The sequence below is a fragment of the Serratia sp. P2ACOL2 genome (genome assembly GCF_003691565.1).
GTDB lineage: Bacteria > Pseudomonadota > Gammaproteobacteria > Enterobacterales > Enterobacteriaceae > Serratia > Serratia liquefaciens.
The window spans coordinates 978,566-1,035,218 of the sequence record NZ_CP033162.1 but is presented as its reverse complement, the minus strand read 5'-3'; the positions used below and the strand labels follow the sequence as shown (position 1 = coordinate 1,035,218).

General features: G+C 56.2%; 58 protein-coding genes and 1 riboswitch (1 of these 59 only partly in view). Of the genes, 46 read left to right on the top strand and 12 right to left on the bottom strand.

The window, feature by feature from the left end; translation table 11 throughout:
• From miaB to EBA31_RS04860, 12 genes are all read left to right on the top strand, one after another.
• Positions 1-742: the 3' portion of a tRNA (N6-isopentenyl adenosine(37)-C2)-methylthiotransferase MiaB gene (gene miaB, locus EBA31_RS04915; protein ID WP_046374284.1), read on the top strand. The gene continues 683 nt to the left of window position 1, outside the view; 742 of the gene's 1,425 nt are visible here — the last part of the coding sequence; the start codon falls outside the window, past its left edge; the stop codon is at positions 740-742.
• Between the two features lie 131 nt (positions 743-873).
• On the top strand, positions 874-1,209 hold the full coding sequence (locus EBA31_RS04910; RefSeq protein WP_020825632.1) for a zinc ribbon domain-containing protein YjdM: 336 nt from the start codon (positions 874-876) through the stop codon (positions 1,207-1,209).
• Between the two features lie 215 nt (positions 1,210-1,424).
• Positions 1,425-2,480, top strand: a complete 1,056-nt coding sequence (locus EBA31_RS04905; RefSeq protein ID WP_020825631.1) for a PhoH family protein — start codon at positions 1,425-1,427, stop codon at positions 2,478-2,480.
• Entirely contained in the window at positions 2,477-2,950 is a 474-nt protein-coding gene (gene ybeY / locus EBA31_RS04900; protein ID WP_020825630.1) for an rRNA maturation RNase YbeY, read from the top strand. The genes EBA31_RS04905 and ybeY overlap by 4 nt, the downstream gene beginning before the upstream one ends.
• An 84-nt stretch (positions 2,951-3,034) precedes the next feature.
• Positions 3,035-3,913 carry a CNNM family magnesium/cobalt transport protein CorC gene (corC, locus tag EBA31_RS04895; RefSeq protein ID WP_012005653.1) on the top strand — a complete coding sequence of 293 codons (879 nt, stop codon included), beginning with the start codon at positions 3,035-3,037 and terminating at the stop codon, positions 3,911-3,913.
• Positions 3,914-3,920: 7 nt separating this feature from the next.
• Positions 3,921-5,450: an apolipoprotein N-acyltransferase gene (gene lnt, locus EBA31_RS04890; protein WP_046374286.1), complete on the top strand. Its 1,530-nt coding sequence runs from the start codon at positions 3,921-3,923 to the stop codon at positions 5,448-5,450.
• Between the two features lie 416 nt (positions 5,451-5,866).
• Positions 5,867-6,763 (top strand): amino acid ABC transporter substrate-binding protein, encoded by an 897-nt coding sequence (locus EBA31_RS04885; RefSeq protein ID WP_122077587.1) that lies wholly within the window; start codon positions 5,867-5,869, stop codon positions 6,761-6,763.
• A 211-nt stretch (positions 6,764-6,974) separates the two neighbouring features.
• Positions 6,975-7,715: an amino acid ABC transporter permease gene (locus tag EBA31_RS04880; protein ID WP_017891917.1), complete on the top strand. Its 741-nt coding sequence runs from the start codon at positions 6,975-6,977 to the stop codon at positions 7,713-7,715.
• The gene (gene gltK / locus EBA31_RS04875) at positions 7,715-8,389 is read left to right on the top strand and encodes a glutamate/aspartate ABC transporter permease GltK (protein WP_020825627.1); all 675 of its coding nucleotides are present in this window, start codon (positions 7,715-7,717) and stop codon (positions 8,387-8,389) included. Before EBA31_RS04880 ends, gltK begins: the two co-directional genes overlap by 1 nt.
• Positions 8,389-9,114, top strand: coding sequence for an amino acid ABC transporter ATP-binding protein (locus EBA31_RS04870; RefSeq protein ID WP_020825626.1), 726 nt, complete (start codon positions 8,389-8,391; stop codon positions 9,112-9,114). Before gltK ends, EBA31_RS04870 begins: the two co-directional genes overlap by 1 nt.
• 117 nt (positions 9,115-9,231) lie before the next feature.
• Positions 9,232-10,164, top strand: coding sequence for a pyrimidine-specific ribonucleoside hydrolase RihA (rihA, locus tag EBA31_RS04865; protein WP_122077585.1), 933 nt, complete (start codon positions 9,232-9,234; stop codon positions 10,162-10,164).
• A 146-nt stretch (positions 10,165-10,310) separates the two neighbouring features.
• On the top strand, positions 10,311-11,003 hold the full coding sequence (locus EBA31_RS04860; RefSeq protein WP_122077583.1) for an FMN-dependent NADH-azoreductase: 693 nt from the start codon (positions 10,311-10,313) through the stop codon (positions 11,001-11,003).
• A 54-nt stretch (positions 11,004-11,057) separates the two neighbouring features.
• Here the strand turns inward: EBA31_RS04860 and EBA31_RS04855 are convergent, their stop codons facing one another.
• A complete protein-coding gene (locus EBA31_RS04855) occupies positions 11,058-11,540 on the bottom strand; it encodes a zinc ribbon-containing protein (protein ID WP_046374288.1) in 483 nt (160 codons plus the stop codon).
• 388 nt (positions 11,541-11,928) lie between these two features.
• Between EBA31_RS04855 and leuS the strand changes: the two genes are divergently transcribed.
• The 13 genes from leuS to lipA all read left to right on the top strand — a co-directional run bounded on the left by leuS (position 11,929) and on the right by lipA (position 25,541).
• Positions 11,929-14,511, top strand: a complete 2,583-nt coding sequence (gene leuS, locus EBA31_RS04850) for a leucine--tRNA ligase (protein ID WP_122077581.1) — start codon at positions 11,929-11,931, stop codon at positions 14,509-14,511.
• A gap of 14 nt (positions 14,512-14,525) precedes the next feature.
• Positions 14,526-15,086 (top strand): LPS assembly lipoprotein LptE, encoded by a 561-nt coding sequence (lptE, locus tag EBA31_RS04845; protein WP_122077579.1) that lies wholly within the window; start codon positions 14,526-14,528, stop codon positions 15,084-15,086.
• Positions 15,083-16,117, top strand: coding sequence for a DNA polymerase III subunit delta (gene holA / locus EBA31_RS04840; RefSeq protein WP_020825620.1), 1,035 nt, complete (start codon positions 15,083-15,085; stop codon positions 16,115-16,117). The genes lptE and holA overlap by 4 nt, the downstream gene beginning before the upstream one ends.
• Positions 16,107-16,769 carry a nicotinate-nucleotide adenylyltransferase gene (gene nadD / locus EBA31_RS04835; RefSeq protein ID WP_122077577.1) on the top strand — a complete coding sequence of 221 codons (663 nt, stop codon included), beginning with the start codon at positions 16,107-16,109 and terminating at the stop codon, positions 16,767-16,769. The genes holA and nadD overlap by 11 nt, the downstream gene beginning before the upstream one ends.
• A 189-nt stretch (positions 16,770-16,958) precedes the next feature.
• Entirely contained in the window at positions 16,959-17,276 is a 318-nt protein-coding gene (rsfS, locus tag EBA31_RS04830; RefSeq protein ID WP_020825618.1) for a ribosome silencing factor, read from the top strand.
• Positions 17,277-17,279: 3 nt separating this feature from the next.
• Positions 17,280-17,750, top strand: coding sequence for a 23S rRNA (pseudouridine(1915)-N(3))-methyltransferase RlmH (rlmH, locus tag EBA31_RS04825; RefSeq protein WP_004949595.1), 471 nt, complete (start codon positions 17,280-17,282; stop codon positions 17,748-17,750).
• A 38-nt stretch (positions 17,751-17,788) separates the two neighbouring features.
• Positions 17,789-19,684: a peptidoglycan DD-transpeptidase MrdA gene (mrdA, locus tag EBA31_RS04820; protein ID WP_020825617.1), complete on the top strand. Its 1,896-nt coding sequence runs from the start codon at positions 17,789-17,791 to the stop codon at positions 19,682-19,684.
• Positions 19,685-19,692: 8 nt separating this feature from the next.
• On the top strand, positions 19,693-20,805 hold the full coding sequence (gene mrdB, locus EBA31_RS04815; protein ID WP_020825616.1) for a peptidoglycan glycosyltransferase MrdB: 1,113 nt from the start codon (positions 19,693-19,695) through the stop codon (positions 20,803-20,805).
• A 10-nt stretch (positions 20,806-20,815) separates the two neighbouring features.
• Positions 20,816-21,892, top strand: a complete 1,077-nt coding sequence (gene rlpA, locus EBA31_RS04810; RefSeq protein WP_122077575.1) for an endolytic peptidoglycan transglycosylase RlpA — start codon at positions 20,816-20,818, stop codon at positions 21,890-21,892.
• Between the two features lie 177 nt (positions 21,893-22,069).
• Positions 22,070-23,281, top strand: coding sequence for a D-alanyl-D-alanine carboxypeptidase DacA (gene dacA / locus EBA31_RS04805; RefSeq protein ID WP_020825614.1), 1,212 nt, complete (start codon positions 22,070-22,072; stop codon positions 23,279-23,281).
• Between the two features lie 111 nt (positions 23,282-23,392).
• Positions 23,393-23,656 (top strand): DUF493 family protein YbeD, encoded by a 264-nt coding sequence (gene ybeD / locus EBA31_RS04800; RefSeq protein WP_020825613.1) that lies wholly within the window; start codon positions 23,393-23,395, stop codon positions 23,654-23,656.
• Positions 23,657-23,914: 258 nt separating this feature from the next.
• Positions 23,915-24,583: a lipoyl(octanoyl) transferase LipB gene (lipB, locus tag EBA31_RS04795; protein ID WP_020825612.1), complete on the top strand. Its 669-nt coding sequence runs from the start codon at positions 23,915-23,917 to the stop codon at positions 24,581-24,583.
• Positions 24,576-25,541 (top strand): lipoyl synthase, encoded by a 966-nt coding sequence (gene lipA / locus EBA31_RS04790; RefSeq protein ID WP_020825611.1) that lies wholly within the window; start codon positions 24,576-24,578, stop codon positions 25,539-25,541. Before lipB ends, lipA begins: the two co-directional genes overlap by 8 nt.
• Before the next feature lie 95 nt (positions 25,542-25,636).
• Here lipA and tatA read toward each other — a convergent pair whose 3' ends face one another.
• Entirely contained in the window at positions 25,637-25,846 is a 210-nt protein-coding gene (gene tatA / locus EBA31_RS04785; RefSeq protein ID WP_020825610.1) for a Sec-independent protein translocase subunit TatA, read from the bottom strand.
• 218 nt (positions 25,847-26,064) lie between these two features.
• Between tatA and EBA31_RS04780 the strand changes: the two genes are divergently transcribed.
• From EBA31_RS04780 to EBA31_RS04765, 4 genes are all read left to right on the top strand, one after another.
• Positions 26,065-27,126: a diguanylate cyclase gene (locus EBA31_RS04780; RefSeq protein ID WP_122077573.1), complete on the top strand. Its 1,062-nt coding sequence runs from the start codon at positions 26,065-26,067 to the stop codon at positions 27,124-27,126.
• Between the two features lie 98 nt (positions 27,127-27,224).
• A riboswitch (Fluoride riboswitch) is annotated at positions 27,225-27,287 on the top strand.
• A gap of 76 nt (positions 27,288-27,363) precedes the next feature.
• On the top strand, positions 27,364-27,747 hold the full coding sequence (crcB, locus tag EBA31_RS04775; protein WP_046374295.1) for a fluoride efflux transporter CrcB: 384 nt from the start codon (positions 27,364-27,366) through the stop codon (positions 27,745-27,747).
• Between the two features lie 298 nt (positions 27,748-28,045).
• Positions 28,046-28,642 (top strand): TetR/AcrR family transcriptional regulator, encoded by a 597-nt coding sequence (locus EBA31_RS04770; protein ID WP_020825607.1) that lies wholly within the window; start codon positions 28,046-28,048, stop codon positions 28,640-28,642.
• A 5-nt stretch (positions 28,643-28,647) separates the two neighbouring features.
• Entirely contained in the window at positions 28,648-29,838 is a 1,191-nt protein-coding gene (locus tag EBA31_RS04765) for a multidrug effflux MFS transporter (RefSeq protein WP_020825606.1), read from the top strand.
• 67 nt (positions 29,839-29,905) lie between these two features.
• Here the strand turns inward: EBA31_RS04765 and cspE are convergent, their stop codons facing one another.
• A complete protein-coding gene (cspE, locus tag EBA31_RS04760; protein WP_002210315.1) occupies positions 29,906-30,115 on the bottom strand; it encodes a transcription antiterminator/RNA stability regulator CspE in 210 nt (69 codons plus the stop codon).
• 346 nt (positions 30,116-30,461) lie between these two features.
• Here cspE and EBA31_RS04755 point away from each other — a divergent pair, with 346 nt between their 5' ends.
• From EBA31_RS04755 to EBA31_RS04730, 6 genes are all read left to right on the top strand, one after another.
• Positions 30,462-31,625: a M20 peptidase aminoacylase family protein gene (locus EBA31_RS04755; protein ID WP_122077571.1), complete on the top strand. Its 1,164-nt coding sequence runs from the start codon at positions 30,462-30,464 to the stop codon at positions 31,623-31,625.
• A gap of 184 nt (positions 31,626-31,809) precedes the next feature.
• Positions 31,810-33,135, top strand: a complete 1,326-nt coding sequence (locus EBA31_RS04750; protein ID WP_122077569.1) for an LLM class flavin-dependent oxidoreductase — start codon at positions 31,810-31,812, stop codon at positions 33,133-33,135.
• A gap of 29 nt (positions 33,136-33,164) precedes the next feature.
• Positions 33,165-34,097, top strand: coding sequence for an ABC transporter substrate-binding protein (locus EBA31_RS04745; RefSeq protein ID WP_048759511.1), 933 nt, complete (start codon positions 33,165-33,167; stop codon positions 34,095-34,097).
• A gap of 10 nt (positions 34,098-34,107) precedes the next feature.
• The gene (locus EBA31_RS04740; RefSeq protein WP_046374299.1) at positions 34,108-34,635 is read left to right on the top strand and encodes a GNAT family N-acetyltransferase; all 528 of its coding nucleotides are present in this window, start codon (positions 34,108-34,110) and stop codon (positions 34,633-34,635) included.
• Between the two features lie 49 nt (positions 34,636-34,684).
• Positions 34,685-35,572 carry an amino acid ABC transporter permease gene (locus tag EBA31_RS04735; protein ID WP_020825601.1) on the top strand — a complete coding sequence of 296 codons (888 nt, stop codon included), beginning with the start codon at positions 34,685-34,687 and terminating at the stop codon, positions 35,570-35,572.
• A gap of 9 nt (positions 35,573-35,581) precedes the next feature.
• Positions 35,582-36,409 (top strand): amino acid ABC transporter ATP-binding protein, encoded by an 828-nt coding sequence (locus EBA31_RS04730; RefSeq protein ID WP_122077567.1) that lies wholly within the window; start codon positions 35,582-35,584, stop codon positions 36,407-36,409.
• Positions 36,410-36,439: 30 nt separating this feature from the next.
• Here the strand turns inward: EBA31_RS04730 and EBA31_RS04725 are convergent, their stop codons facing one another.
• Positions 36,440-36,949: a VOC family protein gene (locus EBA31_RS04725; RefSeq protein ID WP_046374300.1), complete on the bottom strand. Its 510-nt coding sequence runs from the start codon at positions 36,947-36,949 to the stop codon at positions 36,440-36,442.
• Positions 36,950-37,115: 166 nt separating this feature from the next.
• Here EBA31_RS04725 and EBA31_RS04720 point away from each other — a divergent pair, with 166 nt between their 5' ends.
• Together EBA31_RS04720 and EBA31_RS26890 are read left to right on the top strand one after the other, a co-directional pair.
• Positions 37,116-37,595, top strand: coding sequence for a cold-shock protein (locus EBA31_RS04720; RefSeq protein WP_041415242.1), 480 nt, complete (start codon positions 37,116-37,118; stop codon positions 37,593-37,595).
• Between the two features lie 87 nt (positions 37,596-37,682).
• A complete protein-coding gene (locus tag EBA31_RS26890; protein WP_020825597.1) occupies positions 37,683-37,844 on the top strand; it encodes a YnfU family zinc-binding protein in 162 nt (53 codons plus the stop codon).
• Positions 37,845-37,849: 5 nt separating this feature from the next.
• Here the strand turns inward: EBA31_RS26890 and EBA31_RS04715 are convergent, their stop codons facing one another.
• From EBA31_RS04715 to EBA31_RS04705, 3 genes are all read right to left on the bottom strand, one after another.
• The gene (locus tag EBA31_RS04715; protein ID WP_116691177.1) at positions 37,850-39,298 is read right to left on the bottom strand and encodes a GGDEF domain-containing protein; all 1,449 of its coding nucleotides are present in this window, start codon (positions 39,296-39,298) and stop codon (positions 37,850-37,852) included.
• Between the two features lie 663 nt (positions 39,299-39,961).
• Positions 39,962-40,513, bottom strand: a complete 552-nt coding sequence (locus EBA31_RS04710) for a flavodoxin family protein (RefSeq protein WP_020825595.1) — start codon at positions 40,511-40,513, stop codon at positions 39,962-39,964.
• 148 nt (positions 40,514-40,661) lie between these two features.
• The gene (locus EBA31_RS04705) at positions 40,662-41,555 is read right to left on the bottom strand and encodes a LysR family transcriptional regulator (RefSeq protein WP_122077565.1); all 894 of its coding nucleotides are present in this window, start codon (positions 41,553-41,555) and stop codon (positions 40,662-40,664) included.
• A gap of 96 nt (positions 41,556-41,651) precedes the next feature.
• On the opposite strand from EBA31_RS04705, the gene EBA31_RS04700 reads away from it, so the two are divergent.
• Together EBA31_RS04700 and EBA31_RS27015 are read left to right on the top strand one after the other, a co-directional pair.
• On the top strand, positions 41,652-42,713 hold the full coding sequence (locus EBA31_RS04700; protein ID WP_122077563.1) for an aldo/keto reductase: 1,062 nt from the start codon (positions 41,652-41,654) through the stop codon (positions 42,711-42,713).
• Positions 42,714-43,028: 315 nt separating this feature from the next.
• Complete coding sequence (locus EBA31_RS27015) at positions 43,029-43,190, top strand: YnfU family zinc-binding protein (RefSeq protein ID WP_217330903.1); 162 nt, start codon at positions 43,029-43,031, stop codon at positions 43,188-43,190.
• A gap of 84 nt (positions 43,191-43,274) precedes the next feature.
• On the opposite strand, the gene EBA31_RS26885 is transcribed toward EBA31_RS27015, so the two are convergent.
• From EBA31_RS26885 to EBA31_RS04685, 4 genes are all read right to left on the bottom strand, one after another.
• Complete coding sequence (locus tag EBA31_RS26885; protein WP_165366286.1) at positions 43,275-43,418, bottom strand: hypothetical protein; 144 nt, start codon at positions 43,416-43,418, stop codon at positions 43,275-43,277.
• A 222-nt stretch (positions 43,419-43,640) separates the two neighbouring features.
• On the bottom strand, positions 43,641-45,005 hold the full coding sequence (locus tag EBA31_RS04695) for an MFS transporter (RefSeq protein WP_122077561.1): 1,365 nt from the start codon (positions 45,003-45,005) through the stop codon (positions 43,641-43,643).
• Positions 45,006-45,077: 72 nt separating this feature from the next.
• Positions 45,078-46,550 (bottom strand): 2-hydroxymuconic semialdehyde dehydrogenase, encoded by a 1,473-nt coding sequence (locus tag EBA31_RS04690; protein ID WP_236591374.1) that lies wholly within the window; start codon positions 46,548-46,550, stop codon positions 45,078-45,080.
• A gap of 150 nt (positions 46,551-46,700) precedes the next feature.
• Positions 46,701-47,690 (bottom strand): LysR substrate-binding domain-containing protein, encoded by a 990-nt coding sequence (locus EBA31_RS04685; protein WP_046374304.1) that lies wholly within the window; start codon positions 47,688-47,690, stop codon positions 46,701-46,703.
• A 297-nt stretch (positions 47,691-47,987) separates the two neighbouring features.
• On the opposite strand from EBA31_RS04685, the gene EBA31_RS04680 reads away from it, so the two are divergent.
• The 7 genes from EBA31_RS04680 to EBA31_RS04650 are packed head-to-tail and all read left to right on the top strand — an operon-like array spanning position 47,988 to position 53,535.
• On the top strand, positions 47,988-48,758 hold the full coding sequence (locus EBA31_RS04680) for a 2-keto-4-pentenoate hydratase (RefSeq protein ID WP_122080583.1): 771 nt from the start codon (positions 47,988-47,990) through the stop codon (positions 48,756-48,758).
• A complete protein-coding gene (locus EBA31_RS04675) occupies positions 48,755-49,702 on the top strand; it encodes an acetaldehyde dehydrogenase (acetylating) (protein ID WP_122077559.1) in 948 nt (315 codons plus the stop codon). The genes EBA31_RS04680 and EBA31_RS04675 overlap by 4 nt, the downstream gene beginning before the upstream one ends.
• The gene (dmpG, locus tag EBA31_RS04670) at positions 49,699-50,736 is read left to right on the top strand and encodes a 4-hydroxy-2-oxovalerate aldolase (protein WP_122077557.1); all 1,038 of its coding nucleotides are present in this window, start codon (positions 49,699-49,701) and stop codon (positions 50,734-50,736) included. The genes EBA31_RS04675 and dmpG overlap by 4 nt, the downstream gene beginning before the upstream one ends.
• Positions 50,733-51,515, top strand: coding sequence for a 2-keto-4-pentenoate hydratase (locus EBA31_RS04665; RefSeq protein ID WP_122077555.1), 783 nt, complete (start codon positions 50,733-50,735; stop codon positions 51,513-51,515). Before dmpG ends, EBA31_RS04665 begins: the two co-directional genes overlap by 4 nt.
• Complete coding sequence (locus EBA31_RS04660) at positions 51,512-51,931, top strand: RidA family protein (protein ID WP_044548812.1); 420 nt, start codon at positions 51,512-51,514, stop codon at positions 51,929-51,931. The genes EBA31_RS04665 and EBA31_RS04660 overlap by 4 nt, the downstream gene beginning before the upstream one ends.
• 39 nt (positions 51,932-51,970) lie before the next feature.
• Positions 51,971-52,543 carry a 3-hydroxyanthranilate 3,4-dioxygenase gene (locus tag EBA31_RS04655; protein ID WP_046374308.1) on the top strand — a complete coding sequence of 191 codons (573 nt, stop codon included), beginning with the start codon at positions 51,971-51,973 and terminating at the stop codon, positions 52,541-52,543.
• Entirely contained in the window at positions 52,540-53,535 is a 996-nt protein-coding gene (locus EBA31_RS04650; RefSeq protein WP_122077553.1) for an amidohydrolase family protein, read from the top strand. Before EBA31_RS04655 ends, EBA31_RS04650 begins: the two co-directional genes overlap by 4 nt.
• Before the next feature lie 79 nt (positions 53,536-53,614).
• Here the strand turns inward: EBA31_RS04650 and EBA31_RS04645 are convergent, their stop codons facing one another.
• Positions 53,615-56,557: an autotransporter outer membrane beta-barrel domain-containing protein gene (locus EBA31_RS04645; RefSeq protein ID WP_369982322.1), complete on the bottom strand. Its 2,943-nt coding sequence runs from the start codon at positions 56,555-56,557 to the stop codon at positions 53,615-53,617.
• Positions 56,558-56,653: the final 96 nt, after the last annotated feature.

Sequence of the window (56,653 nt, the reverse complement as noted above, 5' to 3'; positions counted from 1 at the left end):
CGACGGTATCGACCGCATCCGTTTCACCACCAGCCATCCGATTGAATTCACCGACGATATCATCGCGGTTTATGAAGACACACCGGAGCTGGTGAGCTTCCTGCATCTGCCGGTACAAAGCGGCTCAGACCGTATACTGACCATGATGAAGCGCGCGCATACCGCGTTGGAATACAAAGCGATCATTCGCAAGCTGCGCAAGGCGCGGCCGGACATCCAGCTCAGCTCCGATTTTATTATCGGCTTCCCGGGTGAAACCCAGGCCGATTTCGAACAGACCATGAATCTGATTGCCGAGATCAACTTTGATACCAGCTTCAGCTTTATCTACTCGTCCCGCCCTGGCACACCGGCGGCCGATATGGTCGATGACGTCAGCGAAGACGAAAAGAAACAGCGTCTGTATATCCTGCAGGATCGCATCAACCAGCAGGTGCTGCAGTTCAGCCGCCGGATGCTCGGAACCGTACAGCGTATTTTGGTGGAAGGCACTTCCCGCAAAAGCGTGATGGAACTGGCGGGCCGGACAGCCTGCAACCGCGTGGTGAACTTTGAAGGCACGCCGGATATGATCGGTCAGTTCGTTGATGTGGAAATCACCGAGGTTTTGACCAACACACTGCGTGGCGCAGTGGTGCGTACCGAACAGCAGATGGACCTGCGCGTGCATGAATCCCCGCAGTCAGTCATCGCCAGAACCCGAAAAGAGAACGCGCTGGGCGTCGGCATTTATCAGCCCTGACGCCCTCTCCGCAGTGCAGTAAGCCGTGGCGCCCGACGCCACGTCAGCGATTATCCTTATGACTTATCAGCCGGGTCTCGATGCCCGGCCATTTTCTTTTTTTTATTTTTTTGATTAAGAGGCGACATAACATGCAACTCCCACACTGCCCGAAGTGCAACTCCGAATACACCTACCAGGATAACAACCTGTTTATCTGCCCTGAGTGCGCCCACGAGTGGAGCGACAGCGCGCCGGCGGACGACAGCGATACGCTGATTGTCAAAGACGCCAACGGCAACCTGCTGGCCGACGGCGACGCCGTGACCGTAGTGAAAGACCTCAAGGTCAAAGGCAGCTCTTCCATGCTGAAAATCGGCACTAAAGTGAAGAACATCCGCCTGGTGGAAGGTGACCACAACATCGACTGCAAGATCGATGGCTTTGGCCCGATGAAGCTGAAATCCGAATTCGTGAAAAAGAACTGATCGCCAGCCCTGAATCTCCCAAGCATTACGCGGCTGTTTTGGCCGCGTTTTTCCTCCTTCGACCCTTGAATTTTGCCGCCGACGCACAGATAGATCATGGGTAAACTTGCGCCAGTGCGGCGCACCATGAATAATTCAAGGTAGAGAGTTCAGGCTTGGCCCTGGACGCGCGTACCGAAAACCAACCAGGCCCGATATGAGCCTTGAGGAATAGTTTGAACGTCGCAACACAAGAAATTTTGTTAGAGCCGGCAGACAATAAGCGATTGCTCAGCCTGTGCGGCCCGTTTGATGACAATATCAAACAACTCGAACGCCGGTTGGGCATTGAGATCAACCGCCGTGACAACCGTTTCAAGCTGGTCGGCAAGAACCCTTGCGTGGTTGCCGCCGCCGATATCTTGCGCCATCTGTATGTGGACACCGCCCCCATTCGCGGCGTGATCCCGGATATCGACCCGGAGCAGATCCATTTAGCAATCAAAGAAAGCCGGGTGCTGGAACAGGTTGCCGACAGCGTGCCGGATTACGGCAAGGCGGTGACCATCAAAACCAAACGCGGCATGGTGAAACCGCGCACGCCGAATCAGGCGCAATACATTGCCAATATTCTCGATCACGACATCACCTTCGGCATCGGCCCGGCCGGTACCGGCAAGACCTATCTGGCGGTCGCCGCTGCGGTGGACGCCTTGGAACGCCAGGAGATCCGCCGCATTCTGCTGACCCGTCCAGCGGTTGAAGCCGGTGAAAAACTGGGCTTCCTGCCGGGGGATCTGAGCCAGAAGGTCGATCCTTACCTGCGCCCGCTGTATGACGCCCTGTTCGAAATGCTGGGCTTTGAGCGCGTGGAGAAGCTGATCGAACGTAACGTGATAGAAGTCGCGCCGCTGGCCTATATGCGCGGCCGTACGTTGAACGACGCGTTTATCATCCTCGACGAGAGCCAGAACACCACCATCGAACAGATGAAGATGTTCCTGACGCGTATTGGCTTCAACTCCAAGGCGGTCATCACCGGTGACGTGACGCAGATAGACCTGCCGCGCAACCAAAAATCCGGCCTGCGCCACGCGGTGGAAGTGCTTTCTGACGTCGAAGAACTGAGCTTCAATTTCTTCCATAGCGAAGACGTGGTACGCCATCCGGTGGTGGCCCGCGTGGTCATCGCTTATGAAGCCTGGGAAGCCGCCGAACAAAAACGCAAAGATGCGATTGCCGAACAACGTAAACGCGAGGCAACCATCGCCTCCGAGCAGGAGACACCATGAGTCAGGTGATTTTGGATCTGCAGATTGCCTGTGCAGACAGCAACGGCCTGCCGGATGAAGCCACCTTCCAGCGCTGGCTGGAAGGCGTGCTGCCGCAGTTTCAGGAGGAGGCCGAGGTCACCATTCGCCTTGTGGATGAAGCGGAAAGTAACGAGTTGAACCTGACCTATCGCGGAAAAGACAAACCGACCAACGTGCTGTCTTTCCCGTTCGAAGCTCCCCCGGGTATCGAGCTGCCGCTGCTGGGCGATCTGATCATCTGCCGTCAGGTGGTTGAACAGGAAGCCGTCGAGCAAGAGAAGGCGCTGGAGGCCCACTGGGCGCATATGGTTGTCCATGGCAGCCTTCATCTGCTAGGGTATGACCACATCGAAGACGATGAAGCCGAAGAAATGGAGTCTTTGGAAACCGAAATCATGCACGGACTGGGTTACCCGGACCCGTACCTGGCGGAAAAAGACCCCCTCTGACGTCAGCTGATTTCCCCGCAGCCCCCGTATGGGGCTGCCGCTGACTCCCCTAACTCTGACATGAGTGATATTAACTAAAACGCCATGAGCGACGACCATTCACAAAGCAATGACAGCCCCAGTCCCAAGAAGGGGTTCTTTACTCTTATCCTTAACCAGCTGTTCCACGGCGAACCCAAAAACCGTGGCGATCTGGTAGAGCTGATCCGTGATTCCGAGCAAAACGACCTGATCGATCCCGATACCCGAGACATGCTGGAAGGCGTGATGGATATCGCCGAGCAGCGCGTGCGCGATATCATGATCCCGCGCTCCCAGATGGTGACGCTCAAGCGTAACCAAACGCTGGAAGAGTGCCTGGACGTGATCATTGAATCCGCCCACTCGCGCTTCCCGGTGATCAGCGAAGATAAAGATCACATCGAAGGCATTCTGATGGCCAAGGATCTGCTGCCGTTTATGCGCGCGGAATCCGAGGAATTCAGCATCGACAAGGTGCTGCGCACCGCCGTGGTGGTGCCTGAAAGCAAGCGAGTAGACCGGATGCTGAAGGAGTTCCGCTCCCAGCGTTATCACATGGCGATTGTCATTGACGAGTTCGGCGGCGTGTCCGGCCTGGTCACCATCGAAGATATTCTGGAACTGATTGTCGGCGAAATCGAAGACGAATATGACGACGAAGACGATCTGGATATCCGCCAGCTCAGCCGCCATATGTATACCGTGCGAGCGCTGGCGCCGATTGAAGACTTCAACGAAGCCTTCGGCACCCACTTCAGCGACGACGAGGTCGACACCATCGGCGGCCTGGTGATGCAGGCCTTCGGTCACCTGCCTGCACGCGGGGAAACCATTGAAATCGAAGGTTACCTATTTAAAGTTGCGATGGCGGACAGTCGACGTATCATCCAGGTTCATGTAAAAATTCCGGACGATTCTCCGCAACCGAAACTGGAAGAATAAATCAAACATGGCTAAAGCCTCTTTCCTTGAACGCCAGTGGGTTCGCGCCCTGCTGGCGCTGTTGACCGGCGCCAGCGGCACGCTGGCGTTTTCCCCTTACGATATCTGGCCGGCGGCCCTTGTCTCTCTGTTCGGCCTGTTGGCCGTAACCCTGAACCGCACCACCAAACAGTCTGCCTTGCTCGGTTTTTGCTGGGGTTTCGGTCTGTTCGGGACGGGAATCAACTGGGTTTACGTCAGCATTGCCGACTTCGGCGGCATGCCTTTCTCCATCAACATTTTCCTGGTCGTGCTGCTGGCGGCTTACCTGTCGCTGTATACCGGGCTGTTCGCCGGGTTGCTGGCACGTCTGTGGCCGACCACCAGTTGGTACCGTTTAGCGATTGCCGCGCCCGTGTTATGGCAAGTCACCGAGTTTTTACGTGGCTGGGTGCTGACCGGTTTCCCCTGGCTGCAGTTTGGCTACAGCCAGATTAACGGCCCGCTGAAAGGCGTGGCGCCGTTGCTCGGGGTAGATACCATCACCTTTATGCTGATGGCGATCGCCGGGCTGTTGGTGTACGCCGTCAATCAGCGCCGGATCGCCGCGGCTGGGGTTGCCGTCGCACTGCTGTTGCTGCCGTGGCCGTTGCGCCAGCTGCACTGGTTTACCCCGCAACCGGACAAGGCGGTCAACGTCGCGATGGTGCAGGGCAATATCGCTCAGTCGATGAAGTGGGATCCGAAAGCGTTGGTCAGCACCTTGCAAACCTATTTGGACGAAACGCGTCCTTATATGGGCAAAGCGCCGATCATCATCTGGCCGGAGTCTGCCATTCCGGATTACGAAGCCAGCCAGAACGGCTTCCTGACCATGATGGATGACCTGATGCGCGCCAAAAACAGCAGCCTGATCACCGGTATTGTTGATGTGCGTGCTACGCCGCAGGGCCAGCAAATCTACAACAGCGCCATCGTGCTGGGCGAGCCGACGCCGTACGTTTATCCGGCCAAGGACCGCTATAACAAGCACCATCTGGTGCCGTTTGGCGAGTTTGTGCCGCTGGAAACGCTGCTGCGCCCGCTGGCACCGTTCTTCGATTTACCGATGTCTTCATTCAGTCGTGGCGACTACGTCCAGCCACAGCTCAGCGTGAAAGGCTATAACCTGACGGCGGCAATCTGTTATGAGATTGTTCTCGGCCAGCAGGTACGCGACAACTTCCGGCCGGACACCAACTTCCTGCTGACCATCTCCAACGACGCCTGGTTCGGCCATTCCATCGGCCCATGGCAGCACTTCCAGATGGCGCGCATGCGTGCTCTGGAGCTGGGTCGCCCTCTGTTGCGCAGCACCAATAACGGCGTCACCGCCGCGGTAGACGCCAACGGTGAGGTGATCGCAGAGATCCCTCAGTTCACCCGCAAGGTGCTGGAGGTGAAAGTCACACCAACCACTGGCATAACACCTTATGCACGTTTTGGCGCCACGCCATTGTGGATAATCACCCTGCTGCTTGGCGGCCTGGCGTTGATCCTCGGCCTGCGCCGTAAATAAGCCCACCGGGGCGCTGCCCGTCAGCGCCCCGTTTCCCTCATCCACCTTGCAGCTTGCCACGCCGCACTCTCCTACGCGGCTAGCATAAAGCGTCGCCAAATCAATGCTTCTGGCACACTCCTTGCTTTAATTACTCTGTTATGGAGAGCCGATTTACTTTTACTGACGTTTTGTCGCACCTGTGCACAACTCAAGAGCATGACCGGCACCACAAAGGTGCATTGGGGTTTTGTTGCATTAATTTGGTGCGCGTGGCGTCTCAAAAAAAGAAACATTTTAGTTTCAATCCATTCACAATCGGCTATTTTCTAACGGTTATGTGTTCTAAGACTATCTTTATACTTGAGCAATAAATCTCCATTTAGAATCTGATGCTCTTTGAATTTGAGCCACCACAACAGCAAAGGAGTTGGACCATGCAAATGCGTAAATTGGCGTTATCGTTACTGCTGATCGGTATGGCAGGTAACGTAGCCCATGCGGAAGAACTGACCGGTACGCTGAAGAAAATCAAAGACAACGGCGTCATCGTTGTCGGCCACCGCGAATCGTCAGTGCCGTTCTCCTACTACGACAACCAGCAAAAAGTTGTGGGTTACTCCCAGGACTACTCCAACCAAATCGTTGAAGCGGTTAAGAAAAAACTGAACGCTCCTGATCTGCAGGTCAAAATGCTGCCGATCACCTCACAGAACCGTATCCCGCTGCTGCAAAACGGCACCTTTGACTTCGAATGCGGCTCGACCACCAACAACCTCGAACGCCAAAAACAGGCGGCCTTCTCCGATACCATCTTCGTGGTCGGTACCCGTCTGCTGGTGAAAAAAGGCTCTGACGTCAAAGACTTCAAGGATCTGGCGGGCAAACCTGTCGTGGTGACCTCAGGCACCACCTCTGAAGTGCTGCTCAATAAACTGAACGACAGCGGCAAGATGAACATGCGCATCATCAGCGCCAAAGACCACGGCGACTCCTTCCGTACCCTGGAAAGCGGTCGTGCAGTAGCCTTTATGATGGATGACGCCCTGCTGGCGGGTGAACGCGCGAAAGCGAAGAAGCCGGACCAATGGGAAATTCTGGGCACACCGCAGTCGAAAGAAGCCTACGGCTGTATGCTGCGTAAAGACGATCCTGAGTTCAAGAAACTGGTCGATGACACCATCGCTCAGGCTCAAACTTCAGGCGAAGCAACAAAATGGTTTGATAAGTGGTTCAAACAGCCTATTCCACCGAAGAACCTCAACATGAACTTCGAACTGTCCGACGACATGAAGCAACTGTTCAAAGAGCCTAACGATAAAGCATTGCACTAATAGAACAAGAGCTGGGGCGGCCGCCAGGCCAAACCAGCCCTGTTGATGGCTGGGACAGACAGGAATACGGGAGGCCGTTCCCCTCCCGTATTTTTCCCATAACGCATTACCGATGCCCGCACACATAAGTCAGCCCGACTGGCCGCGGCGCCCTCGGCGTTGAATAGTCATCAATCTTTAGGCGCTCTGCGCCCGCTTAACGGAGTTTGTTATGTCAATAGATTGGAACTGGGGTATCTTCCTGCAGCAGGCCCCGTTTGGGAATACCACCTACCTCGGCTGGATTTGGTCCGGCTTTCAGGTCACGGTAGCCCTCTCCGTCTGTGCATGGATTATCGCTTTCTTTGTCGGTTCGCTATTCGGTATTTTGCGTACCGTGCCCAACCGCTTTCTTTCCACCCTCGGTACCTGTTACGTCGAACTGTTCCGTAATGTGCCGCTGATCGTCCAATTCTTTACCTGGTATCTGGTGATCCCGGAACTGCTGCCGGCGAATATCGGCATGTGGTTCAAAACCGAACTCGATCCTAACGTGCAATTCTTTGTTTCCTCGATGCTGTGCCTCGGGCTGTTTACCGCCGCTCGCGTCTGCGAGCAGGTACGTGCTGCCATTCAGTCACTGCCACGCGGTCAAAGAGCGGCCGGGTTGGCGATGGGCCTGACGCTGCCGCAAACCTACCGCTACGTGCTGTTGCCGAATGCCTACCGGGTGATTGTGCCGCCGATGACCTCGGAAATGCTCAACCTGGTCAAAAACTCTGCCATCGCTTCCACTATCGGGTTGGTCGACATGGCTGCCCAGGCCGGCAAACTGCTGGACTACTCTGCGCATGCCTATGAATCCTTTACCGCGATTACGCTGGCCTATATCGCCATCAACGCCGTGATCATGCTGTTTATGCGGTTGGTAGAGAGAAAAGTGCAGTTGCCCGGCAACTTGGGGAGTAAATAATGTACGAATTTGACTGGGCATCGATTGTCCCAAGTTTCCCTTATCTGCTGCAGGGCCTGTTGATCACGCTGAAGATCACCGTGACCGCCATCGTCGTCGGTATTCTGTGGGGAACCGTTCTGGCGGTAATGCGCTTGTCGCCCATCAAACCGATCAGCTGGTTCGCTGCCGTTTACGTCAACCTGTTCCGCTCCGTCCCGCTGGTGATGGTGCTGCTGTGGTTCTACCTGGTGGTTCCAAGCTTATTACAACAGGTTCTAGGGCTGTCGCCGAAAACCGATATTCGCCTGATCTCGGCTATGGTAGCCTTTTCCCTGTTTGAAGCGGCTTATTACTCGGAAATTATCCGCGCCGGTATCATCAGCATCTCACGCGGCCAGTCCTCCGCCGCGCTGGCACTGGGCATGACCCAATGGCAGTCAATGAAGCTGGTGATCCTGCCGCAGGCGTTCCGCGCCATGGTGCCGCTGCTGCTGACCCAGGGCATCGTACTGTTCCAGGATACCTCCCTGGTGTACGTACTGAGCCTGGCTGACTTCTTCCGTACCGCCTCGACCATTGGCGAGCGCGACGGCACCCAGGTTGAAATGATCCTGTTTGCCGGCTTTGTCTACTTTGTTATCAGTCTCGCCGCCTCGGCGCTGGTAAGCTATTTGAAGAAAAGGACTGTTTGATGATATCCCTGAAAAATGTTTCTAAGTGGTACGGTCACTTTCAGGTTCTGACCGATTGCACCACCGAAGTAAAAAAAGGCGAGGTGGTGGTGGTCTGCGGTCCTTCAGGCTCGGGCAAGTCTACCCTGATCAAAACCGTCAACGGTCTGGAGCCGATCCAGCAGGGCAATATCCTGGTGAACGGTACTCCGGTCAACGACAAGAAAACCAATCTGGCGCAGCTGCGTTCCAAGGTCGGTATGGTATTCCAGCACTTCGAGCTTTTCCCGCACCTGTCGATCATCGATAACCTGACGCTGGCGCAGGTGAAAGTGCTCAAACGCGACAAAGACGCCTCGCGCGAGAAAGGCCTGAAACTGCTGGAGCGCGTCGGCCTGACCGCACACGCCAACAAGTTCCCCGGCCAGCTTTCCGGCGGCCAGCAGCAACGCGTGGCTATAGCCCGAGCGCTGTGCATGGATCCTATCGCCATGCTGTTCGATGAGCCCACTTCGGCGCTCGATCCGGAAATGATCAACGAAGTGCTGGACGTTATGGTCGAACTGGCCAATGAAGGCATGACCATGATGGTGGTAACCCACGAGATGGGCTTTGCCCGTAAAGTGGCGAACCGGGTGATCTTTATGGATGAAGGCAAAATCGTCGAAGACCGTAATAAAGACGACTTCTTCAACAATCCGGAGTCCGAACGCGCGAAGGACTTCCTGGCGAAAATCCTGCACTGATGCCTCGCCTGCGCCCCGCCCGGGGCGCAGTTTCATTCCCTCTTTCCGGCACTAAAAGCACTTGTTTCTCTCCGATTTTGATCCGATGCTCATTGGATAACAAATAAGGAGATAAACATGCCCCGCCCTATCATTATCGATTGCGACCCCGGTCTGGACGATGCCATTGCCCTTGCCATGGCGCTGAGTTCACCAGAATTGGACGTTAAAGCCATTACCACCTCCGCCGGTAACCAGACGCCGGAAAAAACCCTGCACAATGCGCTGGGTCTGTTGACGTTGATGAAGCGTGAAGACATTCCCGTCGCTGCCGGTGCTGCCGCGCCGTTGATGCGAGACCTGGTGATTGCCGACTACGTTCACGGCAAAACCGGCATGGGTAATACCCATCTGCCAACGCCCGCCATCCAGCCGGTGGCGCAAACTGCCGTAGAGCTGATCGCCAGCCTGCTACGCAGCAGTGCGCAGCCGATCACGCTGGTGGTCACCGGCCCCATGACCAATATCGCGCTGCTGCTGGCCCAACACCCAGAGCTGAAAGGTAACATTGAACGCATCGTGTTTATGGGGGGAGGTATGAATGCCGGCAACACCACCCCGGTGGCAGAGTTCAACATCTATGTCGATCCCGAAGCCGCCGAAATGGTGTTGAAATCCGGCGTGCCGCTGACCATGGCAGGGTTGAACGTGACTCACCAGGCGCTGGTGCTGCCACAGGATATCGAACGCATCCGTCAGATAAACAACCCGGTGGCGCAGGCGGTGGCCGAAATGCTCGACTTCTACCTGCCGCTGTACCTTAGCCATCCCCGTGGGCTGCCCGGTGCCGCGATGCACGACCCCTGCACCATCGCCTGGCTGCTGGCACCACAGCTGTTTGGCAGTATCGAACGCTGGGTCGGCGTGGAAACCAAAGGGGAATATACCCTCGGCATGACCGTAGTGGATATCTTCGGCCAGAACGGCAAGCCGGCCAACGTTGAAGTGCTGACCGATATCGATCGCGAAGGCTTTATCGATCTGTTGGCCGAGCGCGTAGCCCGCTATTGACCACCGGGCGGGAAACCGCCCTGACATTCAATATTTTTGATTTAACTCAGCGAATTTTTACGCTATCACTGGCCCAGGCTTGCCTCTAAGATGCTGTTAAACGCACAGCATCGCTGACACCTTAGACCAAGCCTGGAGATAGCCCAATGAGTCGTATACTGGTCCTGAAATCAAGTATCCTGGGTGATTACTCCCAGTCTGGAAAATTAGTCGATTTTTTTGTTCAACAGTGGCGTGAAGCACACCCCAATGACAGCTTTACGGTTCGCGACTTAGCCAACCCGACACTGCCGGAGCTGGATGGTGAAGTGATTGGCGGGTTTAGCGCCGGTGACAAACCTTTAACACCGCATCAGCAAAAGACGCTGACACTTTCCGATGAGCTGATCGCCGAGCTGAAATCGCACGACACCATTATCATCAGCGCGCCGATGTACAACTTCAACATCCCGACGCAGTTGAAAATCTATTTCGATCTGGTGGCGCGCGCTGGCCAAACCTTCCGCTACACCTCTGAAGGCTCTGAAGGTCTGGTCACCGGCAAGAAAGCGATTGTGATCTCCAGCCGCGGCGGTATCCACGCGGATACGCCAACCGATCTGATCACGCCGTACCTGAAGCTGTTCCTGGCGTTTATCGGCATTACCGACGTCGAGTTCGTGCTGGCGGAAGGCTTTGCTTACGGCCCTGAAGCAGCAGAAAAAGCCGCTCAGGAAAGCCGGGTTGCGGTGGCACAGAAAGTGCCGGCCAAAATCGACACAGCCCCGCAGGCTGAAGTGGCTACGGCCTCGGCTGGCGGAAGCTTTCTTGGCAACCTGATGAAAAAACTGTTTGGCTAAGAGCAGCGCCTGCCCTGAGCTTTTCCAGCGGAGAGGCCAGGGCGCGCAGCAAGCTTAAGGTTCGAAAGGCCGACGCTGGAACTGGTCATGACCGCATTTCGGGCACAGCGGCAGCACTTCCGGCGTGTAAAACGCCAAATGATGGTGGCATTTTTCGCACACCAGATTACCCAGCCCGACAACCTCACCGCTGTGGTAAACGCCATGGTGGCTGACGTCCTTGAACACCTCGCGCCATTCCAACTGAGTTTTGTCGGTAATATCCGCCAGCTCCTGCCACAGGCTCTCCTTGATGACCCGCATGAAAACGCTGTCGGTAAACTCGTCCCGGCTCTCCTGATAACTGCGAGCGAACTCTTCCAGATCGCGCCGTACCGCCTGTGTAACCTGCTCAACTTCGTCGCGCGTCAGTTCACCCGCTTCGCTTAGCCGTTTTTCTGCGCTCGCGACCAGCGAGTCAATATCACGCTCGCCATTTTTCAGGCGTTCTGTCAGAGATGCCACCAATTCGCGGTAGTACTGAGCAACCTTGTTCATAATCTCTCCTCGATGAACTTACGTGACTGGGCTTACCTCCTAAACTATCCCTTATCATTTTAGCCGTAAATTGCTGATGTCACTTGGCAAGACATGGTTTCCTCAAGATGTGAGTCTTATCATGGCCGGTATTTTTTAAATACGTCGAGTCGGGCGCTTGGTGTTGTTGCCGGGAGGTCTTATCAGCTATGCTATGCGGATCTATAAGTACTCAACAGAATGCTACAGAAATCCCCCCGATAGGTTTCGAGTCACGGCCAGGCGGCCAGTACGTGAAACCCAAGAGCTTACAAAGGTAAGTGACTGGGTTGAGTGTACGCAGCCAACAACGCTGTGGCTTGAAAGATGAAGGGGGAGCTGTTTTACACCTACAGGACCACCAGCCGCCATGCAAGAGCAATACCGTCCAGAAGACATAGAATCGAACGTACAGCTTCACTGGGAAGAGAAGCAAACTTTCAAAGTTACCGAAGATGCGAGCAAGGAAAAGTATTACTGCCTATCCATGCTGCCGTACCCATCAGGCCGTCTGCACATGGGGCACGTTCGTAACTACACTATCGGCGACGTGATCTCGCGCTACCAGCGCATGCTAGGTAAAAACGTGCTACAGCCTATTGGCTGGGATGCGTTCGGCCTGCCGGCGGAAGGCGCTGCGGTTAAAAACAACACCGCACCGGCTCCGTGGACCTACGACAATATCGAATACATGAAGAACCAGCTGAAACTGCTGGGCTTCGGCTATGACTGGGATCGCGAGATCGCCACCTGCGATCCGGACTACTACCGTTGGGAACAGTGGTTCTTCACCAAGCTGTACGAAAAAGGCCTGGTCTACAAGAAGACTTCCGCGGTGAACTGGTGCCCGCACGATCTGACCGTGCTGGCCAACGAACAGGTGATCGACGGCTGCTGCTGGCGCTGCGACACCAAGGTTGAGCGTAAAGAGATCCCACAGTGGTTTATCAAAATCACCGACTACGCCGATCAGCTGCTCAACGATCTGGACACGCTGGAAAGCTGGCCAGAACAGGTCAAAACCATGCAGCGCAACTGGATTGGCCGTTCCGAAGGGGTGGATATCACCTTTGACGTAGCGGGCAGCGACGAAAAGCTGACGGTTTACACCACCCGTCCTGACACCTTTATGGGCGCGACCTACGTGGCCGTAGCCGCAGGTCACCCATTGGCGCAGCAAGGCGCGGTGAACAACCCGGCGCTGGCTGAATTTATCGAAGAGTGCCGTAACACCAAAGTGGCCGAAGCCGAAATGGCGACGATGGAGAAAAAGGGCATGCCGACCGGCCTGTTCGCCATCCATCCGCTGTCCGGCGAGCAAGTGCCAATTTGGGTCGCCAACTTTGTGCTGATGGAATACGGTACCGGCGCGGTGATGGCGGTTCCGGCTCACGATCAGCGCGACTGGGAATTTGCCACCAAATACGACCTGCCAATCAAACCGGTCGTTCTGGCCCTCGACGGCAGCCAACCGGATGTACAAGCTGAAGCGATGACCGAGAAAGGCACGCTGTTCAACTCCGGCGAGTTTGACGGTCTGGATCACCAAGACGGTTTCAACGCCATTGCCGACAAACTGGTCGCCAAAGGCGTTGGTCAGCGCAAGGTTAACTACCGTCTGCGCGACTGGGGCGTTTCCCGCCAACGTTATTGGGGCGCACCAATCCCGATGGTCACGCTGGAAGACGGTACCGTGATGCCAACGCCAGAAGACCAACTGCCGGTGATCCTGCCGGAAGACGTGGTGATGGATGGCATTACCAGCCCGATCAAAGCCGATCCCGAGTGGGCGAAAACCACCGTTAACGGCCAACCGGCGCTGCGCGAAACCGACACCTTCGACACCTTTATGGAGTCGTCCTGGTACTACGCGCGCTATACCTGCCCGCAGTACGACCAGGGGATGCTGGATCCAGCCGCTGCCAACTACTGGCTGCCGGTCGATCAGTATGTCGGCGGCATCGAACACGCCATCATGCACCTGATGTATTTCCGCTTCTTCCACAAGCTGCTGCGTGACGCTGGCCTGGTCGACTCCGACGAGCCGGCAAAACGCCTGCTGTGCCAGGGCATGGTGCTGGCAGACGCCTTCTATTACACCGGCAACAGCGGCGAACGCGTCTGGGTTTCCCCGGTCGACGCCAACGTTGAACGTGATGACAAAGGCCGCATTATCAAAGCCACCGATCCACAAGGTCGTGAACTGGTCTATGCTGGCATGAGCAAAATGTCGAAGTCGAAAAACAACGGCATCGACCCGCAGGTGATGGTTGAGAAATACGGCGCAGATACCGTCCGTCTGTTCATGATGTTTGCTTCACCGGCAGAAATGACGCTGGAATGGCAGGAATCCGGCGTAGAAGGGGCAAACCGCTTCCTGAAACGCGTGTGGAAACTGGCCTACGAACACCTGGAAAAAGGCGCCGTTCAGCCGCTGAACGTGGCAACGCTGAGCGAAGATCAGAAAGCGCTGCGCCGCGATCTGCACAAAACCATTGCCAAAGTGACCGACGATATCGGCCGTCGTCAGACCTTCAACACCGCGATTGCCGCCGTGATGGAACTGATGAACAAGCTGGCCCGTGCACCGCAAGAGAGCGAGCAAGATCGCGCCCTGCTGCAGGAAGCGCTGTTGGCAGTCGTTCGCATGCTGTATCCGTTCACTCCGCACGTGTGCTTCTCACTGTGGCAGGCGCTGGGCGGTGAAGGCGATGTGGATACCGCAGCCTGGCCGCAAGCCGACGAGCAGGCTATGGTCGAAGACTCCAAGCTGGTGGTGGTGCAGGTCAACGGTAAGGTTCGCGCTAAAATCACCGTGGCTGCCGATGCAACCGAAGAGCAGGTACGTGCGCGTGCCGCTGAGGAACATCTGGTCGCTAAATATCTGGACGGGGTCACGGTTCGTAAAGTGATCTATGTTCCGGGCAAATTGCTTAACCTGGTTGTGGGTTAACACAAGGAGGCGTTGTGCGACATCGTATTCTGACGTTGTTGCTGGGGTTGGCGGTGCTGGTCACCGCCGGCTGCGGTTTTCACCTGCGTGGTACCACGCAGGTCCCTTCGGAAATGAAGACGCTGCTGCTGGACAGCTCGGACCCTTATGGTCCGCTGACCCGCGCGGTGCGTGAGCAGTTACGTCTCAGCGACGTGACCATCGTCAAGGATGCCAAACGTAAGGATCTCCCTTCCCTGCGCATCATTGGCGCCACGGAGAGCCAGGATACCGCCTCTATCTTCCAGGACGGTAAAACCGCTGAGTACCAAATGGTACTGACCGTTCAGGCACAGGTGCTGATCCCGGGTCACGATCTGTATCCGCTAAACGTTAAAGTTTTCCGTTCGTTCTTCGATAACCCGTTGACCGCATTGGCAAAAGATTCCGAACAGGACATTATTCGCCAGGAAATGCGCGAGCAGGCCGCCCAACAGCTGGTACGTAAGCTGCTGACGGTGCACGCTGCGGAAGAAGAAACCCAACAGAAAGCCGCTGCCGCCGGTGAAAAAGCGGCCAGTCGCATAGATCAATGATTCGTATTTACCCTGAACAACTTGCCGCGCAGCTCCGAGAGGGGCTGCGCGCTTGTTATTTATTGACCGGCAACGAGCCGCTGCTGCTGCAGGAAAGCCAGGATCTGATCCGCCACGCGGCCCAAGAGCAGCAGTTCACCGAGCATTACAGCATTTCGCTCGACGCCCATACCGATTGGGATGCCATCTTCAGCATCTGTCAGGCCATGAGCCTGTTCGCCAGCCGTCAGACGCTGCTGCTGATCTTCCCTGAGAACGGGCCGACGGCACCGATCGGCGAACAGCTGATCAAACTGGCCGCACTGCTGCATGACGACATTTTGCTGATGCTGCGTGGGCCACGCCTGACCAAAGCGCAAGAAAACAGTGCCTGGTTCAAGGCGCTCAGCCCGCACGGCGCTTACGTCAGTTGCCAGACGCCGGAACAGGCGCAGCTCCCCCGCTGGGTCGCTCAACGAGCCAAAACCCTGAAGCTGGAACTGGACGACGCGGCAAACCAACTGCTGTGTTACTGCTACGAAGGCAACCTGCTGGCGCTGTCGCAGGCGCTGGAGCGACTGTCGTTGCTGCACCCGGATGGCAAACTCACGCTGCCGCGCGTTGAACTGGCGGTAAATGATGCAGCCCACTTCACACCATTCCACTGGCTTGACGCCCTGTTGGCCGGAAAAAGCAAACGCGCCTGGCATATCCTGCAGCAGATGCAGCAGGAAGATGTCGAGCCAGTGATCCTGCTGCGAACCCTGCAACGGGAACTGCTGCAGTTGCTCAACCTGCAACGCCGCATGGCGACAGTGCCTTTGCGTACGCTATTCGATCAATACAAGGTTTGGCAAAACCGCCGTAACCTGGTAACCCAGGCACTGCAACGGCTGTCCGGCACCCAGCTGCGGCAAGCGGTTCATCTGCTCGCGCAGATAGAAATCACCCTTAAGCAGGATTACGGCCAGTCGGTCTGGTCTGAATTGGAAACCCTGTCGATGCTGCTGTGCGGCAAACCTCTGGCCACGAGTTTTTCAGATGTCCACTAATCCGCAAGACACTCCCGTTCTGCACGCCCTGTTTGGCGGCACCTTCGACCCTATCCATTACGGCCATCTGCGGCCGGTGGAAGCGCTGGCCGCAGAGGTTGGTCTGAACCGGGTCACGCTGCTGCCGAACCATGTTCCGCCGCACCGCCCTCAGCCCGAAGCGAACGCTCAGCAACGGTTGAAAATGGTGGAATTGGCCATTGCCGGTAACCCGCTGTTTGCGGTTGACGATCGTGAACTGCATCGCACCACCCCTTCCTATACCATCGAGACGCTGGAAGCCATTCGTAAAGAACGTGGCGCCGCCTTGCCTCTGGCGTTTATCATTGGCCAGGACTCGCTGTTGACGCTGCACAAATGGCACCGCTGGCAGTCGCTGCTGGATACCTGTCATCTGCTGGTGCTCGCTCGCCCTGGTTACAACGATCGCATGGATACGCCTGAGTTACAGCAGTGGCTGGAGCAACATCAGGTGAGCGATCCCGCCCAGCTCAGCCGGCATCCTCACGGATTTATTTATCTGGCCGATACGCCACAGCTGGAGATTTCGGCCACGGAAATTCGTCAGCGCCGCCATCAGGGACTCAACTGTGACGACCTGTTGCCGCGTTCAGTACAGCGCTATATCGAGTTACAGGGTTTATATCGCTAGCAACAGCCGCGTGATATACTGCGCCGCTATTTTTCAGGTATTCGCTGAAAACCCCGGAATCCTTAGCTGGCCGGGCAGTCACCAGCTGGCTTTCAGCGGCATCCTGCCGACTTATCATTGATTCAGGCCGCAAAACGGGCAAGCTGCCCGCCGCAGTCGAATGAACAGAACACACCCGAGGGGGAACCTTTGCAAGGTAAAGCGCTCCAAGATTTCGTCATCGATAAAATTGATGACCTGAAAGGCCAAGACATTATCGCTCTGGATGTACAAGACAAATCCAGCATCACCGATTGCATGATCATCTGCACCGGGACCTCTACCCGTCACGTGATGTCGATCGCCAACCACCTGGTGCAGGAAGCCCGCACCGCCGGTATGGAACTGTTCGGCATGAAAGGCCAGGAAGCCTCCGACTGGATCGTTGTCGACCTGGGTGACGTGATCGTTCACGTGATGCAGGAAGAGAGCCGTCAGTTGTACGAGCTGGAAAAACTCTGGAGCTAAGCGGTGAAACTGCAACTGGTAGCCGTCGGCACTAAAATGCCAGACTGGGTGCAGACCGGCTTTATGGATTATCTGCACCGCTTTCCGAAAGACATGCCGTTTGAGCTGACCGAAATCCCGGCGGGCAAGCGCGGCAAGAATGCCGATATCAAACGCATTCTGGAAAAGGAAGGCGAGCAGATGCTGGCTGCGGTAGGCAAAGGCAATCGCATTGTCACGCTGGATATTCCCGGTACGCCGTGGGAAACGCCGCAGTTGGCGCAACAACTCGAACGCTGGAAGCAGGACGGCCGCAACGTCAGCCTGCTGATTGGCGGTCCGGAAGGGCTGGCCCCGGCGTGTAAGGCCGCCGCCGAACAGAGTTGGTCGCTCTCACCGTTGACATTACCGCATCCTTTAGTGCGCGTGCTGGTGGCCGAAAGCCTCTATCGCGCCTGGAGCATTACAACAAATCATCCTTACCACCGGGAATAACCGGTGGTAATAGTGACAGAGTGAAATAAAGCAGCGGGATGAAAATAGAACGTAACCCTTTTCGCGACTATACGGCCGAATCCGCCCTGTTTGTACGCCGCGCCCTGGTGGCGTTCTTGGTCATCCTGGTGCTGACCGGCACCCTCATCGCCAATCTGTATAACCTGCAAATCGTCCGCTTTGAGGATTACCGCACCCGCTCCAACGAAAACCGCATCAAACTGGTGCCGATCGCGCCCAGCCGCGGCATTATTTACGATCGCAACGGCACTCCGCTGGCGCTCAACCGCACCATCTACCAACTGGAGTTGATGCCGGAAAAGGTCGATGACCTGAAAGCCACGCTACAGGCGCTGCGTTCGGTGGTCGATTTGACCGATGATGACATCACCAACTTCGAAAAAGAGCGCAAGCGCTCGCGCCGTTTCGTCTCTATCCCGGTGAAAACCGCCCTGAGCGAAGTGCAGGTGGCGCGTTTTGCGGTTAACCAGTTCCGCTTCCCCGGCGTAGAGGTCAAAGGCTACCAGCGTCGCTATTACCCTTACGGTTCCGCCCTGACCCATGTGATCGGCTACGTGTCGAAGATCAACGACCGTGACGTCGAACGCCTGGATAAAGACGGCAAGCTGGCCAACTACGCCGCGACGCACGACATCGGCAAGCTGGGCATCGAACGCTATTACGAAGAAACCCTGCATGGCAAAACCGGCTACGAAGAGGTTGAAGTCAACAACCGTGGCCGGGTGATCCGCCAATTGCATGAGCAACCGCCTTCCGCCGGCAAAGACGTCTATCTAACGCTGGATCTCAACCTGCAGCGCTATATCGAGCAGTTGCTGGTGGGCAGCCGTGCGGCAGTGGTGGTGAGCGATCCGCGCACCGGCGGCATTCTGGCTATGGTGTCCAACCCCAGCTATGACCCGAACCTGTTCGTCGACGGCATCTCCAGCAAGGATTACCAAGGGCTGCTCAACGATCCGAACCGGCCGCTGATCAACCGTGCCACGCAAGGGCTCTACCCACCCGCCTCCACGGTGAAGCCGTATATTTCCGTTTCGGCGCTCAGCGCCGGGGTGATCACCAAGAACACCATCGTCTTCGATCCCGGCTGGTGGCAATTGCCCGGCTCGGAAAAACGCTTCCGCGACTGGAAAAAATGGGGCCACGGCCGCCTGAACGTCACCAAAGCGTTGGAAGAGTCCGCGGATACCTTCTTCTATCAGGTCGCTTACGACATGGGCATCGATCGCCTTTCAACCTGGCTGACCAAGTTCGGTTACGGCGAATATACCGGCATCGATCTGTCAGAAGAGCGTTCAGGCCTGATGCCGACTCGTGACTGGAAATTCAAGCGCTATAAAAAACCCTGGTATCAGGGCGACACCATTCCGGTAGGTATCGGCCAGGGTTATTGGACGGCGACGCCGATCCAGATGGCCAAGGCGCTGACCACCCTGATTAACGACGGCAACGTCAAAACGCCGCACCTGCTGCAGAGCACCCGTATCAATGGCGTGCTGGTGCCTTTCCAGCAGGAAGAGAGCACGCAGATCGGCGATATTCATTCCGGCTTCTGGGAAATTGCCAAAGACGGCATGTATGGCGTGGCCAACCGCCCAAATGGGACGGCACGCAAGTACTTTGCAGGTACGCCATACAAAGCCGCGGCGAAATCGGGGACCGCACAGGTATTCGGTTACGAAACCTATAACGCCCACAAACTCGCAGAGCACCTGCGTGACCACAAACTGATGACGGCCTTCGCTCCCTTCGATAATCCGACGGTTTCGGTCGCCATCATTCTGGAAAACGGCGGTGCAGGTCCAGCGGTCGGGACGATCACTCGTCAGATCCTCGACCATATCTTGCTGGGCGACAACAATACGCAATTACCGGACGCGGCTCCGCTGCCGCCTGGTGTAGAAGGTGATTAAGGTAGAACATGACTGAAAGCCAACAAAAAGCGTCGATCTGGACCAAAATCCATATCGACCCCACATTCCTGCTGTTAATTCTGGCCCTGCTGGTCTACAGCGCTTTCGTGATGTGGAGCGCAAGCGGCCAGGACATCGGCATGATGGAGCGCAAGATCGGCCAGATTGTCATGGGGTTGATCGTCATGGCCGTCATGGCGCAAATCCCGCCGCGGGTCTATGAAAGCTGGGCACCGTATCTGTATATTTTCTGCGTGATACTGCTGATTTTGGTAGACGCTTTCGGCCAGATCAGTAAAGGCGCCCAGCGCTGGCTGGATCTCGGCTTCGTGCGTTTCCAGCCGTCAGAGATCGCCAAAATCGCGGTACCGCTGATGGTAGCGCGCTTTATGAACCGCGACGTCTGCCCCCCTTCTCTGAAGAATACGGCGATTGCGCTGGTACTGATTTTCCTGCCTACGCTGCTGGTTGCCGCACAGCCGGATTTGGGCACCTCGATTCTGATCGCCGCCTCCGGCCTGTTCGTGCTATTCCTGTCCGGCATGAGCTGGAAGCTGATCGCCGTAGCCGCCGTGCTGCTGGCGGCCTTTATCCCGGTGCTGTGGTTCTTCCTGATGCACGGCTATCAGCGCGACCGCGTTATGATGCTGCTCGATCCGGAAACCGACCCCCTTGGCGCCGGCTACCACATTATTCAGTCGAAAATTGCTATCGGCTCAGGCGGTCTGTCCGGTAAAGGCTGGCTGCATGGTACCCAGTCACAGCTGGAATTTCTGCCGGAACGCCACACCGACTTTATCTTTGCGGTGCTGGCCGAGGAGCTGGGGCTGGTCGGGGTACTGGTGCTGCTGGCGCTATACCTGCTGGTGATCATCCGCGGTCTGATGATCGCCGCCAAGGCGCAAACCACCTTCGGTCGAGTGATGGTCGGCGGGCTGATGCTGATTTTGTTCGTTTATGTGTTTGTTAACATTGGTATGGTCAGTGGTATTTTACCGGTAGTTGGCGTACCTTTGCCTCTGGTCAGTTACGGGGGTTCGGCGCTGATTGTGCTTATGGCTGGGTTCGGCATTATCATGTCGATCCACACGCATCGGAAAATGATGTCTAAAAGTTTATAAGAGGTGAGTAATGCGTAAGGAATGGCTTTGGGTCGGCGTAGTCGCGGTATTGCTTTCCGCCTGTACCGCCCCGACCACGGAACAGCAAGCGCCGCCGCAGCAGCCGTATAACGGACCGGTGGTGGAAATCGGTGGCGTTGAGCCTCAATATGAACCCTATACCCCTAATAACCTGCAGGATTATAAGGTTAATGGCGACACTTACCGCATTGTAAAAGATCCTCAGAACTTCTCGCAGACCGGTCTGGCCAGTTCCTATGGCGAAGAAGCCAGGGGGAATACCACCGCGCTGGGGGAACAGTTTGATCCTAACGGCCTGACCGCCGCACACCCGACGCTGCCGATCCCAAGCTACGTACGCGTGACCAACCTGGCCAACGGTCGCCAACTGGTAGTGCGCGTTAACGATCGCGGGCCTTACACCAAAGGTCGCATCATCGATTTGTCACGAGCCGTCGCCGATCGTCTGAACCTGTCCAATAACACCAAGGTCAAGGTTGATTTCATCAACGTTGCCCCGGATGGCACCCTCAGTGGCCCTGGCACCATCGGCACTACCGTCGCCAAACAAAGCTATGCCCTGCCCGCTCGCCCGGATCTGGGCTCCAGCAGCATGGGAACTCCCATTCAACAGGACGTCCCAGTAGCCAGCGGTGCCGCCGTGCGCCCGATTGACAACGGCAGCCTGAACACCGGCGACGTGGCTCCGGCAAGCAGCGCCGGCAATAGCCGCAGCGGCTTCCTCGGCGCGCCAAGCGCCGTACCGGCCGGCGTGTTGGAAGGCTCAGAGCCTGAACCCGCCGCCATTGCCGCACCGGTCGCCGCGACCGCCGCCGTTGCAGCAAGCAGTGCCTCTTCAACAGGCGGCTATGTGGTGCAGGTCGGCGCGCTGAGCAGTGCCGAGCGCGCGCAAAGCTGGCAGCAAAGCCTGAGCCAAAAATTCGGTGTACCGGGTAAGGTTGCCGCCAACGGCAGCGTCTACCGCGTACAGCTCGGCCCGTTCAGCGACCGTCAGCAAGCGGCTCAGTTGCAGCAGCGTCTGGCCACTGAAGCGCAGCAACAATCTTTTGTCACTGCCGCACCCTAAACATAGACCGGCGGGCAATCGCGACCGATAAGCTGATTTTTAGCTGAAACATTTTCTTTCAGCAAAAGCTTGTAAAGCGTGATAAGTCAGAGGATTGACTAATGCCTGCCAGGATCTCATCTGTTATAGTGTGGCTCGTTTTTTAACTTTACCCTCATGGATGTTGTAGTCTCGATCATGAAACAAGTAACTTCTTTTCGCTTAATCAAGAGCATAGCGCTCGGCACCGTTATCGCGATGAGTGCAACCACCGTTGCGCATGCCGATGACGTTAATATCAAGACCATGATCCCAGGCGTGCCGCAGATCGATGCGGAATCCTACGTCCTGATTGATTACAATTCCGGTAAAGTTTTGGCGGAGATGAACGCCGATGCGCGCCGTGACCCTGCCAGCCTGACAAAAATGATGACCAGCTACGTCATCGGTCAAGCGCTGAAAGCAGGCAAAATCGGCCAGGAAGATCTGGTGACCGTAGGTCAAGACGCCTGGGCAACCGGCAACCCGGTATTCAAAGGGTCTTCCCTGATGTTCCTCAAGCCTGGCGACCGCGTACCGGTCTCCAAGCTGACCCGCGGCATCAACCTGCAGTCAGGTAACGACGCCTGTGTGGCCATGGCCGACTACGTGGCCGGCAGCCAGGACGCATTCGTTAACCTGATGAACACCTACGTCAGCAAGCTGGGCCTGCAGAACACCCACTTCCAAACGGTACACGGCCTGGACGCACAGGGTCAGTACAGCTCCGCACGCGATATGGCGTTGATCGGCCAGGCGCTGATCCGCGACGTGCCGGACGAATACGCGATTTATAAAGAAAAAGAGTTCACCTTCAACAATATCCGCCAGATGAACCGTAACGGTCTGCTGTGGGATACCAGCCTGAACGTGGACGGCATCAAAACCGGCCATACCGACGCCGCGGGCTATAACCTGGTGGCTTCTGCGACCGAAGGCCAGATGCGTCTGATCTCCGCAGTGCTGGGCGGTCGTACTTACAAGGGCCGCGAAACCGAGAGCAAGAAACTGCTGACCTGGGGCTTCCGCTTCTTCGAAACCGTTGCGCCACTGAAAGTAGGCAAAGAGTTTGCGTCTGAGCCAGTCTGGTTCGGCGATGCAGATCGCGTTGAGTTGGGCGTAGACAAAGACGTTTACCTGACCATCCCACGCGGCCGCATGAAAGATCTTAAAGCCAGCTACGTGCTGAACACCCCGGAAATTCATGCGCCACTGGCTAAAAACCAGGTTGTCGGCAGCATCAACTTCCAGTTGGACGGTAAAACCATCGACCAGCGTCCGCTGGTAGTGATGAACGAAGTGAAAGAAGGCGGTTTCTTCAGCCGTATCGTCGATTACATCAAACTGATGTTCCACCACTGGTTCGGTTAACAGTTGAAATGGGCAAAATTGCCCCCATATACTGATTAACATTAACTCCCGCTCCGGCGGGAGTTATAATTTATAGACTCGCTATATCGATAGCCGCACTCTGGAGCGCACATGAAAACTAAACTGAACGAACTGCTCGAATTCCCTTGCTCATTTACCTACAAGGTAATGGGCCTGGCACAACCCGAGCTGGTAGACCAGGTGGTTGAAGTGGTGCAGCGCCACGCTCCTGGGGACTATAACCCGCAGGTTAAACCTAGCAGCAAAGGCAATTACCACTCCGTGTCCATCACCATCAATGCCACCCATATTGACCAGGTGGAAACCTTATATGATGAGTTGGGCAACCTTGAAATTGTCCGCATGGTGCTGTAATTCCAGCACAATCCTCTGCTTTTCAACCCGGGCCAGAGCATCCTCTGCCCGGGTTGCGCATTTTGAGTCAGCTATCCCAAAAGGATTGGAGCTGCATCAAGGCGGCAAGCGGCCGAATCCCGCTGAGCTTACTTAAGTAAGTGATTCGGGTGAGAAAGCGTGGCCAACACAGAGGCAGCTTCAAGCATGAAGGGTATAAATGCTGGTCGCGGGCCAGAGCGCCCGGTATAATGGCTTTACCACTTCTGTAACCTGACGATGACTCTTTTGCAACCAGACAAGATCATTTTGCGTCAGCTGGGGTTGCAGCCCTACGAGCCTGTATCCCAAGCCATGCACAACTTCACCGATCGCCGAACCGAAGCCACGCCCGATGAGCTGTGGTTGGTTCAGCATCAGCCCGTATTTACTCAGGGCCAGGCCGGTAAAGCGGAGCATCTGTTAATGCCGGGTGACATTCCGGTGATCCAAAGCGATCGCGGTGGCCAGGTAACCTACCACGGGCCGGGGCAACAGGTGATGTACGTGATGGTCGATCTGAAACGCAGCAAGGTTGGCGTTCGCCAACTGGTCACGGCTATCGAAGATACCGTTATTAATACCCTCGCCCACTTTCACATTGAATCGCGTGCCCGTCCGGATGCGCCCGGTGTTTACGTGGGGGAGCAAAAGATCTGTTCGTTGGGTTTGCGGATCCGCAAAGGCAGTTCATTCCACGGCCTGGCCCTGAATGTGGCCATGGATCTCACCCCTTTCCAGCGTATCAACCCTTGCGGTTACGCCGGCATGCAGATGGCGCAGGTCAGCGCGCTGGCGCCCGGCGTCGGCATAGAAGACGTACACCCCGTCCTGGTACAGGAATTTGTTCATTTACTCGGCTACCCGAAGGTCGAGCTTCGTAACTGGAACCTGCACGATTATGAGTAAACCAATTCAGATGGAACGCGGCGTCAAATACCGCGATGCAGACAAAATGGCGTTGATCCCGATTAAAACGGTGGTCACCGAACGGCAGGAGCTATTGCGTAAACCCGAGTGGATGAAAATCAAACTCCCTGCCGACTCTACGCGCATTCAGGGCATTAAAGCCGCAATGCGTAAAAACGGTCTGCATTCGGTGTGCGAGGAAGCTTCCTGCCCGAACCTGTCTGAGTGTTTCAACCACGGCACCGCGACCTTTATGATCCTGGGCGCAATCTGTACTCGTCGTTGCCCGTTCTGCGACGTAGCCCACGGTCGTCCGGTAGCCCCGGATGCCAACGAGCCGGAGAAACTGGCTCAGACCATCGCCGATATGGGCCTGCGCTATGTGGTGATCACCTCGGTTGACCGCGACGACCTGCGTGACGGCGGTGCCCAGCACTTTGCCGACTGCATCGCTGCCATCCGCGCGAAAAACCCAACCATCAAGATTGAAACCCTGGTGCCTGACTTCCGCGGCCGTATGGATCGCGCACTGGAAATTCTGACCGAAACGCCGCCGGATGTGTTTAACCACAATCTGGAAAACGTGCCGCGTGTTTATCGCCAGGTGCGTCCGGGCGCCAACTACGAGTGGTCACTGAAGCTGCTGGAACGGTTCAAGGAAGCGCATCCGCATATCCCAACCAAGTCTGGCCTGATGGTCGGCCTGGGGGAAACCAATGCGGAAATCGTTGAGGTTATGCGCGATCTGCGTCGCCATGGCGTCACCATGTTGACCTTGGGCCAGTATTTGCAGCCAAGCCGTCATCACCTGCCGGTGCAGCGTTACGTCAGCCCGGCCGAATTCGATGAAATGAAAGAAGAAGCGATGGCAATGGGCTTTACCCATGCAGCCTGCGGTCCGTTTGTTCGTTCCTCCTACCATGCCGATTTGCAGGCAAAAGGGATGGAAGTGAAGTAATCGCAGCAATGATTTGTTACGTTTCACCCTGCGGAAACGGCAAAAAACGGATGTCCTCGCGGCATCCGTTTTTTATTGCCTGGCAGAAAGCGTGATTAAACGTCTTTCTTTTCGACGCTCTGCGGGTTGGCCTGGCTTTCTGCGGTGTTGGCTGGCGGTGGGGTGGTATCGTCGCCCACGGCCTTTTTAAAGCCCTTCAGCGCCGCACCTAAATCCGCGCCCAACGTGCGCAGTTTGCTGGTACCGAACAGCAAGATGATCAACACCGCAATCACCAGAAGTTTGGTAATACTGATCCCTTCCATACTCACCTTCTTATTCATATAGCGCTGCGAATGCAGCGAGAAAACAAACCTTGCCTGCGGGTATTTACCTACTTTCTCTGGAGCAAGACAACAGCAACATGTAACAGAGTGAGATCCCCACCACGGCTCAATTTTATCCGCACTGGGCATTAATCAGACTGTTCTGAGTTTAGAAGCCGCGTGGTACGCTGTCACCCTGCTCATTATGGAGTTGCCGGATGTACAAGCCATCAGTCATAGATACCCGAAAATCCGGCCTTAGCTTTGCCAGACGCACCTATCTGCCGCGCATCGTCGGCCTGGGCATAGGTTCTCTGTGCGTATTTTCAGTTTTCTACACCCAAAACACCGCCCCATGGTTGTGGGTCCTGCTGATTTTGCACGGCTTTATCTGGCCACACCTCGCCTATCAATGGGCACGACGTTCGTCCCAGCCGTTCAAGGCCGAAATCCGTAACCTGCTGATCGATTCGTTTTTCGGCGGCCTGTGGGTGGCGATGATGGCCTTCAACGCCTTGCCGTCGATAGTAATCTTATCGATGATGGGAATGAACAACATAGCCGCTGCGGGTAAGCCGCTGTTCTTCAAAGGCCTGGCGGCACAGTTGGCCGGCGCTCTGACGATCGGCGCCCTGATGGGCTTTCCCTTTCAGCCGGAAAGTACGGTATCGCAGGTCTACCTGTGCCTGCCAATGATCTACCTCTATCCGATACTGCTGGGGTTAGTCACCTACCGCACCGCCAAACGGCTGGCGGAGAAAAAGCAGGAGCTGCTGCGCATCAGCATGCGTGACGGCCTTACCGGGTTGTACAACCGCCGCCACTGGGAGCATTTGCTGCATCATCAATTTGACAGCTGTCGCCGTTATCAGCACACCGCAACCCTGATCCTGATGGATATCGATCGCTTTAAAACCATCAACGACACCTTCGGCCATGCGTTGGGGGACGAAGCGCTGGCGGTGCTGGCGGAAGAACTGTTAATTGGTCTGCGCGCCGTAGATATTGTCGGACGCTACGGCGGCGACGAATTTGGCGCAGTGCTGCCCAACACCAGCGCCGAGCAGGCCAGCATTGCGTTATTGCGCATTCAGGAACGGCTCAATGAGGTCATTTTTCGCGAAGCCCCGCAACTGCGGCTCAACATCAGCGCCGGCATTGCGGATTATCACAGCGAGATGAGCGGCTATCTGGACTGGCTGAAAGCCGCAGACAATGCGTTGTACCGCGCCAAGAACAACGGCCGCAATCGCCTGGAGCTGGCCGTACCCGGCCATTGACGCCCAGAGTGACGACTTCCGCTTTTTCTGTCACTTTTGCTACTACAAAACGGGCTGCGCTGGGTGTAACATCCCCTATGCACAGCTAAACAGCCGTGCCGAACAACGGAGATGACATTCCTCCATAACCGCCCTCACAGGCTGATGATGTCTACGTAACCTCTCAGAGGGGTGCGTAGCGTTACGCCTGAACCTTTCTGAGTTTTATTTCCCCTTGAATGAAAGGTAGTTTCGACCATGTTGAGTTCTTTACTGGCAGTTTTTATTGGCGGCGGTCTCGGCAGCGTGCTGCGCTGGGCCATAAGCATGAAGATGAACCCGCTCAATGCGCACATCCCGCTGGGTACGCTGGCGGTGAACCTGCTGGGCGGTTTTATCATCGGCCTGGCTATGGCGATATTCACCCGGATGACACACCTGGATCCGACCTGGAAACTGCTGATCACCACCGGTTTTTGCGGCGGCCTGACCACCTTTTCCACCTTTTCTCTGGAAGTGGTGTATTTACTGCAGGATGGTCGTTTCGCCTGGGCGTTGGGCAATATGCTGCTCAACCTGGCGGGATCGCTGGCGATGACCCTGTTGGCGTTTATGCTGGTCATCTGGATCAACGGGCAATAAGTGATTTCGTTGCCTTAATGTTTCCTTAATCTCCCGTGCGCATAATCTCATCCAGTCACCCCAACTGGATGAGAACTCAGATGCCAAGCCTGCCAAGAACCATCACTGAAGTTGCCGCAACCCTGCTGTGCCTGCTGGTTGTTGTCGCCTTTATCAAGGTATATCTGTTCGCCTAAACCGCAGCGCTTCCCCACCTTTACCCTTGCCCTATTGCCTATTGCCGTTGTTGCATTACAATTGAGAATGAACGTTCACACCCAGAAGGTGAACAACACATTTCTTGGCAAAGGATCGGGACATGATATCCACCAGCGACAGCAAGCAGGCTAAAGTGCAGGCCCGCCGCGATCAGATTGTCGACGCCGCAAAACTCTGCTTTCGCCAGCACGGTTTCCACGCCGCCAGCATGGCGGAAATCGCGCATGCCTCGCAGCTGAGCGTTGGCCAGATCTACCGCTATTTCGACAATAAAGACGCCATCATCGAAGAGATCGTCAACCGCATCATCGCCAGTAAAATGCGCCGCCTGGAAGATCTCGGCGACCATATCAACCTGATCGCCGGCACTCTGGCAGCACGCAGCCTGTTTCAGCAACCGGGCGAAACTGAAACCGATCACATGCTGATGCTGGAAGTGACCGCTGAAGCCACCCGTAACCCGACGGTGGCGAAAATGCTCAGCGATGCGGAAACGCGCTTGTTTCATCATGTTTGCCAAAGCCTGCGTCGGCTCTACCCATATTTCAGCGAGCAGGAAATTGCCGCCAGGGTGGAATTTATTGCCGTATTAAGCGAAGGCACCGGCTATCGCATACTCACCACACAAAAAGCCGACGTCAGCTTGCTGAACGGCTTATACCAACAAGCTATCTCTCACCTGTTCAGGAAACCTTAATCCCTATGACCAGACCATTAGCCAGACAACGTCTGGTGTACGCGCTCGTGCTTGGCCTGCTCGCCTCACTGGGGCCGCTGTGCATCGATCTCTACCTGCCCGCTCTGCCGGAGATGGCCGGAGAGCTGAATACCTCTACCGCCACGGCACAGCTCAGCCTGACCGCCGGCCTGCTGGGGTTAGGCGTCGGCCAGCTGATTTTCGGCCCTTACAGCGACAAGCTCGGCCGCATGCGTCCGCTGCTGGTGTCGTTAGCGCTGCTGCTGTTCGCGTCACTGTGGTGCGCGTTGGCGCCGAATATCGACCAGTTGTTGATTGCCCGCCTGTTGCAAGGGCTGGCCGGGGCCGGTGGTGCCGTCATTTCGCGCGCTATAGCCCGCGATCTCTATTCCGGGCATGAACTGACACGGTTCTTCGCCCTGCTGATGTTGGTTAACGGCCTGGCGCCGATCGTTGCGCCAGTGCTGGGGGGAGCCATGCTGCAGTTCATGGACTGGCGAGGAATTTTCGGCGTGCTGGCAGGTATCGCAGTGCTGCTGTTTACGCTAGCCAGTTTGAAGCTCAGCGAGTCACTGCCCGCGGAACGTCGCAGCCAGGGCGGGATTTTGGCGATGTTGCAGTCGCTGGGCGGCTTGCTGACCCAACGCCAATTTATGGGCCTGTGCCTGACGCAAGGTTTCGTCATGGCCGGGATGTTCGCCTACATCGGCGCCTCTCCTTTCGTGCTGCAACAGATTTACGGCCTCAGCCCACAGATGTTCAGCCTGTGCTTCGCCATCAACGGCGTCGGGCTGATTATTTCGGCGCAAATCTCCAGTCGCCTGAGCATACATTGGGGAGAAAGAAAGGTGCTGAAAGGCGGCTTAACGCTGGCTGCGGTTTCCTCGCTGCTGCTGTTGCTGGCTGCCAGCCTGCACGCCCCGCTGGTGCTATTGCTGGTGCCGCTGTTCTTCTCGGTAGCGGTGATCGGCATCGTGGGCCCTACGGCGTCATCTTTGGCGATGCAAAGCCAAGGGGACAAAGCCGGCAGCGCCTCCGCATTGATTGGCGTGAGCATGTTTGCTTTGGGTGCCTGCAGCGTGCCACTTACCGGCCTGGGCGGCACCTCCAGCGTGTCGATGGCGCTAACCATCGTCGGCTGTTATGCCATCGCCATCCTGCTGTTTAAGCTGCTGGTACGTAAACCGCAGGCGTAAATCGTCGTAAAAAGGCAATAAAAAACCCGCTCTGAGAGCGGGTTTTAAGAATTTCGGCTACTGTAGCTTAGATAGCGATAACGTTAGCAGCAGATGGCCCTTTGGCACCGTTCGTGATTTCAAATTCTACACGCTGGCCTTCAGCAAGAGTTTTGAAACCATTGCTAGCGATGGCAGAGAAGTGAACGAAAACGTCCTTGCTACCATCTTCCGGAGTAATGAAGCCGAAGCCTTTGGATTCATTAAACCACTTAACGCTACCTTTAATCTTAGACATCAAACTTACCTTTAACGTGAATGTAAGACACAAAACGTGTGTCCAGTACAGTACAGCAATTAGACGGGATTTTGTCCACAACCTGGATCACATAAAAACGATAAAAAGTGAAAAAATCCGTCTCCCCCGCTGTAAACCACCCAGCCCCTTGGCCATTGCCGCCACGGGCAGTCCAATCCTCTCTAAACCCCAGCGAACAGCGGTCGAACGCCTGTTTGATGGGGCGTCAATGCGTATTGACGGCGTGATGCAGACACAATCGCTATGAAATATAACCATATAGTCTTTTTGCTTCCGGCCGCGCTGCACTAGGGTTAAAACTTGTTAACCACTGTGAGCCAAGACTATGACCAGCCAACTGGCCGAAAAAATCATCGCCTATCGCCGTGAACTGCATCAGAACCCTGAGCTGTCCAACCAGGAGTTTGCCACGACCGCCCGCCTCACCCGTTGGCTGGAAGAGGCCGGTATCCGTATTTTGCCGCTCGGGCTGAAGACTGGCGTAGTGGCCGAAATCGGCAGTGGCAAGGGGCCGATCATTGCGCTGCGTGGCGATATTGACGCCTTGCCGATCGAAGAAATTTCCGGCGTGCCGTTCAGCTCGCAAAACAGCGGCGTGATGCACGCCTGCGGACATGATTTTCACACGTCGGTCATGCTCGGCGCCGCGCACTTGTTGAAAGCGCGTGAGGCGACTCTGCCCGGTACGGTGCGTATTTTCTTCCAGCCGGCAGAAGAAACCTTTAACGGTGCCCAACACCTGATCGACGCCGGTGCGCTGGATAACGTGGCGGCAGTGTTCGGTTTGCACAATGCCCCCGAATTGCCGACCGGCACCTTTGCCACCCGAGCAGGCCCGTTTTACGCCAACGTCGATCGTTTCCAAATTCTGATCACCGGCAAGGGCGCGCACGCTGCCAAGCCGGAGCAAGGAGTCGACACCATCGTCACCGCCAGCCAGATCGTTACCGCATTGCAAACCCTGCCCAGCCGCAGCTTCAGTTCGCTGGAATCCCTGGTGGTGAGCGTCACGCGTATCGAGGGCGGCAATACCTGGAACGTTCTGCCGCAGACCGTAGAGCTGGAGGGCACGGTGCGCACCCACAGTGATGCGGTTCGCCGTCAGGTACCGGATAAAATCCGCCAGGTGATTAACGGCGTGGCCGCCTCGCTTGGCGCAGAAGCAGAATTGCGCTGGCAGGCTGGGCCACCGGCGGTCATCAACGACCCACGCTGGGCAGCGTTCAGCAAAACCGTCGCCGCCGAAGCGGGTTACCGGGTGGAAGAAGCCGAGTTACAAATGGGCGGCGAAGACTTCGCGCTTTATCTGCATCATGTCCCGGGCGTGTTCGTCAGCATCGGTTCGGCAAGCGAGTTCGGCCTGCACCATCCGCGTTTCAATCCGGATGAACAGGCGATTTTCCCCGCTTCGCAATATTTCGAACTGTTGGCGGAGCGCACGCTGCAACAATTAACCACGGTGCCGGAAAAAGCCACCAGCAACGTGTAAACCTGTCTGATTATTATTTCGCGGCGTAGAGTATTCTGCGCTGCGATTTATTATTTCCCTCACCGTTACATTTGCTATTTTCAACATTTGAATATGCTGTTTTGTTGTTTTACATCCTGATGACGCTAATCAATAGTGGAGCTCTAAAGAGAGCGCCACACCGGCATTTAACAGGGTGAAAGCAATGAGCAACAGTGCGAATAATCAACGGCAATTACGTCTTGGCGCCATTTTGCATGGCGCGTCGGGAAATATGTCTGCCTGGCGGCATCCGGATGCCACCGCCGACGCCAGTATTAATCTCGATTTTAATATTGCCACGGCGAAAAAAGCCGAACAGGGTAAATTGGATTTCGTGTTTGTTGCCGACGGCTTATATATCAATGAGAAGTCCATCCCGCACTTTCTCAATCGTTTTGAACCGCTAACCCTGCTTACCGCCCTGTCCGCAGCGACCGACAAAATCGGCCTGGTGGGCACATTATCCACCTCCTACAGCGATCCTTTTACCGTGGCTCGCCAGTTCGCCAGCCTCGATCACCTGAGTAAAGGCCGGGCGGGCTGGAACGTTGTCACCTCGCCACTGGAAGGATCCGCGAAAAATTTCTCGCGCGCCGAACATCCGGAACACAGCTTGCGTTACCGCATTGCCAGCGAATACCTCGACGTAACCAAAGGGCTGTGGGACTCGTGGGAAGCCGACGCCTTCGTGCGCAACAAGCAGAGCGGCGAATTTTTCAGTGCCGGAAAACTGCATACCCTGAACCATCAGGGAGAGTTCTTCTCTGTTCAGGGGCCACTGAATATTGGCCGTACGCCGCAGGGCCGTCCGATCCTGTTCCAGGCGGGCGCTTCGGAAGACGGCAAGCAATTGGCGGCCAAACACGCCGATGCCATCTTCACTCATCATGAATCGCAACAACAGGCGCAAGCATTTTATCAGGACGTCAAAAAACAGTTGGTGGAACAAGGGCGCGAACCGGATGACCTGCGGATCTTCCAGGGCGTCAGCGTGATCGTCGGTGACGATAATGAAGACGTGGAGCGTCAGTATTGGGAAACCGCGCGCCTGGTCAGCATCGAAAATGCGCTCAATTATCTGGGCCGCTACTTTGAGCACTATGACTTTTCGCGTCACCCGCTGGATGAACCCTTCCCAGACATTGGCGACCTGGGGCAAAACAGCTTTCGCAGCACCACCGACGCCATCAAACGCAACGCCCGTGAGCGCAATCTGACGCTGCGTGAAGTGGCGCTGGAGGCGGCCTCACCACGTCCGGTATTCGGCGGTACGCCGGAAGCGGTGGCCGACGGCCTGCAAAACTGGTTCGACACCCAGGCCGCCGACGGTTTCATCATCAGCGGCGGTACGCCAAATTCATTCAGCCACTTTGTCGACCGCGTAGTGCCCATTTTGCAACAACGCGGCCTGTTCCGCAGTGATTACAACGGCGACACGCTGCGCGATCACCTTGGCCTGAAGCAGCCACTGAACCAATTTACCCAATAAAAATAATATTATTTTCAGGGATAGCTGCTATGCGAAATACCTTTACCGTCACCGCCGTTGCCGCACTCCTGGCTTCGTTAAGCCTGGCCGGCACGGCGCTGGCAGCCGGCACCGGCATCGATTTAAAAGCCAATGAAACCCGCATTCATGTGGCTAAAAACCCGCAGGCGATCGCCAAACTGCCGCAAGGTTTCCATTTCGTGCAACCGGGCAAGTTCACCGTGGCGATTGCCGCGCTCAATACCCCGCCGCTGGCGCTGTTCGCCTCGGACAATAAAACGTTGATTGGCAGCGAATCCGACATCGCACAGTTGGTCGCCGACAGTCTGGGCCTGGAACTGAACGTGGTGCAAACCTCGTGGGAAGACTGGCCGCTGGGCGTCGCCTCTGGCAAATACGACGCCGCCATCACCAACGTCACCGTGACCAAAGAGCGTAAGACACGCTTTGATTTCGCCACCTATCGCATCGATTCCCTCGGCTTCTACGTGAAATCGGGCGGCAAGATCACTTCGATTAAAGAGGCCAAAGACATCGCCGGGTTGAAGATCATCGTCGGCTCAGGCACCAACCAGGAAGCCATTCTGCTGGACTGGGACAAACAGAACCAACAACAAGGGCTGAAACCGCTGCAGCCTGTCTACGTCACCGATGATGCCGCCGCCACACTGGCTCTCCAGTCCGGCCGCGCCGACGCTTATTTCGGTCCCAATGTGATGGGTGCCTACAAGGCTGCGCTCAATGGCCGTACCAAACTGGCGGGCACGGTAGACGGCGGCTGGCCAAAAGTGGCGCACATTGCCGTCACCACCAAAAAAGGCAATGGCCTGGTGTACGCAGTGAACGAAGCGCTGAACGGGGTGATCCAGGGTGGGCAATACGATCAGGTATTGAATCGTTGGGGTGAGAGCGTCGAACGCATTCCGCACTCGGAGATCAACCCACAGGGCTTGGGCGATTAGGAGCATACAGATGGCAAATGACGTTTTTATCCAAACGCTGCCGGACGATCCGCTGATCGAACCGGTGATCGCAGGGTTGTTCGACGAGTACCGCCGACGCTACGGCAACTATTTTGGTGACCAGGAGCAGGAAACGCTGGATCTGTACGCCCCACCACAGGGTGCCTTTATCGTGCTGCTGCGGGCCGGAGAGCCCATCGCCATGGGCGCTTTCAAACGCTACGATCCGCAAACTGCCGAGCTCAAGCGTATCTGGACCCGAACAGACCTGCGCCGACAGGGGCTGGCGCAGCGGGTATTGCAACAGTTGGAAACGCTGGCGCTGGAACAGGGTTATCGTCAGCTCTATCTGACCACCGGCTTTCGCCAGCCGGAGGCCGTGGGCCTGTATTTGAGCAACGGCTATCAGCCACAGTTCGATCCCAGCGTAGACAGTGAAGTCTACAGCCGCCCGCCCTACGACGGCCGACTGCCGTTTCGCAAAAGCCTGACAACAGCGGACGCACTCTGTTGTGCGCCGGAAAGGAAGATTGCCTAGGGGGCAGCCCCCTTCTTAACCCTTTTTTATCTGTTTCAGGAGATCTGCAATGTCCAAACAAGAAGTGTTAAAAGTGGTTCCCGCACGCTACCCGCTACGGCTGGTGGGCGCGCTGTTTTCAGTCTTTATTCTGGCGGCCATCGTCCAGTCGGTGGCGGCTAACGAACGTTGGGAATGGGGCGTATTCGCCGAGTGGTTCTTTGCACCGGCGGTGCTGTCGGGGTTGGGGCAGACCTTGCTGCTGACGCTGCTTGGCACCCTGTTCAGCATCATCTTCGGCACCCTGCTGGCGCTGGCGCGGCTGTCACGCTCTTATCTGCTGGCCTCGCTGGCGTGGGGGTATATCTGGCTGTTCCGCTCACTGCCGCTGATTCTGGTGCTGATTATTTTGTATAACTTTTCATACTTGTACGATGCGATTTCGTTAGGTATTCCCTTTACTTCTGTGGTGTTCGCCAGCTATCCGACCATCGATATTCTCAGCCAGTTCTCCGTGGCGGTGCTGGGGCTGACGCTGGTGCAATCGGCCTATACCGCAGAAATCATCCGCGGCGGCATTCTCGGCGTGGAATACGGCCAGCATGAGGCCGCGGCGGCGCTCGGTCTGCCGGGTTATCGGCGCACCTTTCGTATCATCCTGCCGCAGGCGCTGCGCTCCATCGTTCCGACCGGTTTCAACGAAATCATCAGCCTGGCGAAAGGCACTTCCATCGTTTACGTATTGGCGCTGCCTGAGCTGTTTTACACCATTCAGGTGATCTATAACCGCACTCAGCAGGTGATCCCACTGCTGATGGTCGCCACGATTTGGTACCTGTTCATCACCACCGCACTGTCGGTCATTCAGTATTACATTGAGCGCTATTTCGCCCGGGGCGCGGTCCGCGAACTGCCGCCAACGCCATGGCAGAAACTGGCCGGCTGGTTAAAACGTTAGGAGGATCCCATGTCCGAAGCCATTGATTATTATGCCCTGCGCGAAGCGCCGGTGCACAACATTGTCCCGGTACCGGCCCGCGGCCTGATTGAGATCAGCAACGTGAGCAAATATTTCGGCAAGCATAAAGCGCTGGACGACGTCAGCCTGACGTTGCAGCCGGGAACCGTCACGGTCATTCTTGGCCCCTCAGGTTCCGGCAAGTCCACCCTGCTGCGGGCCATCAACCATCTCGAGCGCGTCGACGAAGGTTTTATCCGTATCGACGGCGACTACGTCGGCTACCGACGCAAGGGTGACAAGCTGTATGAGCTGAAAGAAAACGCCATTCTCAAGCAGCGCATCAACGTTGGCTATGTGTTCCAGAACTTCAACCTGTTCCCTCACCTGACGGTCCTGGAAAACATCGTTGAAGCGCCGGTGGTACATAAGATTTACTCGCGAGCCCAGGCCAAAGAGGTCGCTTATCAACTGTTGGATACCGTCGGCCTGCGGCACAAGGCGGATGCCTACCCGCGTCACCTGTCCGGTGGTCAGCAACAGCGTATCGCCATTGCTCGTGCTCTGGCGCTGAATCCAAAGGTGATTTTGTTCGATGAACCGACTTCGGCGCTGGATCCGGAACTGGTTGGTGAAGTGTTAGACGTCATCAAAGGACTGGCGGATCTGGGAGTTACGCTGGTGGTGGTGACCCATGAAATTGGCTTTGCGCGCGAAGCGGCGGATCAGATTGTCTTTATGGTCGATGGGCAAATCGTCGAACAGGGCAATGCGCGACAGGTACTGAACCATCCACAGCATCACCGCACCGTCAACTTTCTCAATAAGGTTCTGTAACTGCAGGGCGCCCAACGGCGCCCCGTTCTATCATGCCTGCGCGAAACGGCGCTTTTCGGCGACGAAATCCAGCGGTTTGATGCCGCGCTGGTTGCGATCTTCTTCTGTCTGCAACGCTGACGGAATAAACCAGGTCACTTCAAACAACAGTCCGTCTGGATCGTGACCGTAAATGCTCTTGTGCACGCCATGGTCTTCCTCCAGCCCAAGAATGCCCCGCTGCGCCAATTGATCGCGAATGCGCTCCAGTTCGTCCAGGCTATCGACTTCCCAGGCCAGATGATACAACCCGGCCGGAGGTTCGTTTTCCGCCGGCGGCTCGCCGTTGGCGCGAAAAACACCGGCCCGCTGCTGCCCCAGGTTCTTGCTGAACAGCGCCAAATCGTGATCATTATCCGAATCGGCCGCCTGGGTAAACACCGCTTTATCGGGGCTGCCTGAAGGTTTGAGCTTGAATCCCAGCACCTGATGATAAAAGTCCGCGCTGTGCTGCACGTCACTGACATACAACACCGCGTGGTTAAGCCGTTTAATTCCCATCGATTTTCCCTTTCAGAAATGAATAAAGTCAGGCTGAAAATAGCATGCGGCCACCACGCGGCTAAATGCCGTTATCGCATTATCAAATGCCGGGCACGCAATCTGTCACTGCAAGGCATTCCGCGCTATCATAAGCACTGTATTGAACGACTTTATGAGAATGATGATGAACGGCAAGATAACGACTTTTTTTGAAGACAAAGGCTTCGGCTTTATTACCGATGAGAACGGGGAAAATCGTTATTTTCACGTGATTAAAGTGCAAAACCCGGAGCTGATTAAGAAAAACGCGGCGGTGACTTTCGAACCGACCAACAACACCAAAGGCCCGTCGGCATTTGCGGTCAAGGTGCTGGCGTCGAGCAAGTACATCATCATCGCCAACGAAAGAATCAAAATCACCAGCATCAAATCCTTCAATACTTTCACCAAGGAAGTGCCGGTGAAAGCGGACGTGGATAAAGAAAATACCGTGCTGTCGGTTGGCCTGCTGATGAACCGCATCCGCCCACAGTCTGAGGACGCGTCCCAGACCATGCAAACGCTGCGTATGCTGACCATCACCACCTTCCAGAACGACACCCATACCTTCTCCGAGCACGAGATCGACATGGACGAAACGCTGAAAGTGCTTAAAAGCCTGTAATCCCTTTCCAGGCGTATAAAAAACATTCAAAGCAATTTGATATCACCTGTGTTAGCGTGGGTTTTCACCTGACACAGGCCATTTATTATGTCTGATACCAGCAGTGTTAAAGGTTTCATCAACCGCTCAACCCAAATCGCCTGCCCGAAATGCGCCTATGTGACGACTCAAAAGTGCTCGATGCTGCGGCAAAAAGTCATGCTGATCTGCCCAAACTGCGGCACCGAGTTTGAACCCAAGCAGAACTGACGCCTTTATTTAAACAGAATGTGGTCCACGCTGTTGCCACTGATCACATTAAACGACTCCACCCTGTTACGCCCCTGCGACTTGGCGCGATAAAGCGCGATATCTGCCATATTCATCAGCTGTTCCAGCGATTTCACCTCATTCATCGCCAGATTGGCGACGCCAACGCTGATAGTGATTTTTAGCGGAACCTTGCCACCAGGATACAACTCGGTTTTTTGCACCAATTGCCGTAAATGCTCCGCCAACGCCACACCCTGCGCCGCCAGCGCGCGCGGCAACATAATGGCAAACTCTTCACCGCCCAAACGCCCAAACAGTTGATCGTGACGCAGTTCGCGCCTGACAATGTGGGCGAATGAAGCCAACACCTGATCGCCGGCCAAATGACCGTGGGTATCATTGATTTGTTTAAAGTGGTCAATATCGATCAACAGCAGCGACACCGCTTCTTTCGATTTATATTTGTGCTCCAGCATTTCACCGGCCTTACGCGTCAGTGCATTACGCGCCAAGACGCCCGTAAGGAAATCATGATTGGCACTGTGCTCCAGGCGCCGCAGCAGCTTACGGTTAACCGCGATTGAGCTGGAAAGGATCAGCGGCCCCATGACCAACATGGCAATGCCCAGACGGGCTGACATCAGCGTATCGAGGTAGGCATTATGGTTGTTCGGCGTTTCATACAGCATCAGGTTAGCCGAAATACTGCTGATCTCGGTCATGCCGGTTAGCAATGTCAGCAGCGTCACGGTGAACAACTGATAGCGGACCGCGCACCACAGCAACGCAGGGATCGGAAAAGCAATCGCCCCCGGCCCGCCGATATACACGCTAAATACCAGTGAAAACAGCAGCGCCAATAGCGGCATACTGGCACGCAGCTGCCAATTGATCTGCAGGCGCAGCAGTTGTTTAAGCCGCGGAGCGGCCAGCAATACCGGCAGCAACAGCAGGTTGGTCGAAAATTGTTCGCTGAACCACGCCAGCCAGGCGATAATCGCCGTGTTGTTGTACAGGCTGTCATTGCGCAGTATCGACAGTGTCGATGCCACTGCCGCACCGCTCAGGCTGGCAGTAAACATATAGAGGATCGCCTGAGGTTTGCCCATTCGGCGCTGCGACTGCGGCAACAGCAGCATCACACCGTAACCGGTAGCAATCAGGGACATGTTGCAGGCATTCAACCACAGCGCCAGCGACAGGCTTTCACCGTTGGTCAAATCGGCGGCGATCATCCCCAGATAGGTGATCAACCACCCCGCAGGGCTGGCATAGGCCGGTTTGCGTAATAATAGACCGAGTAAAATCGCATTCACCGGCCAAAACAGAGAAAGCGAACCTATTGGACGTGTAAAAATACCCAGCAGGGAAAGTAAATAGGCCAGCAGAAAAAGCGTGATCAACTGGATGGCGACCGGCAATCCCTGCTTGGCGTTTATTCTGGCGTTCATCGCCTTATCCATATATTTATAATCACCAGAGCAATTCTATGCATATTCCCTCGCCCGACATGATGAGGAAGACATAACAATCAGAGTTAAAATTAAAAAATACAGACAGATCAGCAACAAAGATACATTCGTTTTTAATTAACAGAATGCTCTTAACGCCATCGCTCACCGGTATCCTGCAATGCGAAACGGATTTTCACCCGCCCGAAAATAATGTTCAAGGATATCTAACAGCATAGCGTAAACCATCGCCGATGATCACAACGCCAAAACCATAATAATAAAATGGGTATTTTACCTACCGCTCAAGCCATGCTGCCGGTTATTATTTTCCGGTAAGACGCAACGAAGCGCAATTCATAAAAAAAGCCCGCGCAATGCGGGCTCGCTTGAAGAGCAGCTAATTGACAGTTACGACACGATCATTGCATGACCCTGTTGCCGCTCATTGTATCGCCGGAAGCTTAAGCCCACCTTAGCAACAAAAAACCCGGCCTAGGAACCGGGAATATTTGTACGAAATGCAGTGTTAGCCCAAGCAGGCTAATAACGCACACTAATTTACGCCCCAATTGTGTAGAAAAAATGAGCGCCCCAAAGCGTGCGTATGAATAAAAGCGTACCTGGCTAATCTCCCCCCCTGCGCGTGCAAGGGGATAATGCTTACGCCAATTTGGCGGCAAATGCCGCAACGCGCTGGCCGTACAGCGTAGCCGTTTCCAGATCGCCCGACAGCATTTCATCCACGCCGGCGTCTGCTGGGGTCTGCACCAGCAGACCAACGGACCCGCCGAGGTTGTTCACATCGGTACGTTGCGCCGCCTTGGTATTGGCCGGCATCAGCCCCAGACTGACCCACAGACCACCATGCTGAGAGGCCAGCGTTTGCAGCGCGATCAGCGTCACCTGCTTATCGCCGTTCAGGCTGGCGCTGTTAGTGAAGCCACCAAAAACCTTGTCCTGCCATTTGCGGGTAAACCAGGCTTTTGAACTGGCATCGGCGAATTTTTTGAACTGCCAGGACGGGCCCCCCATATAGGTCGGCGAACCAAAGATAATGGCATCCGCCTCATCCAGTTTTTGCCAGGCTTCATCGCTGATATTGCCTTCCTGATCGATAGCGATCAGTTCAGCTTCGGCACCTTGCGCCACCACGTTTGCCAAACGTTCGGTGTGGCCGTAGCCGGAGTGAAAAATTACCACTGTCTTCGCCATTAGAAACTCCCTGATCGTTGTATAAGGGTGCCTATGGCACCCGGGGATACTCTGATCCAATCTAATCAACTGTCTCCGGGGTGAATACCAAATTTATCTGACAGAGTTATTCAAAAAAACCGGATACTCGTCAGCTCACCACCACCAGCTAGCCCTGCTGCCGGGCGAAGTCAATAAACACACGCAGCGGCCGCGGCATTTGCCGATTAGCGGGATAATAAAGGTAAAATCCGGGGAAAGGCGGCGTCCAGGCCGTGAGCAACGAAAGCAACCGGCCGTCCCTCAGGGCCTCAGCCACCTGGCTCTCGAACAAGTAGGCAATCCCCAGCCCATCCATAGCAGCACGCACCAGAACCTGCGGTTCATCCACGATCAAGGGCCCCTCCACTGCAATCTCCAGCTTTTCGCCACCGCGCTCGAACTCCCAGCGATAGAGACTGCCATTCGTCGGCCAGCGAGTATTTAGGCAACGATGCTGTCGTAGCGCCTCCGGCGTCTGTGGTACGCCGTAACGAGCCAGGTATGTCGGCGATGCGACGACACACATGCGTTGCTCGCCTCCCAGCGCAACCGCCACCATGTCTTTTTCCAGCCGCTCATGCAAACGTACGCCCGCGTCGAAACCGGCGGCAACAATATCCACCAGCCGATCGTCCACGCTTAGATCCACCACAATATCGGGATAATGTGCATTGAACGGCGCTAACAACGGGGCCAGATAATAAATCGCCGCCAAACCGGACGCGTTAAGGCGTAGCGTGCCCGCGGGTTGTAAACGCAGCGCAGCCGTCTGGGTGACGGCGGCCTCAATCTCCGCCAATGCTGGCGAAAGGCGCGCTAACAGCTGCTCCCCCGCTTGGGTGAGGGCCACGCTGCGAGTAGTGCGATTCAACAGCCGAACACCAAGCCGGGTCTCCAGATTACGCAGAGTCTGGCTGAGTGCGGAAGCGGACATACCCAGTTGCGCTGCGGCACGGGCAAAACCGCCATGTTCCACAATGGCAGCAAAAGCGCGCAGCTCTGCAAAGTCACTTCCTCTCATTATGCCTCCTGTGCTTAATAATTCATGAAGATTATAGCGTATTCAATCAGAGTATCGCGGGGCCTATTCTGGGGAAAAACCACAGAGGAATGCACGATGCATACATCACTGGCCCGAAACCACTACCGTCTACTGGGCCGTTCCGGCCTGCGCGTCTCGCCGCTGGCACTCGGCACCATGACCTTCGGCACCGACTGGGGCTGGGGGGCGGAACAGGCGGAGGCCCGCCGTTTGTTTGACGTTTACGTCGAGCGCGGCGGCAATTTCATCGATACCGCCAACCGCTACACTGAAGGCAGCGCCGAGCGTTTTGTCGGGGAGTTCGCTGCCGGACGCCGCGATCGGTTGGTAATCGCCACTAAATACACGCTGCCCATGCAACCCGATAATCCCAACTCCGGCGGCAACCATCGCAAGAGCATGGTGCGCTCAGTGGAAGACAGCCTGCAGCGCCTTAATACCGATTATATCGACCTGCTGTATCTGCACGCCTGGGATTTCACCACACCGGTGGAAGAGATCATGCGCGCCATGGATGACCTGGTGCGCGCCGGCAAGGTGCTGTATCTGGCCGTGTCGGATCTGCCCGCCTGGCAGGCCGCCAGAATGCAAACCCTGGCAGAGTTGCGCGGCTGGTCACCGCTGATTGGCCTGCAGATCGAATACAGCCTGCTGGAACGCACCGTAGAGCGTGAGCTGATCCCGATGGCACAGGAAATGGGCCTCGGTGTGATCCCTTGGTCACCGCTGTCCGGCGGTATCTTGAGCGGCAAATACAGCCGACGTGATTTGCAGCCCATGGGGGAAGAGAACGGGACAAGGCGCGCAATGGTACGCAATAAGGGCATGCTGACCGAACGCAATCTTGTGATTGCCGAACAGGTACAGGCGCTGGCCGACGAATCCGGCTTCAGCGCTTCGCAAGTGGCCCTGGCCTGGACGCTGCGTAACCCGGCGGTGACCGCCCCCATTATTGGCGCACGTACGCTGGCGCAATTGGAAGATAATCTGGGGGCATTAGACGTCCGGCTCACAGAAGAGCAATGGCAACGGCTGGAAACTGCCAGTGCCATCGAGCTCGGTTTCCCCCATGATTTTCTGGCGTTGCAGGCCACGCGCGACATTATGTTTGGCGGGCAAATGATTGAGCGCAGGTAAAAAAAATCCCGCACAAGGCGGGATAAACTTAACAGGGATGGGGTAATACACTACAGGGAATGGATAACACACAACATCATCGGGTAGCTGTTAAATTACCAGCCACAATGTATAGAACTGTCATGCCTGCGTAAGGTTGCTCCGACAGATGTAACCTTGGATGGAAATGTGACATTTTTACTGCGGCGCCGCTTGTTCATCGGCGCCAAAGTCCCGGCACCGCCCTCGCAGAAATGATTAATAAACAATCAATAAAGGGCTATTAACCCCGAGCAATGCTAAACTGAGGCTCCTTACATCTACCCGGTGAAAGATATGTCTATCTTTGATGCCCTTAAGATGTTCAGCGACTCATCAGTAAAAGTGACCTGCCCGAAATGCGCTCACGTATCTGAACAAAACAGTCGCAAAATGCGTAAAAACATCACCATGATCTGCCCTAAATGCGGGCACTATTTCCTTCCTGACGAAAAATAGCCCCCTCTCATTGGCGATACTGTATACCGTAAGCAGCCGGCGCTATCGCGGCGGCACAAAGCGGTCTGGATGGGATGACGGCTGTTAACGGATTTCAATGCTGATATCGGGGTAGGCCTTCTCACCGTCGCTGAGATAATGGCCCAACGACCGATAGGCCAATACATAAAGCGCTGTAGCTGCGCACAGGCAAAATAGCGTTACCAGCAAGAATTTTGATTTACGCACGGTGAGATTCTAATGGGCATTTGGCTTTATTTTAACGCCGCAGCATAAACAAAAGCTCAATTGTTCACCGATCTGATCGCACATAAACAAAGCCCCAGCGCAGAGCCGGGGCTTCAATATCGAATTATTCAGATAAACGAATCAACCCGGTCCCCTCTTTCCCTCTACGGTGGAATAGCAAGACAGTTGAGCAATGCCGTTCGCCAATCGTGGAGGCCGTATTCAGTGTTTATCCGGCAAGCGAGCCAACAGCAGTTCTCGCCGCCGTCCGCTGAAATACTTCAGCATCAGCGCCAGGCAAACCAACCAGGCAGGGATCAGCAACAGGCTAAAAATGGCCGCGGCGGGATACTGGTAACGCAGCAGTTCCGCACCGGCGAGCACGCCGAATATAGCGCCAAAACGCCCTACCCCATACATGCTGCCCACCCCGGTGGCGCGGCAGCTGGTGGGATAATAGGAAGCAGACAGTGACGCCAGCGCAGATTGCCCGCCACCGGAAGCAAATCCCATCAAGAACACCAGTGAACCTAACAGCAGTGTATGAGTGACGTTACCAACCGCCAGGCCCACGCCATAGGCCAATACTCCGGCGACCAGATAGGTCAGCGCCAGGACCTTATTGGGTTCACGGCGATCCATCACCCAACCTATCACTATTGACCCCACCCCACCGCCTAACGGGAACAGCGCACTGATATGTGAAAATTGCAGCACCGACAGCCCCGCCTCTTTTAGCAACAGGGGCATCCAGCTAACAATCATGTAAAACACCAGCATGCTCATAAAACAGCTCAGCCACAGCAACCCTGTGACGGTGCGATGCGGAGAAGTCAGAATGGCACGGATAGCGGAATGTCCGTCGGCTATTTTTTCCGCAATGACGAAGTGCTCAGCCCGCTCGACCCCTTCCTTCTTTATGCGCTGTAAAACGGCGCGAATACGGGCGCTGGGATAGCCCTTAAGCACCATATAGCGTACCGACTCCGGCAGTAGCCACGGCAGTGCTACACACAGCAGGATAGGCACCACGCCCCCTACCACCAACACTGAACGCCAGCCAAATGAAGGGATAAGGTAACCGGCCAGCAGGCCACCGACAGCCGCACCCAGCGGGAAACCGCACAGCATGGCACTGACTATCATGGTGCGCCGCTTACTGGGGCAATATTCGGACAGCAGCGTGATGCTATTGGGCATCGCAGCCCCTAACCCTAATCCGGTAATAAAACGCAGCAGGGTCAATGATCCTATCGAAGTTGACCAGGCGGTTGCCAGACTGAACACCCCAAACAACAATACGGAATAGATCACCGCCGGTTTGCGGCCCACCCTGTCTGCCAGCGGCCCGGACAGCAGCGAACCAAACGCCAGGCCAAACAACGCCGCGCTCATGGCGGGCCCCAGTTCGGCTTTCTGCACTCCCCATTCGTCCAGCAGTGAAGGGGCCACGTAGGCAATCGCAGCCATGTCGTAACCGTCCATGAAAATCACCAAAAAACACAGCAGCAACAGTAGCCATTGGAACGGGGAAAATGGCGATTGATCGATAAAGGCTTCAATATCCAGAGATGCACCATGAGACATGAGGTCAGGCTCCTGTCAGCGAAGAGGGGGGACTCTGCGGGCTGCCACGGGCTGGCGGCAGCCGGAGAGCGATTATAGTTTTATGCAGACATTGCTGATTTCAGAGTAAAAGTCCAAAGAGTGACGCCCGCCCTCGCGCCCCATGCCGGACAGTTTGCTGCCGCCAAACGGGGTGCGCAGATCGCGGGCATACCAGCTGTTAACCCAGACGATGCCGGTATGAACACGCCGAGCCAGGCGATGCGCCCGCCCTACCTGACTGGTCCATAACGCGCAGGCCAGACCATATTGGCTGTCGTTGACCCGTGCCAGCACTTCCTCTTCGTTATCGAAAGGCGATATGTGACATACCGGTCCAAAAATCTCTTCGCGCACGCAGCGTGCGTCGTCGCCCAGGCCGGTCCAAATGGTTGGGCGGATCCAGGAGCCGTTATCGCGCTCGTCACCGAATACCGGTACCTCACCGCCGGTGATCAGGGTGGCTCCTTCGCTACGCGCCAGCGCGAAATAGGAAAGCACTTTATCCCGATGCTTTTGCGACACCAGCGGGCCGAGATCCACGCCCTCCTCATCGGGATAACCTATTTTCAAGGCTTCGGCCCGTTCTTTTAATGCCGCGACGAAACGATCGAAGATAGGGCGCTCGACATAGACACGTTCAGAGCACAAACACACTTGCCCAGTGTTGAAAAATGAGGAGCGTGTTACGCCAGCGACCGCCGCCTCAAAGTCAGCATCGGCAAACACCACCGCGGCATTTTTCCCGCCCAATTCGAAAGAGATCTCTTTTACGCCATCCGCCACCGCTTTCATGATGGCGCTGCCCGTACGAGATTCGCCGGTAAAGGAAACGGCGGCAATCTCCGGCTGGCGGGTAAGGTACTCGCCTGCGGAACCCGGTCCGAAACCGTGGATCAGGTTAAATACCCCGGCAGGCAAACCGGCCTCATGCATTACATGCGCCAGCAGCGTTGCCGAAGAGGGGGTTTCTTCCGACGGTTTGCACACCACGGTGTTACCCATGGCCAACGCTGGCCCGAGTTTCCAGGTCAGCAGCAGCAGCGGCAAATTCCAGGGAGAAATTACGGCCACCACCCCTAGCGGTTTGCGGACCGTATAGTTGAACAGCAGGCCACCATCGGCCTGTGGCGTTTCGCAGCATTCATTGACCGAGGTTGCAGCCAGATCGGCGAAGGTACGGAAGTTGGCAATGGCGCGGGGAACGTCCAGCGTACGCGCCAGACTCTCGGGGCGTCCAGTGTCCGCCACTTCTGCCGCGACAAATTCGTCAAAACGGGCTTCGATACCCTCGGCCACCCGGTGCAATAGCGCCACACGTTCCGGCACGCTCAGTTGCCCCCAGGGCCCGGAGAGTGCGGCATGGGCGGCTTTGACCGCTGCCGCTACCTGCGCTTCCCCCGCTTCGGCAACTCGCGAAACGAGGTGTCCATCAACGGGGCTGATATTGTCGAACTGCCGGATCCCATCGACAAACTGGCCGTCGATATACAAGGGTAAATCCGGCGCGGATTGATAAATTGCCACGGCACTGTTCCTCCTGAGTCACAAAGCGGCACGAAGAAACCTGCCATTGGCGTCTAAAAGCAACGCCGTTGGAGGGGAACTTCGACCGGGTATCGTTACGCAGTGTAGGGAGCCGTAGAAATAAGATGAAAATGAATAAAGCGGGCTTTGCTATGCCGTTTGGTTATAGCCAGGCAACGCATTGTCTTCCTGAACCGCCAATTTCAGGCATTCAATCAGTTGCCTGCTCGCCGGCGTCAAAGGCTTATCTTCACGGATGGAAAACCCGACCTCGGTGGAGGGGCCCACGTCGCCAAGCGGCAGTTGGAACAGCAGACCGGCCGCAATAAAGCGCCGCGCCGCGGCGGTCGGCATCAGGCCAAGGAATGAAGAATCCACCAGCAGGTTGACGTTGGTCAGCAGTGACAATGACTCCACGATATTTTCAGGGGCCGGCAGCCCGGACTCCTTGAAGAATTGATCGGCCACACGCCGGGCCGGCGAGTCGAGCGGCGGCAGGATCCACGGCCATGACGCAAGGTGTTGAAGGTTAAGATTGGCTTCTTGCACCAGCGGATGGCGGCTGCCGGCCACCACGCAAAGGCTGTTGCAATATAATGCCCGGTGACTCAGCGCCATGCGGGCGGTCAGAGGCGCATCGGGCTCGGGCAAACGCCCTACCACCACATCCAGCTCACCGGTCGCTAATGCAGGAAATAAGTAATCCTGCGGCCCTTCCCGTACGGTGACCAGAATTTTGGGTGCTCGCTCTTTCAGCAACAAGATGGCGCGCGGCAACAAACGGGCGCTGGCCGAGATCTGCGTTCCCACCACAACATGGCCGGTAACGCCGCCCTTGAAGGTGTTCAGCTCATCGGTCAGGTAGCGCAGCTCGGCAATCACCGATTTAACCCGCTCTCCCAGCAAGACACCACAGTCCGTTGGGGTAACGCCCCGATTATTACGATCGAACAGGATGGTATCCAGCTGTTGTTCCAGTTCGCGGATCGCTTTGGTCACGGCGGGCTGGGTCAGATTCAGTTCCCGAGCCGCACGCGCAATCGACTGATTGCGTAATACCCGGTCAAAAATCAGCAGTGGACGCAGCTTGAGCCGGTTCAGGATCATATCGCTCACGTTAAAAGGGGAACGTTCATTCATTGTCGTTTACTCCCAAAAATCGTCTGGCCCAGGCACCAAGTCTGGCGACTATGGGATAACTTTAAGGAATAGCAAAAGCCACTTTATTCATTTTTCGCTTATTGGCCATCTGATTAGACTGCCCTGTATCCACTCTCGCCGGCTGGCTAAATCGTGTTCGCCAACGCTCTCTTTTTTCAAGAGGCTGGCTCACGACAATACCCAGCCGCAGGGAAAACGGCCACGTTCACGCGTGGCGCATAACAGGAGAGTCATGTGTCAAATTCACTGAAGCCTGAACACCATGAAGCGGCCAAAATGCTCAGGCAGGCCGCCGAGAGTGGCCGCCCCTGCGCGCCGGTTCGCCACCTGGTGGGTTCACAGGATATCGATGCCGCCTATGCCGTACAGCGGGTCAATAACCAAGAGCGGATCCAAAAGGGACACCGGCCGGTGGGCAGCAAAATCGGGCTGACGTCGGCGGCGGTACAGCGCCAACTGGGGGTCAATCAACCGGATTTCGGCCAGCTGTTCGCCGACATGGCGCTGTGTGACGGTGAAGAGATTGCCGCCGGTCGGCTGATTCAGCCCAAGGTGGAAGCCGAGATCGCCTTGGTACTTGAACAGGATCTGCCCCATGAAAAAAACACGCTCGCCGACCTGATCCGCGCCACCGCCTATCTGCTGCCCGCTCTCGAAGTGGTTGATAGCCGCATCGCCGGCTGGGATATCTCGCTGGCGGACACCATTGCCGATAACGCCTCCTGCGGTCTGTTCGTGCTGGGCAACCGCCCGGTGCTGTTGAAGGACGTCGATCTGCTGGGCTGCGGCATGGTGCTGGAGCGCGCTGGCGAACCGGTTTCGGTGGGTGCCGGAGCGGCCTGTCTGGGCAATCCGCTGCTTGCCGCCTTGTGGTTGGCGGACACGCTGGCGCAACGCGGCAACGCATTGCGAGCCGGCGATATCATCCTCACTGGCGCATTGGGGCCGATGGTAGCGGCCTGCGCTGGGGATATGTTTAGCGCCCGCATTGAGGGCCTCGGTCAGGTCAGCGGCCGCTTCGCTCCTGCCGCAGGAGGTGATCAATGAGCAACTCAGCGCAAATTGCCGCTGCAATCATCGGTTCGGGCAACATCGGCACCGATCTGATGATCAAGATCCTGCGCCACGGTCAGCACCTGAAAATGGCTGCGATGGTCGGAATCGATCCTGCCTCCGACGGCCTGGCCCGTGCGAATCGGCTGGGCGTGGCGACGACGTCCGAAGGCATTGATGGCCTGCTCGCGCTGCCCGATTTCAGCGAAATCAAAGTGGTTTTTGACGCCACCTCGGCCGGGGCGCACGCGCACCACAATAAACTGCTGCAACAGCATGGCGTTCGGGTGATCGACCTGACCCCGGCAGCCATCGGCCCCTACGTGGTGCCGGTGGTAAACCTGGCAACCCAGAGCGATGCGCCAAACCTGAATATGGTCACCTGTGGCGGACAGGCCACCATTCCGATGGTGGCCGCCGTCGCCGGCGTCACCGAGGTTTACTATGCCGAAATTGTCGCTTCGGTCTCCAGCCGTTCTGCGGGGCCCGGCACTCGCGCGAACATCGACGAATTTACCGAAACCACCGCGCTGGCATTGCAAAGTGTGGGCGGCGCAAGGCGGGGCAAGGCCATCATTATCCTCAACCCAGCCGAACCGCCCTTGATGATGCGTGATACCGTTTTCTGCCTGACACCACCGAGCGATCGCCAAGCGATTACCGACGCGGTCGTTGCCATGGTGGCCAAAGTGCAAGATTACGTACCCGGCTATCGCCTGAAGCAGGAAGTCCAGTTTGAAACCATAGCCCCGGCCGACGCGCATCTTTATCCGGATTTGGGCCCGCAAGGAGGCCTGAAAGTGTCCATCTTCCTGGAGGTGGAAGGGGCCGCCCACTATTTACCGGCCTATGCCGGCAACCTCGATATCATGACGTCAGCCGCACTGGCCTGCGGTGAGCATATCGCAAGGCGTTTGCTGCAGGGTCAGGGAGCATGAAGATGAAAAAACTCTATATCTCCGATGTCACTTTGCGTGACGGTTCCCATGCCGTACGCCACCGCTATTCATTGCCTCAGGTGCGGCAAATCGCCGCCGCATTGGATCGCGCCGGCGTGGACTCGATCGAAGTGGCCCACGGTGATGGGCTATCCGGCTCCAGCTTCAACTACGGCTTCGGCGCGCACAGCGACGTCGAGTGGATTGCCGCTGCCGCAGAGTCGGTCAGCCATGCCCGGATCGCGACGCTGCTGTTGCCGGGTATCGGTACCGTTCACGATTTGCGTAATGCCTATGATGCTGGCGCGCGGGTAGTGCGCGTCGCCACTCACTGCATCGAAGCGGATATTTCGCGCCAACACATTAGCTATGCGCGTGAGCTTGGGATGGACACCGTCGGCTTTCTGATGATGTCCCATATGGCTGAACCCAAACATCTGGCACAGCAGGCGAAACTGATGGAGTCCTACGGGGCCACCTGCGTGTACGTGGTCGATTCTGGCGGCGCCATGCTGATGCAGGATATCCGCGATCGCTTCCGCGCTCTGCGCGAGGTGCTCGATGAAAACACGGAAATCGGCATGCACGCTCACCATAATTTAGCGCTTGGGGTCGCCAACTCGATTGTCGCAGTGGAGGAAGGCTGTCAGCGGGTCGACGCTTCGCTGGCCGGTCAGGGCGCCGGTGCCGGCAATGCGCCGCTTGAGGTCTTTATCGCCACCGCCGAACGTTTGGGCTGGAACCACGGTTGCGACCTGCTGCAACTGATGGACGCGGCAGACGATCTGGTGCGTCCATTGCAGGATCGTCCGGTACGCGTCGATCGTGAGAGTCTGTCGCTGGGGTATGCCGGCGTCTACTCCAGTTTCCTGCGCCATGCCGAAAAGGCGGCGGAGCAGTATCAACTTAAAACCGCCGATATCTTATTGGAGGTCGGCCGTCGGCGTATGGTCGGCGGCCAGGAAGATATGATCGTTGACGTCGCCCTGGATTTGCTGGCCCAGCGAAACAGGCTTCAGGAGAACATTGCATGAGCAAAATCATGGATCTTACCGCACTGGCCACTCAGCTAGACCAGGCCACACTCAGCCAGCAAGCCACCGCACAGTTAACCGGACAGCAGGCTCTGGATCTTCCCACGGCCTATCGGATTCAGGCTGAAGGGATCCGGCTGCGCGAGCAGCGTGGAGAGCGTCGCGTCGGCCTGAAGCTGGGTTTCACCAGCCGCGCCAAAATGCAGCAGATGGGCGTTGACCATCTTATTTGGGGAGAACTGACCGATGCCATGCAGATTGAAGAAGGAGGAACACTGGATCTGCGCGAGTTGATCCACCCGCGCGTGGAACCTGAACTCTGTTTTATCACCGGCAAAGAGATCAATGGCCCGCTGTCCCTGGCCGAAGCCGGCCGGGTGCTTGAAGGGGTATGCCCTGCGCTGGAGATTATCGATTCCCGTTACCGCGATTTCCGCTTCACCCTTGAGGACGTGATTGCCGACAACTGCTCATCCGCCAAATTCGTCGTGGGGGCCTTGCAGAACCCGCAGCGCGCCATCGATAACCTGGGTGTGGTGATGAACTTTCATGGGCGTCCGGTGCAGGTTGGCAGCACCGCAGCTATTCTTGGGCATCCATTGCGTGCACTGGTGCAGATCGCCAACCTGTTGCATAAACAAGAACGCGTGTTGCCTGCCGGCTCGGTGATCCTCGCAGGTGCGGCGACCGCAGCAGAAGCTTTACGCCCCGGGCTGCACGTCAGCGTCGATATTTCCGGTTTTGGGCGAACGGCATTTCATACCGAGGGCGAGCCATGAGTAACCAGGCTGTGGTTGTTAAAGGAAAAGCCACCCCACGCGGACGCTTTCCACACGTGAAACGGGCCGGCGATTTTCTGTTTGTCTCCGGCACCAGCGCCAGATTACCGGACAACAGCATTGCCGGGGCCGAAGCCGATGCCATGGGCGCAACCCGCCTGGATATCGACGTACAGACTCGGGCGGTGCTCGATAATATCCGCGACATTCTGCGCAGCGTCGGAGCCGACCTGAATGATGTTGTCGAGATCGGCGCTTTTCTCGTCAATATGAACGATTTTGCCGGTTATAACGCGGTGTATGCCGACTATTTTGACTATGACGGCCCAACCCGCACCACCGTGGCGGTACACCAACTACCCCACCCGCACTTGTTAATTGAGATCAAGGCCATCGCCTATAAGCCCCAAAAATAACCTGTGCATATCCTCTGCCCTACAAATCGGAGAATAACAATGTCTAACTTCAAATATGGATTTCCGCTCAACTTCAATACTTGGCTAGACAGTAACGCGCATCGGCTCAAACCCCCGGTCAATAACCAACAGATTTGGCAGGACAGCGATTACATGGTCACCGTCGTCGGTGGGCCGAATCAGCGCACCGATTTTCACGATAACCCGGTAGAGGAGTTCTTCTACCAGTTTAAAGGGAATGCCTATCTGAACATCTGGGATGACGGCCGTTACGACCGCATCGACCTGCGTGAAGGGGACATTTTCCTGATGGCACCCCATGTGCTTCATTCTCCTCAACGCCCGGAAGAGGGCAGCCTTTGCCTGGTGCTGGAACGGATGCGCCCGGAAAATGAGCCGGACGCCATACAGTGGTCATGCGCGGCCTGCGGCAACCTGATCAAAAGATATGAAATGAACCTCAAGAGCATCGTGGCGGATCTCCCCCCGGTTTATGAACAATTTTATGCAACCAGCGATGAAGAACGCCGCTGCAGCCAGTGCGGCGAGATCCACCCAAGCCGCGATGCACAAACCTGGCATCGCACACTGAAGGCAACAGAAACCCGATGAAAATAGATATCCACTCGCATTTTTTCCCTAAAATCAGCCAACAAGAGGCTGCCAGGCTGGATGTTGAGCGGGCTCCCTGGTTGGCAATCCACGGGCGCGAAGGCCAGATCATGCTCAATGATAAGCCTTTCCGGCCGGTCTATGACGCCCTGTGGGATGCCGAACGCCGCCTGGAACAGCTGGATGAACAGCAGATCGATATTCAGATCATGTGCGCCACGCCGGTCATGTTTGCCTATGACGTCGCTCTCGATCGCGCCCTGCCCTGGGTCCAGTTGATGAACGATCGGGCGCTGGAGATGGCGTCTGCCAACCCGCGACGGCTGAAGGTGCTGGCGCAGGTTCCCCTGCAGGACAGCGAGGCCGCCTGCCGCGAAGCCAGCCGGGCAAAAGAGTGTGGTCATATTGGCGTGCAAATAGGTAATCACGTGGGGGCAAAGGATCTGGATCATGAATCGCTGATCGTCTTTCTGACCCACTGCGCCCACGAGGGTATCCCGGTGCTGGTACATCCCTGGGATATGATGGGAGGCTCGGAGCGCATGAAGAAATGGATGCTGCCCTGGCTGGTAGCAATGCCGGCGGAAACGCAGCTGGCAATCCTCTCTTTGATTCTCTCCGGCGCCTTCGAACGCTTGCCGCGCAGCCTGAAACTCTGTTTTGCCCATGGGGGCGGCAGCTTTGCCTACCTGATGGGGAGGGTCGATAACGCCTGGGAGCAGCGCGATATCGTGCGTGAAGATTGCCCGCATAAACCTTCAAGCTATCTGGATCGCTTCTTCGTCGACTCCGCCGTGTTCGATCCGCTGGCTTTACAACTCCTGGTGGATACCCTGGGGGCGGATCGCGTCATGCTGGGCTCGGATGCCCCTTTCCCGTTGGGGGAGCAACAAATTGGCCATTTGGTCAGCAGCTCTGCCTTGCCGGAGAACAGCAAACGCCAGATTTTGGGCAAGAACGCGCAGTCGTTTTTCTCGTTGCCAAACGAATAATATCCACGCATCGGGAACGAAAATATTCGTTCCCGATGCGACTTCCTTTCCGGCCGATGGGTACTGTTTTGATAGCCCGTCAGAACTTCCAGGTAAAACTGGCGTTAACGCTATTGTCCTGGTAGTTTTGCGACAACAGCCCGCCATAGCCCAGCGACAGCGTGGCGTTCTTGTTCACCGCCACTTCCGCACTGGCTTTCAGCACCGCACCGTCACGCGACGCCGACACGCTGTTCACCACGAACGGTGAGCTGCCGCCGTTGAACTTCAGCCCGGTACCGCGAGCCAGATCGCCGTACTGATGCTGCCAACCCAGCTCGCTGCGCAGCGCCACCGCGGTGGTTTTGCTCGCCTGCCACTCGGTGTCCGCACGCAGCCCCAGCGTCGAGACCGTCGCGTCGGTGTGTTGCTTGTCACCGTGCAGCGCCGCCGCCCCACCGTCTTCCGCGATGCCGTTGTTCTGGAAGTTGATGTACGCCAGGTTGGCGAACGGCTCCAGATTCACCCAGGCCGCTTTTATGCTGTATCCCGCTTCGGCGAACACCTGCTCGGTGCGCGCGCTGTACTTCGCGGTTTCGCGATCCGACTGCATGCCGTAGTTCACCGAGCGTGAGGTATCGAAACGGTGCCAGGTGTAACCCCCACCGGCACGCAGCGCCAGTTCACCGAACTGTTTGCCGCCGTACACCGCCAGGTGGTAGTTGTCGCTGTCAGCATTCGAGCCATAACCGCCGTTCAGCGAGGTGCGGGTATAACCGGTCGCGCCCCCTAACCGCCATGCATCCGCCAGCGCCGAGTCCAGCCCCACCAACACGCCGTAGGTCGATGCCTGATAGCCCGTGGCGTTGGCATCGCCCGACGCGTGGTCCCAGGCCCCCAGCAGCTGTGCCCAGGCGCCACCGTCGTCGTCCGCCTTGATGTCCGGCGAGGTCGCCAGCCCTTCCGCCTGCCGCAGGCGACCGTTAAGGGCGTCGCGCAGGTAGCGGCTGTCGTTCACCTGTGCCGAGGCGATATCCGCGTGGATCTGCCCCGACAGCTGGCGGAATGCCTGCCGCGCTTCCCCCACCGAACCGGCGTTAAGGATGCTTTCAAACACCGGGTTGCCCGCCACCAGCGCATCTGCCGCCACCGCCACCGCCCGCTCGTTCTGCGTTGCCGCCACGCTGGCAAAACGGGTGTCATTACGGCCGACATTGAGCGTCACCTGATTTGGCTGGTAGGTCAGCCCGGTACCGAGGAACAGGTAGTTTGGCGCCACAGCATCAAACTGCCCGTTGATGCCCTGCTGGGCGGTCAGAATGTTGTACTGCTGGCCCAGCAGGCTGCGAACCTCACTTTGTGACAGCAGGTTGCCGCTGTTCTCCAGTGATACATTAACGTTACCGCCATTCAAAATAGCCGTACCCGCACTGAGAATTCGATCGCTCTGACCGTTTGCCGCCACCTCTACCCAATATTGCGAGCCTGGCTCAAAAGCCACCCTGTCGGCTACATGCAATACGCCTATCGAGTGGCCCGGCGTGACCACACCGCCCTGATGGACGGTTAATCTATTCACCACCCCGTTGCCGCTGAGCAAGCCGCCCTGATTAACATCTAAAGTCGAGTTTACTGCCCCATCGGCGATGACGACGCCGCCACGGTTGATATCCAGGGCTGAATTTAATCCCCCGCTAATAACCAGCGTTCCGCCGTTAACCACTGACTTATCGCTGTATTGCGCATTGCCGGAAACAATCAGCGTCCCCTGATTAACCTCCAGCCCGCCAAAACGATCGTTGCCTGCAAGCGTCAGGCTGCCCTCACCATTTTTAATCAGCTTGCCTGGCCCCTCGATATCGTTTTTCCATTCGTCGGATAAGGAAAAACCAACAACATCATAGGCAGGGTTAAAAGTCTGATTGACCACCAGAGAGTCGTATAGATAGGCCGGGCCGCCGTAAGCTTTGGGTAAATCTATAACGCCCCAAAACGAGTCAGGGTTACCCGATTGTATCGTCCATCCCGCTAAAGAATTGCTCGGGTAAGCGGTGCTGGCCAAAATGCTGCGCCAGTTGGCCTCGGTCAAATAAGGGAAACGCAGGCGTAATAAGTAGCCGGCTTTATCCGGCATATCATCCGGGGTAATACGAGGTACATCGGCAGACTCTTTTTTTCCGTAGTAACCTATACTGTTGCTTGAATACAACGGGGTTCCAGGTTGCGTAGCAGCGATGCAACCTCCGGTATTTTCGTGACAACCCTTGGCTATTTCACTTCGGGTTGCCTTTGCCAAATCGGCGAGCGTAGCCGCAATGCTGTCATCGGCCAACAATTGCGCCAATGAGAAATAGCTGCCGACTCGCGAAGCTATAGTATCGGTTGGGAAATGAGCGCCCACGATCACTCGGCTTTCGCCAAATTGCAGGGCGCGCGAAAATATCTCACTCCCTCGTTCAGGGAATATCAGTGACAAAGCGATAGCCTGTTTAAAACCCGACCACGTATGTCCACTCGGGAAGGAAGAACCTTTCACCGACAGGTAATTTTTTATGTAATCACCCTTTTCGTCCAATACCTGATAAGGCCTTCCCCGCTTAAATTCATCTTTCAGTATAAAATCGAATGAGCGCGTTCGACCGCTGTTGGCATCATAGGCATAGGTCGCTGTTTTATATAATTCGCTTATTTGATTATAAGAGGTTATTGAGCGAAGATCCGGGGCGTTGGCTTGCTCACCTAATGCTGCAACAGCAAAACTACGATAGATATATTCTGATGATTGATCTTGATCGTCATAGGCCAACCCATAGCGTTCGCCAGTAATAGCCGTATATTCATTACTGGCTTGCCGATCCCATTCTGATGCCTGAGAACCTTTCCCCGGGTAGCTTGTCAGCACTCGCTCATGCAAGCTGTCAAACCACCCCTGCCGCTGTGAATATAAACTTTCTTTTGTTGAGGTAATATCTATCTCAGCCCATGAAAAACCAGAGCAGGCCAGAGTTATTGCCAGTATTGAGAGTTTTATTTTCATTATCATTCCATAATAATCAAGAAAGCACGCCAATAAGCGTAAGCGCGATAACTTAGTGGAATAATGTGACAGGATAATGACAGCGAAGTTGAACGTGGATAA

Excerpts from the sequence above, each read along its gene's own strand:
- EBA31_RS04880 (WP_017891917.1), top strand. The coding sequence starts at position 6,975 with ATGTCAATAGATTGGAACTGGGGTATCTTCCTGCAGCAGGCCCCGTTT.
- EBA31_RS04725 (WP_046374300.1), bottom strand. The coding sequence starts at position 36,949 with ATGGGAATTAAACGGCTTAACCACGCGGTGTTGTATGTCAGTGACGTG.
- EBA31_RS04660 (WP_044548812.1), top strand. The coding sequence starts at position 51,512 with ATGAGTAACCAGGCTGTGGTTGTTAAAGGAAAAGCCACCCCACGCGGA.
- EBA31_RS04910 (WP_020825632.1), top strand. The coding sequence starts at position 874 with ATGCAACTCCCACACTGCCCGAAGTGCAACTCCGAATACACCTACCAG.
- tatA (WP_020825610.1), bottom strand. The coding sequence starts at position 25,846 with ATGGAAGGGATCAGTATTACCAAACTTCTGGTGATTGCGGTGTTGATC.
- corC (WP_012005653.1), top strand. The coding sequence starts at position 3,035 with ATGAGCGACGACCATTCACAAAGCAATGACAGCCCCAGTCCCAAGAAG.
- EBA31_RS04860 (WP_122077583.1), top strand. The coding sequence starts at position 10,311 with ATGAGTCGTATACTGGTCCTGAAATCAAGTATCCTGGGTGATTACTCC.
- nadD (WP_122077577.1), top strand. The coding sequence starts at position 16,107 with ATGTCCACTAATCCGCAAGACACTCCCGTTCTGCACGCCCTGTTTGGC.
- EBA31_RS04685 (WP_046374304.1), bottom strand. The coding sequence starts at position 47,690 with ATGAATGAACGTTCCCCTTTTAACGTGAGCGATATGATCCTGAACCGG.
- EBA31_RS04655 (WP_046374308.1), top strand. The coding sequence starts at position 51,971 with ATGTCTAACTTCAAATATGGATTTCCGCTCAACTTCAATACTTGGCTA.
- EBA31_RS04715 (WP_116691177.1), bottom strand. The coding sequence starts at position 39,298 with ATGAACGCCAGAATAAACGCCAAGCAGGGATTGCCGGTCGCCATCCAG.
- EBA31_RS04780 (WP_122077573.1), top strand. The coding sequence starts at position 26,065 with ATGTACAAGCCATCAGTCATAGATACCCGAAAATCCGGCCTTAGCTTT.
- EBA31_RS04870 (WP_020825626.1), top strand. The coding sequence starts at position 8,389 with ATGATATCCCTGAAAAATGTTTCTAAGTGGTACGGTCACTTTCAGGTT.
- EBA31_RS04755 (WP_122077571.1), top strand. The coding sequence starts at position 30,462 with ATGACCAGCCAACTGGCCGAAAAAATCATCGCCTATCGCCGTGAACTG.
- leuS (WP_122077581.1), top strand. The coding sequence starts at position 11,929 with ATGCAAGAGCAATACCGTCCAGAAGACATAGAATCGAACGTACAGCTT.
- EBA31_RS26890 (WP_020825597.1), top strand. The coding sequence starts at position 37,683 with ATGTCTGATACCAGCAGTGTTAAAGGTTTCATCAACCGCTCAACCCAA.
- EBA31_RS04720 (WP_041415242.1), top strand. The coding sequence starts at position 37,116 with ATGAACGGCAAGATAACGACTTTTTTTGAAGACAAAGGCTTCGGCTTT.
- dmpG (WP_122077557.1), top strand. The coding sequence starts at position 49,699 with ATGAAGATGAAAAAACTCTATATCTCCGATGTCACTTTGCGTGACGGT.
- EBA31_RS04700 (WP_122077563.1), top strand. The coding sequence starts at position 41,652 with ATGCATACATCACTGGCCCGAAACCACTACCGTCTACTGGGCCGTTCC.
- dacA (WP_020825614.1), top strand. The coding sequence starts at position 22,070 with ATGAAACAAGTAACTTCTTTTCGCTTAATCAAGAGCATAGCGCTCGGC.
- EBA31_RS04750 (WP_122077569.1), top strand. The coding sequence starts at position 31,810 with ATGAGCAACAGTGCGAATAATCAACGGCAATTACGTCTTGGCGCCATT.
- crcB (WP_046374295.1), top strand. The coding sequence starts at position 27,364 with ATGTTGAGTTCTTTACTGGCAGTTTTTATTGGCGGCGGTCTCGGCAGC.
- EBA31_RS04705 (WP_122077565.1), bottom strand. The coding sequence starts at position 41,555 with ATGAGAGGAAGTGACTTTGCAGAGCTGCGCGCTTTTGCTGCCATTGTG.
- EBA31_RS04770 (WP_020825607.1), top strand. The coding sequence starts at position 28,046 with ATGATATCCACCAGCGACAGCAAGCAGGCTAAAGTGCAGGCCCGCCGC.
- EBA31_RS04735 (WP_020825601.1), top strand. The coding sequence starts at position 34,685 with ATGTCCAAACAAGAAGTGTTAAAAGTGGTTCCCGCACGCTACCCGCTA.
- lipB (WP_020825612.1), top strand. The coding sequence starts at position 23,915 with ATGACTCTTTTGCAACCAGACAAGATCATTTTGCGTCAGCTGGGGTTG.
- cspE (WP_002210315.1), bottom strand. The coding sequence starts at position 30,115 with ATGTCTAAGATTAAAGGTAGCGTTAAGTGGTTTAATGAATCCAAAGGC.
- EBA31_RS04745 (WP_048759511.1), top strand. The coding sequence starts at position 33,165 with ATGCGAAATACCTTTACCGTCACCGCCGTTGCCGCACTCCTGGCTTCG.
- EBA31_RS04855 (WP_046374288.1), bottom strand. The coding sequence starts at position 11,540 with ATGAACAAGGTTGCTCAGTACTACCGCGAATTGGTGGCATCTCTGACA.
- rlpA (WP_122077575.1), top strand. The coding sequence starts at position 20,816 with ATGCGTAAGGAATGGCTTTGGGTCGGCGTAGTCGCGGTATTGCTTTCC.
- lipA (WP_020825611.1), top strand. The coding sequence starts at position 24,576 with ATGAGTAAACCAATTCAGATGGAACGCGGCGTCAAATACCGCGATGCA.
- EBA31_RS04680 (WP_122080583.1), top strand. The coding sequence starts at position 47,988 with ATGCTCAGGCAGGCCGCCGAGAGTGGCCGCCCCTGCGCGCCGGTTCGC.
- EBA31_RS04885 (WP_122077587.1), top strand. The coding sequence starts at position 5,867 with ATGCAAATGCGTAAATTGGCGTTATCGTTACTGCTGATCGGTATGGCA.
- EBA31_RS04740 (WP_046374299.1), top strand. The coding sequence starts at position 34,108 with ATGGCAAATGACGTTTTTATCCAAACGCTGCCGGACGATCCGCTGATC.
- mrdA (WP_020825617.1), top strand. The coding sequence starts at position 17,789 with ATGAAAATAGAACGTAACCCTTTTCGCGACTATACGGCCGAATCCGCC.
- EBA31_RS27015 (WP_217330903.1), top strand. The coding sequence starts at position 43,029 with ATGTCTATCTTTGATGCCCTTAAGATGTTCAGCGACTCATCAGTAAAA.
- EBA31_RS04710 (WP_020825595.1), bottom strand. The coding sequence starts at position 40,513 with ATGGCGAAGACAGTGGTAATTTTTCACTCCGGCTACGGCCACACCGAA.
- holA (WP_020825620.1), top strand. The coding sequence starts at position 15,083 with ATGATTCGTATTTACCCTGAACAACTTGCCGCGCAGCTCCGAGAGGGG.
- EBA31_RS04650 (WP_122077553.1), top strand. The coding sequence starts at position 52,540 with ATGAAAATAGATATCCACTCGCATTTTTTCCCTAAAATCAGCCAACAA.
- lnt (WP_046374286.1), top strand. The coding sequence starts at position 3,921 with ATGGCTAAAGCCTCTTTCCTTGAACGCCAGTGGGTTCGCGCCCTGCTG.
- gltK (WP_020825627.1), top strand. The coding sequence starts at position 7,715 with ATGTACGAATTTGACTGGGCATCGATTGTCCCAAGTTTCCCTTATCTG.
- mrdB (WP_020825616.1), top strand. The coding sequence starts at position 19,693 with ATGACTGAAAGCCAACAAAAAGCGTCGATCTGGACCAAAATCCATATC.
- EBA31_RS04765 (WP_020825606.1), top strand. The coding sequence starts at position 28,648 with ATGACCAGACCATTAGCCAGACAACGTCTGGTGTACGCGCTCGTGCTT.
- EBA31_RS04675 (WP_122077559.1), top strand. The coding sequence starts at position 48,755 with ATGAGCAACTCAGCGCAAATTGCCGCTGCAATCATCGGTTCGGGCAAC.
- ybeY (WP_020825630.1), top strand. The coding sequence starts at position 2,477 with ATGAGTCAGGTGATTTTGGATCTGCAGATTGCCTGTGCAGACAGCAAC.
- EBA31_RS04645 (WP_369982322.1), bottom strand. The coding sequence starts at position 56,557 with ATGATAATGAAAATAAAACTCTCAATACTGGCAATAACTCTGGCCTGC.
- ybeD (WP_020825613.1), top strand. The coding sequence starts at position 23,393 with ATGAAAACTAAACTGAACGAACTGCTCGAATTCCCTTGCTCATTTACC.
- rihA (WP_122077585.1), top strand. The coding sequence starts at position 9,232 with ATGCCCCGCCCTATCATTATCGATTGCGACCCCGGTCTGGACGATGCC.
- EBA31_RS04665 (WP_122077555.1), top strand. The coding sequence starts at position 50,733 with ATGAGCAAAATCATGGATCTTACCGCACTGGCCACTCAGCTAGACCAG.
- EBA31_RS04695 (WP_122077561.1), bottom strand. The coding sequence starts at position 45,005 with ATGTCTCATGGTGCATCTCTGGATATTGAAGCCTTTATCGATCAATCG.
- EBA31_RS04730 (WP_122077567.1), top strand. The coding sequence starts at position 35,582 with ATGTCCGAAGCCATTGATTATTATGCCCTGCGCGAAGCGCCGGTGCAC.